This window comes from Nostoc sp. (assembly GCF_036916735.1).
GTDB lineage: Bacteria > Cyanobacteriota > Cyanobacteriia > Cyanobacteriales > Nostocaceae > Nostoc.
This window is the reverse complement of sequence record NZ_JBALFV010000028.1, coordinates 1-57,671: the sequence shown is the minus strand read 5'-3', so window position 1 is coordinate 57,671 and position 57,671 is coordinate 1. Positions and strand designations below refer to the sequence as shown.

Here is a 57,671-nt window from a genome sequence, read left to right as displayed (position 1 = left end):
GAAACAATAACACTCCCAGACCCAGTTTTTACCGAGGTAAGCGCTACGGATATATTACGCAACACTTTCTTGATCGCCGCCGCCAGAATATAACTCAGCAACGCGCTGTGTCACAGCTAACATTAGTGCCTCTGGGCCAACTAGAAAACGAAATTCAACTTGATAAAAAAATCTAGGGTTATTTCCTCAACTTTGATAGTGTAAACTATTTCGAGGTCAGATGGCGGCTGATTGCTGTGGAATTGGTCTATTCTTGCTTCTGGGTTGCGGCTGAGTCTAATGCATAAGCTAACTTCACTCATTCCTAACTAAACAATGATGGCACGCATATACCCTGCTATCCTTAAACGGGGCTTCCTTACAAATACTGTTCATATAAATAAACAAGCAAAATCATGAAACTTCTTAAATTAGTAAGCATGTTCCTGTTAACAGGAGCATTTGTAAGCGCTCAGACTATTATCAGCATAACTTTTCCACAGCCTGCTGCCTCACAGTCCACTAATGGCAGTAAAGCGATTGAAGTACCATTTAAAATTTGCTACTCATCCGAAACATGGGTGCGTCCTACTAAAGCAGAACAAATAAAGTTTCTGCTGTCTAAGAAAAGATATGGTGATGTGACTAAGGAACCTGAGCGTTATGAAAGATGGTTGAGCTATAATATTTATTCGTTTACAATTTTTGGTGGTAGTGCGTTTGCTGATTATCATTATCTTGCGGGTTTATGGACACCCATAGGTAATCCTGTATGGCAATGTGGTGAATCATCAAGGCATAAAATTAACACTGGAGAGATAGCTGAAGTGTGGGTTTTGCTATACAGAGCAATAAGTATCAAGTGGGTAGGCAATCACTATCTTATGGTAGTTAAGCCTACACAAAAAGGTTTTCAATATATTCAATTATCTAGACGAGAGCATCAGGATTCACTTCCATTAAAAGTCATTACTGAAGACGGTAGTGAGATAAAAGTCTTACCCTTATCACCCAACAAATTGTATTATTAGGACTTAGGCATCGTACATAAGTACTATACGCAATTTAAGAGACCTCTTGCATAAATGCTTAAATTGTCATACTGAGCGGAGTGATACATCTAGCGAGATTCTTCTCTCCACTGCGTTCTGCTCAGAATGACATACTTGATTTTAGGACTTTTGCAAGGGGTCTAAGTGTTTCAGCTATGTTTAGCATCTAGCGATGTCTACGACGGGCTATTCGGTGATGCAAATAAGCGAATAAATAAGGGTTATCAGAAGCGCCGAAACGAACAAATACCGTTAGACATATTATGGCTAATTTGTACAGTGCGTAAGTCCTAGTTATATGATTACGGAGTCAAAAAATACCATTTCAAAGCACAGATGGACAAAAAAAGGGAGCGCTTATATCCGACTATATGACCAAGCATTGTTACCTTGGCAGACTACTAATGGTTGCCTGTAATTTTTATTTTTGGGTCTGGATTTTTAGAGTCATATTTAGAAACCGTTTAATTACTTACAATTTTTATCAAATATTGTGTCAATGTAAACGCATCTACACCCAATTCACTACGCTCCTGGGATGCTAAAATACCCGCTTGCGAATGCCACCATGCAGCAGTTGCCACAATATCTTCTACAGGAATCTGTTTAGTTGCTGCTTGCGCCAACAATCCACCCAGTAGCCCAGTTAACACGTCGCCGCTACCGCCACGCGCTAAGGCAGGTGTACTTTCAGGAACCATCCAAACAGCACCTTCAGGGTTTGCGATCGCAGTTTTCGCCCCTTTCAACAATACTATCGCTTCACTTTGCGCTGCTGCTTCCCTTACTGCTTGCACCCTGTCATGTTTGGCATCGGGAACATCAAGAAACAATCGCTCAAATTCACCAGTGTGGGGTGTGAGTACAGTTACTGCTTGACGTTTTTTTAACGTGGCGATCGCTCCCATTTGTGCCAAGATATTTAAACCATCGGCATCGAGAAGTAAAGGGCGATCGCTTTCTATGACTTGTTGCACAATGGGCGTAGCATCTCGTGTTAAACCGGGGCCACAAGCGATCGCATTAAAGGAACTTAGATCGGTTTTTTCTGGCAATTCCAACTGTGCGATGGCTCCGCCAACACCTTCGGTGAACGCTCCACTTTCCGTCTCTGGACAACCAATAATTAGCGCTTCTGGCAAGTGTGACACCAAAAGAGATTTCAGCGATTCGGGTACGGCAATCGAAAGCATCCCCACACCACTAGCCCTAGCACCCAAACCAGATAATATTGCCCCACCTGCATAGCGCCGCGAACCGCAAATTAACAATAAATGTCCTTCCTTGTATTTGTGAGTGACTGGTGGACGGGGTAGGGGTAAATTAGCAAGTGCTATTTCTGATGTAATACGTTTAATACTGGGTGCATCTTTTAGAACAGCTTCTACATCAGCTAAAGGAATATCAAAATCGATTAACTCAGTTTTGCCGAGATATTCCAGTGCCTGATCTTGGAAGAAAGCTAGCTTCCATAAACCCAAGCAAAAAGTGTGAGTGGCACGAATGGCAGTTCCCAATACTTCACCTGTATTGGTGTGTAAACCTGAAGGTAAATCGATACTATAAATCGGCACAGGCAATTCATTTAGCTGATTAATTGCAGAAGCGATGGGATCAGTGAGGTTTTTTTCTAAACCAAACCCAAACAAGCCATCAATCAACAAATCAGAATTTGGCAGTTGCTCAATTGTTTGATAAATTGGAATGCCCAAACTCTGAGCATATTGTAAGTGCTGCGAAGTTAATTCCTTAAACTTAGAGAAAGGAGAATAAATCCAAATCTCATACCCACGAAAGTGCAATTCACGGGCTACTACTAAAGCATCCCCCCCATTATGACCCGGACCGACAAGAATTCCAACACGCGATCCCCCCGCCTGCGGCGATCCTCTTAAAAACGGTGTGTTTGAAAGGATATACCCCCCCTGCTTTTTAAGGGGGGTTGGGGGGATCTCTTGAATGCGACGGGCAATTAATCCCGCCACCTTTTCCATCAAAGCGACTACAGGCATTCCTGCTGCAAAGATCCGATCTTCTATATCACGCATCTGCACAGCAGTCACTATCAGTTGCGAAATTTTTTCTTGTCTGTTCTGCATCAGTCTTGAGTCCTATTAGCGGATAGCTATGGTTGAGCCAGTGCTAAGTTATTAGTTTCAGGGTAACTGAAACTTTAGCAGATTTAAAAACCTTTTATAACCTAATAAATTCATCCTTTATAATCTAATAAATTAAGGTTATTTATGCCTTATGGACTATATCAATATGTGTAGTAAAAACTTCTAAACAAATTGATAAAGTTTGCACAAGTCAGCAAATATGTTGTCACAAAAGTGCCTTGACGTGGTTAGTTATCATTTGCAAATATCAAGATTATCAACTTTCAAGAAACTTTGGTAACAATCATGAAAAAACTACTTTCTCTAATTTTGCTTGGACTTTTTCCTGTGGGTTTCGTGCTATCTCCACTGAAACCAGCAGCTGCTTATTGTATATACAACGACTCAGATCATGATATTACAGCGCTCCAATGGCCAATTGACGCAGACTCTTTTAAACAGGTTGTTGGACCAAAGCAAAATAAGTGTTGTAACTGGCAAGATACTAGTTGTACAGCTGATCCACATGGACAATTTGATAAGACAGCGTTTGTTCTGTATAATAAATCAATCGATGTTTCTGCACTTACAGCAGCAAAAATTCTAGAAAACATAGTTGGAATTTTAGGGCCAGCTATTCCTTATGTAGGACCAGCTGTTAAAGAAGCTACTGACCAAATATTCGACTCACTTGATACTTATGTTTCCAAAGATTCTGGAATTGGAGTCATAGCTACTTATAATGGCGGTGTTATTACTTACAATGGAACAGATGCTTTTGGATGTTGGACTGGAACATGTTTAGGAAACGACGTTAATGCTGACGGTTCAATGGGTCCTCCGGCTAATCCTTAGTAGTAATAGTAGTTCATAGGAATGATTAAGTTCGTAAACTAGCATCTTCCGTGATCAACAAAATACCATATAGCCCCAATCAATATAGTTGTCTAAAAATTGTCTAAAAGGATGTTTTAAAGAGTCTTTTACTCTCATGGTAAGTACAACGAATCTATATGGTTTAAACCTTGTTTTTTCGTTGTCGTTGCTCCAAGTTAAAATCCAAAATTATACTTTTTTGGATTTTTAAAACAACCTTTTGAATTTTAGATAATGACAATGTAAGTTACCAATTGCAACTAAGCCACACAATTCAAAATCCACATCTAAGTAACTGTGGGTTTTGAATTTTTTTATTTTATTCTAAATTACGGCAAATTCAATAAGAATGCACAATTGCACTATATGTCATACAAGTTTGTATAGAGATTTGAATGCGGCTATAAACATCAAGGTGCGTAGGACACACGCCCTCAAAGCTCAACTAATGTCCTCGTAGAGGAGTCGTTGACAAACCCACACTCACCCGAACGCGAGTGTGTCTCCAAGAGTTGGGGAGGGTGTGGAGCATGTCACTTTATTACATAACTTGTTACCCATTTTAGCAGTTTTGCATAACTGCCCAATTAAATAGTTAGACTCCAACTTCTGATAATAGAATTTCCATAGCTTCCCAAGAAATTCCTTGTTGAATATAACGGGGTACATCAGGATTGTAAGGACTGGCTACTCGGTCAATATTGAGGATGTTTGCCTCATCTGGTAGAACTGGTACATCTGCATCAAATGCTGTAGGGCGCATCAAAGAACTGGAAAAGCCTTTGAAAATAGCAATTGTATCTTGCTCATCAGCAATTTTCACCGTTACAATTAGGACTTCTTGGGGACGTTTAGCAGTGTATTGTTCCAGTCGCTTGCCAATGGAATCCATTTTTTTAAAAGAGGGGTATGGTAGTGCAACAACGCTTACTGTGGTGTAGCCGAGCGTCCCTGCTTGCCTAACTTAATTAGAACAAAGTAGCTTAAGTAAAGCACATAAATTACTAAGCTAGCTATGCCGAGAAAACCTAAAAACTCAGCTTTGCTATTAGCATGGAAATATTCTTTGAATAGCAACGGAGCCTCAAACCAGACGCGACAATGGGGAGTCTTGAGCGCATTGCCAGAAAAAGCACAATTCAAAAAAGGAATAAAGGCTAGTGTACCCAAAATACAATAAACAGTTGTAGCCCAGCGCCAAGAAGTAAAAATCAATTTCAAAGAGCCACTGGTTTGATACTCAATTTCATCGTTGATATCCACCCAAAACCACAGCGAAATTGGGATCAAAATCTGAGCTATCAATCCAGAAATAAAGCTAACTGGATATTGGGCAATCATTAAGTAAATCGTGATTGCTACCAGGCTTGATACTCGCCAGTATATAGCCAATAAGCGTTGTATGCCTTCCGCTTTTTGCACAAATGCCCAAATCAGAAGAACTAGCGGAATAACTACCAGGAACAATACTGCCAGTCGGTAATCCATCCAGACGAAAGGGCGAAACGAAACGTTATAGTCCATAGTTTTTCTCAAAAGATAAATAAAACATTTTAACCAAGAACAAGATCGATAACTGACAAACTGTAAGCTATTAGCTAGCTAGTAGTCTACCTATATTACATAACAGTTTTATCAAAGCACAAAATCTAGTCTCAAGACTGCACTTTAACTTCTTTGTGCAAGCAAGTGGCTACCCAATTTATACTATTTCACCGAATTTATACTGTAAATACGTTTGTAGGGGCATACAGATGTACGCCCCTACAGTCAATTCATTTGTTGCAAAGATTTTTAGAAAAGGTATTAAATGGTAAATTGTTTAATTCACTTTCCTCAATCTCTCTATTTGGTAAAAAACAAGCAACTCAAATATTCTCATCTCAGATTTTGCACCTATTTGTAAGTAGCGTTAGGAAGAGTTTTAAAACTCACCCACCCACTATATACTCGGCCCTCTCGGACAAAACCCCAATTTTTTGGGTGTAAAAATTTCCTTTGTAAGATAAAAAACTCTCAAATTTTAATTTTTATACACCCGTAACTCCAAATATTTCACCAATTATTTACCTATTGGGGCAAATGATGAAAGAGAGGGAGTAAGATTTTAGACGGGAGTGAGGTGAGAGTACAAGATTTGAGTAAATCAATTTTGGTTGCTTGTTTACTAAACGAACATAAAATTCAGTTATCTAAATTTTTAGTCGTCGTAAACTCGGCATTCAATTGCATCTGGGTTGTCATCACAATACTGTTCAAGAGAGTTTTTTGGCTTGCTTTGGCGCTTGTGGGAAGCTTCGGCTTGCAATTCTTCTACTGCATCCCAAGCAGCAGCACACTCTGGTGAGTTGCTACCGCTAGTATCACAGACAGTACGCGCTTGTTCCACTTCTTCTTGGATTTTCTCTTGAATATCGCTCTTTGTTGTTTCTTGGATGTTGGTCATTGCTTTAGTCTCGTTGTGTGTTGTTAATACTAGTATAGAAAAACTTCAGAAATGGCAGATTTTAGCTTGATTACTAACCATTCTAACCATTCATTTCATAACTTAGTACTTTAACCTATTGATTTATAACCAATACAGTAAACTACCGCATCTATAATGCATTCATCTTTATTTTTTAAGATTTTGTGGAATTAGTACCATAGATAAACAATCATACAATATATTTAGATGCATCTATTAAGGAATGACAACCCCAGCTTCTTGGGATGGAGGAGACAAAAGGCTGGCACTAATTCTTGTAGGATGCAATTCTTCCCAAAATCAAAAATCAAAACCTACTAGCCTAAAAAGAGAAAGAAGCTCAAAACTCATGGCAGACCAAATGCAGTGGGCAAACGCCCTATCAACCCGTCATTCTTTGGAAGCAGCTGTTACAGATGTGGTGGAACGAGCTGTCTCATCGTTAACAGCACCTGCGGATTTAGGACTGGTATTTATTTCGTCTGCTTTTACGAGTGAGTATTCCCGACTGTTACCTTTGTTAGCTGAGAAACTTTCTGTGCCTGTGCTAATTGGCTGTAGTGGTGGAGGTGTAATTGGGACGACAGTTAACGGAGAAATCCAAGAGTTAGAAGCTGAACCAGCTATTAGCTTGACTTTAGCTCATCTTCCAGGGGTGAAAGTTCAAGTCTTTCATGTTGTTGCTGAAGAATTACCTGATTTAGACAGTTCACCAGATGCTTGGGTTGATTTGATCGGTGTGCCAACATCACCGACACCCCAGTTTATCTTGCTGTCTAGTTCTTTCGCTTCTGGAATCAACGATTTATTACAGGGGTTGGATTTTGCTTATCCAGGATCGGTGATAGTGGGGGGACAGGCTAGTGGTGGAGGTATGGGTGGTCGTGTTGCCCTTTTTTGTAACAATACTGAAGGCGGGGAATGCCAAAGTTTGTATCGTGAAGGGACTGTTGGTATAGCTTTGACTGGAAATATTGTTTTGGAGACGATTGTAGCCCAAGGATGCCGACCGATTGGCAAACCATTGCAAGTTACAAAAGCCGATCGCAATATTATTCTAGAGTTAGATGAGCAAGTGCCTCTAGTGGTATTGCGAGATTTGATTGCCAGTCTCAGCGAACACGAACGGATTTTAGCACAGCACTCTCTGTTTGTTGGCGTGGCGATGGATGAATTTAAACTAGCTTTGCAACAGGGGGATTTTTTAATTCGTGGTATTCTTGGGGTCGATCCAACAGCTGGGGCGATCGCAATTGGCGATCGTGTCCGTCCAGGACAAAGGCTACAATTCCACCTCCGCGATGCCCAAGCCTCTGCTGAAGACCTAGAATTACTCCTCCAAAGTTATCAACACCAACGCGATTCTGAACCCTCTGCTGTAGCTGCCTTAATGTTTGCCTGTCTGGGGCGAGGTGAAGGACTCTATGGTAAACCCAATTTCGATTCTGAATTATTTCGGCGCTACCTCAACGATATTCCTGTAAGTGGCTTTTTCTGTGGTGGTGAAATCGGCCCTGTTGGTGGCAGAACTTTCTTACACGCCTACACCACTGCATTTGGAATTTGTCGCCAAAATCAGTTATGAGTAGCCCCTTCTCTTCTCTACGAGAGGCTGCGCCTTAAGCGCATTGCGTTAGCAAAGCGGGGCGTTCGCTTTTAGCGTCTCCAAGAGTTGCCCATTGCGAATTGTTTTAATCTTCTTTTTGCAAGATATCATCAATCCGCCGCTCCCGATTAATATCAGGATTTTCTGCTGTCCAATTATCATCTGCTGCAAGAGATTCAGGAACCATCACAAGCTCAGTTTCTTTTGTATGGTTATTCCCCCATTCATCCAAAACATCTTTGATCAGTACTTCTTGCACCCAAATCTTAGCAACAACAGTCAGAGGTAGCGCCAGAAATAATCCTAAAAAGCCGAAGAAAGTAACGAAAAATAACTGGGAAATTAAGGTTACAGCTGGTAGCAATGAGACTTGATGTGCCATGACAACGGGCGTGATGAAATTACTCTCAGCCTGTTGAATAAAAAAGTAGAGAATCAAAACAGCTATGGCTTTCCAGGGTTCATCTAAGAGGGCGATCGCCATTGCTGGCAGTACACTCATCGTTGGGCCGAGGTTGGGAATTAAGTTCAAAAATCCTGCCAAAACTCCTAAAGCAAGTGCTGCTTTTACACCCAAAATAGATAAGCCAATTACACTCATTAATCCCACTACACCCATAGCAATGAGAGCGCCTATTACCCACCCTCCCAAAGAAATTTCGCATTTATCTAAAATCCCTTCCACTCGTCGCCGATAAAATGAGGGAAAAAGCCGCACAAAGACTTTGCGGTATGCTATCGGGTTGGCTAATAACATTCCTGTTAAAACCAGCACTAGCAAAACCTTGAGAACAACTTCCAACGAGCCAGATACAAAAGCAAACGAGTTTCCTAGTACCCGATTGACGAAGGGCTGTACTTGTTGGATAAGGCTGTTGATATCTGGAATGTAAGGAACCAACTGGTTAGGAATACGAGTCCTTAGTGCGTCCAGCCAACTATTAAAGCGCTCAAACCCTTGGGGAACCCGATAGGTTAGTTCTTGAAATTGCTGGGCAAAAGGTGGCACAATTAGCCAGAAAAAACCTATAATCAGTGCAAAAAAGATAACTACTGAGAGGAGAACGGCGAATCCACGCCTTATGCCTAAGCGTTGAAAGCGTTTTGCTAGCCGATTTAAGGTGGTGGCTAAGACAATTGCGGCAAACATGAGCAAAAGCACTTCCCGAATTTGCCACAAAATGTATAAAGAAAGAACTATGGCGATTAAGCCGATCCATTGACCGAGTTTCACAGGCTGACTTCCAACGGTTGGCAAGATGCAATTTTTTGGTAATTTAGCTAGATTAACTGATTTTAGTCACTTGTGCGTGGATGCTTGCCTTGTTAATTTTGTTTCTGTGCTTGGAATCGCCACAGTAAGGCGATCGCCATAATTGCGATCGGCAACAATACTATAATTAGCGCGTTGGTTGCTGTCGCCGCAATTGATAGACTTGGCCCTGCATACTTAATTAATGCTGATAATAAAGCTGAGAGTAAAAGCAGTTTCAGAACAAATCCTAGTTGATTTTGCATAAAAGTACGGCATACAAATTTTTGTGGTACACACGAAGCACTGTACCGCCCAGTTTCTACAATAAACCTACAGATACAATCCTTTCTAACTTTCTTTGGGAAATGCGTTCGCTTTATTTACGTCAAACTCAACCAGCCAAAAACCTGTTCAGCTGTTAATTCCAACTGGATACCTTCAAGAATAGGTAATTTATCAGCAGCTTCGTATAATTCCACTCGCTGTCCGGGAAACACTCCCACGATGCTTTCATCTTCTGGGTTGATTAACCAGCCTAGTTCAGTACCATTGCGCGAACAATGCAATAATTTACTCAACACTTTTTTTAATCTTTGCTCTGGGGAATGGATTTCAATTGCCCAGTCGGGATGAATTTCAAAGCGATTAGCAATTCTGCCAGATGGAGTTTTAGGAATTCTGTCCCAGCGAAACACAGACACATCAGGGACGATAGAAGCACCGCCGAAGGTACAGCGCAGTTCTGGTAAAGCGTAAGCAATTTTCTGGCTTTTAGCTATGCTGTTAATTGTTTCGCAAAGAGTAGTTTGGAGTAAGCTATGTTCACCTTGAGGCATTGGTTTTTGAATAATTTCCCCGTTGATAAAGTCTGATGCTGGTTCAGTTTCCGGTAATTTGAGGAAATCGTCTAAAGTTAGTTGGGGTTGACTAGCAATAGTCATAAGTGAGTGAAATAGAGGGGATGGTTTAATTATGGGCGAACTCGCAAAGCGCGCGCTAGAGGCAGAATATAGTTTAAATACTAATCAGTAAAATATAAATTCCATTTAAGATAAGCAAAACCAAAGTAATAATTAAACCGGATCGTATAGATAGAGGATTTAAAATTACTAATAACCATAGGAAAGCCACTTCAACTATAGTTACTCCAAAAACTTTCAAAATATATTTAGCTAGATAAAAGAAATAAGTAGTAGGAGAGCTCGTCTTCGCATAGCTTATTAAATCTCCACTTGACTTAAGCAAGATCAAATTTAGTCCAAGAATTCCTATCGTTGATAGTACAGAGATAATGAGTTGAAATAATCGAATTTGAAGTCTCATATTTTTTGATAAACTCAATCAATCTTTACTTGCAGTACCAAAGAGCGATCGCTGTGGTTGCTATGTAGGAAATGCTGTTAGCCATTAGGGTGCTATCGCTGTCTTTGTAACGCACCATCGACAATTTAAGGTGCGTTAGCGATCGCTTACTCTTAAAGCTTGCTACGCCTCGTATCCTTCGTTTTTGACAGGTGCTATAAATTATATTTTTGGGAAACCTCTGAGGCGATGAACTTGGACGGATACATCAGGAAAAACTAGGGGGACAATAGTACCTGTGGTTAATGTCAGTTCTGTTGTGTATTGCCCATTTTTTAAGTCTCGAAATACTTGCAACTGAGAATTTTTGAGATTGACAACCCAATATTCAGCAATGCCTGCTTCTGCATAGATGTGTTTTTTCTCACCTAAATCTTTGCTCAAGGTGGACTTAGAAAATTCAATAATCCAGAAAATATCTTCAGGGTAGGGATGGTGTTCTAGATAAACTTCACCTAAAGGTTTGACAATAGCAACATCGGGGACGGGTTCTGAGTCGTTGGGTAGGGTGATGGGTTTGGCATCGCGGACTTTTGCCCGTTCACCTAGCAGTGTGCGGAGATAATCGGCTGCTTTGGTATTGTAATAGGCATGGGATTCTCGCTCTGGGGGCATAACTATGAGGTCGCCGCGCAATAGTTCAATGGGTTGGTCATCAAAAATCCCTGCTTCTATTGCTCGGTGATAGCGTTCAATTGTCCATTTATACGTAGTTACCGTCATAGCCGCCTTTTTTCTACCGCTTCGACAATAGCTTTAGTTTGATTTTAGTTGATCCCCAAGTTACAAAGATTTTGGCAGAAAGTGTGATCGTTAACTAACAAACATTTTTACCTTGCTACGTCAGTAGAAGGTGTTATCGCTGTCTTCGTAACGCACCATCAAAAACTCAGGGTGCGTTACGCTACCCTCCGGGAAGCTAAAAGCCAACGGCATAACACACCCTACTGCTAGTACTAATTACTTCTCTACTCCCCATTCCCCACTGACGAGATACAGTTGTAAAATTATATATCCTTCAGTCAAGAGCATTGTGATGTTTAGGCATCTACTACCCATAGTAATTATTACAGCAATTCTAAGTAGCTTTTTGAATCTGACAGCCTCTACTGCCTTTGCACAACAGATATATGAACCAACAACTGAGTCGCTATCAAAGCATGAAGTTCCAGAGTGGTTCAAAGATGCTAAACTCGGCATTTTTATTCACTGGGGCGTGTACTCTGTACCTGCTTGGGCACCACTGACTGGTGAACTGAACAAGGTAGTTGCAGAACGCGGTTGGGAATATTGGTTTCAGCACAACCCTTATGCTGAATGGTACTACAACTCCATGAAACTTGAGGGCAGCGACACTTATAACTATCACCGTGCGACCTACGGTGAAAATTTCACCTATGACGATTTCATCCCCACCTTCAACGCAGCCATCACAAAGTGGAATCCATCCGAATGGGCAAAACTGTTTTCTCAAGTAGGTGCGCGGTACGTTGTGCTGACGACCAAACATCATGATGGCTTCCTGTTATGGCCTAGCAAAACCACAAACCAGTTAGGACGAGTGGCGGCGCGGGATCTTGTGGGCGAACTGACACAAGCCGTTCGTAAACAAGGTATGCGTATGGGTCTGTACTACTCTGGCGGTATTGATTGGTCACAACAAGATACAACGGTGACAGACTTTAACACGTTGGTCGCAGCCATTATCCAAGATAAAGCTTATGCTGAATATGCTAATGCTCACTGGCACGAACTCATTGACCGCTATCAGCCGTCTATCTTATGGAATGACCTTGGCTACCCTGTTGGTCAGGCGAACGAGATTATGGCTTACTTTTACAATCACGTACCTAACGGTGTCGTTAATGACCGCTTTGATTCAAATGGGCAATTCGGTTTACACTTCGACTTCTCCACACCTGAATACAATCAACTCAAACAAATTGAACCAAAGAAATGGGAAAGTACAAGGGGTTTAGGTTACTCGTTCGGTTACAACCAAAATGATACCGACTTGAATATGATTTCAGTAGATGAACTGGTTGACTCATTCGTTGACATTGTGAGTAAAAACGGCAACTTACTGCTCAACATTGGCCCAAATGCCGATGGTTCAATCTCCAAACTGCAAATTGAACGGTTGCTCGGCTTAGGCAAATGGCTAGATATAAATGGTGAAGCCATCTTTGGTTCGCGCTATTGGATACGCTCAGAAGATGTATCCACTCAAGGCATCCGAGTGCGCTACACCACAAATAAAGGTAATTTGTATGCTGTCTTGCTTGATACTCCTATGAATCAGACGCTGACAATCCCTGGACTAATTCTGCCGAAAAATGCAAAGATTACAATGCTAGGGGCAAAAGGTAAACTTGAGTGGCAACAGTACGGAGAGAATTTATTTGTGACGTTACCGGATATGTGTGTAGGGAAAAAATCACCAGCTTACACGTTGAAAATCAGCCAGATACCTCTTTCCTGAAGCTCACATAGTAACTTAACAAGATTGTAATCACGAAACATTCACCCTTGACTCTAATTTGTAATGCTAATTCACCAGTTAGCACTCAAGAGAAAAAGCTCATTAAACTGTAACCAAAGGTAAAGGCTATGATCGCACCGATGAAGACACTGCCATAGATCATACGATTGCAAAAAGGGACTAAAGCCGAATGGCGAACACCCTGTTATTAACCTCTGTTGGCGCAGAGAGTTTTTAAAGTTTGTTGTTAACGAGTATTAAACACTCGTCAACGGAGATAAAAGGTGGATTCATCCAGTTCAAACACTCGTTAACGGAGATAAAAGGTGGATTCATCCAGTTCAAACACTCGTTAACGGAGATAAAAGGTGGATTCATCCAGTTCAAACACTCGTTAACGGAGATAAAAGGTGGATTCATCCAGTTCAAACACTCGTTAACGGAGTTCAAAGGTGGATTCATCCAGTTCAAATACTCGTCAACGGAGATAAAAGGTGGATTCATCCAGTTCAAATACTCGTCAACGGAGATAAAAGGTGGATTCATCCAGTTCAAATACTCGTTAACCCAGTTCAAAATGGATGAACAGACGCGATTAATCGCGTCTCTACTAACTCCGTTGCCAAATTTTAATTGTCTTATCCAAACTACCACTTACCAACATCTCGCCGGAAGCTGTAAAAGCTAATGCTGTGACTATATTTCCATGACCTGTAAACGTACCCAGCAATTCCCCGGTTTGTAGATGCCACAACTTAATGGTTTTATCAGCACTACCGCTAGCGATAATTTGTCCATCGGGACTTAAAGCGATCGCATATACTCTATCTTGATGTCCTTTGAGAGTATGAAGTAATTCCCCAGTCTCCAATTGCCAAATTTTAATCGTTTGATCCCAGCTACCACTCACCAGCATTTTACCATCTGCACTAATCGCCAAGGAACGAACGATGTGAGAATGACCCATAAGGGTATGCAGGGGTTGTGGTGCATCCTTTAAACTTTTGATCCCCGTTTTGGGTAAGGTGCGCCAGACTTTGATTTTGCGGTAGCTACCTGTAACTAAAGTTTCGCCATCTCGACTTAAAACTAGGGAATGAGCAGCTGTATCATCTAAAGAAAGTGCGATCGCAACCTGACGTTGCATCAAATCCCAAAAGAGAATTTTTCTGTCATCTCCGCCTGTAGCTAACATTCTGCCATCTGGAGTAAACGCAGCACACCGCACTACCCCATTATGTTTATGCAAAATATCTATCAAGTCTAGTGCGCCTACGTGCCAAAGCTTAATTGTGGAATCTGCACCGCAACTCACTAAAGTCTGTCCATCTGCACTAAAAGCCAGGGAATTCACTTCATCTACTAGCCCAGATATCACCCAAGGATACTCTGATAATGTATCTATTAATTCACCCTTGCTTAAATCCCAGAGTTTCGTCTCGCCCCGACTACCACTTGCCAATATGGGTAAGGCTTTGCCATTGTTACACTTAGTACTGAAAGCTAGGCAATTAATGCCTCTGTTGTGTCCTTGCAAAGTCTGCCAGCATTCCCAATCACCTACTATATCCTTAAGGCAATGCTCTGATGGTAGAGTTTGTATTGTATGTGCGATCGCTTTCTCATGAATTAATGGCAACGTGTCTTTTTTACCAATAAGTGATTCTAAATACCAATTCAACCCCCCCGCATACAACAACTTACTCGGATTAATGTAGAGTTTTGGTTCAGTAAGTTCAATTTGATTTGCAGGTAAAAAGCCTGTAATTATACTCTGTTTTTCATCGTATCCTAGCTTACCTGTAGATGGATAAAACAAACACAGAAAAATTAATACTTGGTACTTTCTTAAATCTTCTTGAGTAACCGACCACCTAATTTTGTCTTTTTTAATACCATTAAAACTTTCACCATCAGCAACATAAACTTGAACCCTTAGCTGAGGATTATCTTTTAGTACATAAGAAAATTTGCTTTCGCCAGACAAATTTCCTTCATCATCTAAAACCATATTTTCTACGGTATCTTGTGATACCTTTTTTACCAATTTCCCCAGGCGTTCAGTTATCACCCGGTCAACAATATACTCCCGCAAAAGATAATCTTGGGCTTGTTGTTGGAAGTATTTGGGAAAAGGTATTGTCCAGTCAGGAGGTTCAGGATATTCAGGCGGCGTCGGCGGCGGATTTTTGGCAATAACTTCTGCTTGTTGGCGAGAAAGTTCTTGGAGTCGAGCCAAAGGCTCGCCCCAAAAAGCCATAATTTCAGTGTGACAACCCTTGACTTGACTTTCCAGCAAAGATAAGTCATAAGTTTTCGGTTTTTTCACACGTTGAAGGAAGTCAGCTTGTTGAGATTTGAGTAAGCTAATCCAATCCATCTGCATTCCTGCGGCAAACTATTGCATACCTAAGGTAAGCTATACCAATGCAATTACTCAAGTTTATAACCTTAATTAATTAAAAATTCAGTAATTTTAGTAGTCTAATAAAACACAGCACTTAGCAAATGTTTCCAGAAAAGATAAAGATGGATAGCATTTAGACATTTCATGAACTGATGCAGTTGAAGTATATAGAATTAAATGATGTCAGTCAATTCTAACGGAGATAGAGAGCGAGATACTGTTTCTCTCAAAACAGTTATAGCCGCAAAAGAAAGTTTAATCTGAGAGGGATTTCAAAGGTTGCCGTAACCTTAAGTCAACAAATCCCTACACAAAAATAACCTAGTAAGCTGTTGCGCCTACAAGTTGCACTATTTTCATTGTCAAAAAAAGCTGCAAACCCTCTCCCTTGCTCCCAGCAAGAACTGCCCCCCTGTGGCCTCAGTGTGCTTGCTTAAATGCTTAACAGCTTACAGCACGGCGCAAGTAAACCACCCATCCCAAATCAATGAAACCTTTGCGGTATAATAATTACGAATTACTTAGCGTAGCAAGGCGTAGCCCATTACGAATTATTTTAACCTTTGCGTTTTGGTTGTCTGGGTGTAGTACTTACATCAGAGGAGTTGCCAAAAGTATCCCTTGCTTCAATTTGTTTAATTTTCATTTGCAAGTTCAAGTCATCACTGCTAACAATTGTTTCTAAATTTGCTAATCTCCGCTCTAGAAGTTCTATTTGCTGCTGTTGCAAATAGTTAGTTTTTGATTTTTGCTCATCAGAACGCCAAACAGCAACCGTACCAACAGCTGCACCACCAATAGCAACTAAAGGAAGAATAGCACCGCTTTTAGTAACGGCTGACAGTGGGACGCAAACTCCGAGAATGGCGACTGTAATTACCCAAATTCTTGTGGTGGCAGATAATCTGACATCTTGGTATTGTTCTAGATTTGTTTGAGATTTTTTAGCCATAAATTTATCCTTAAGTTTATCCTTGAAAACTTATTTGCCAGATTGGTACAATTGTTTATTACAATACTTACAGCAGATTGCACTAAGTATAATTCTTGTACTAATATTTTTAATTACCAGTAGGTAAACATAATTCAACATAAAATGCCAATCGGCGAAATAATTTTCCTGACTCCTATACAGACGCGATTAATCACGTCTCTACTGCTGCCTTCTTCCTTCTACTTAGTTACTTCGTTATTCTAGATCATTAGATTTTGCTTGCAAGGAGCAGTTGTACACTGAGAGGAAGATTTTCTTTAAGTCATAGTAAGAGAAGGTATAAATGACAGTTCGTGCTTTTTTTGAAGCTGCCAAAGTCGAGGGTGTCCAGTCACCTTACGATACCATTCACCTGAAAATTCTCTATCCAGCACAGATACCGGATCAGCTAGAAAAAAGTACCCGAATTGAGCCAGCTAATCCAGAAAACGCACCTTTTCCAGTAGTAATTTTATTCAACGGCTTTAACTGTGATGCTCAACAATACCAATGGCTAGCGGTTAAACTCGCTGAACGTGGATTGGTAGTGGTTCTGTTTAATTGGATTACCGAAAGTCTACCAGGCGTAATTAGCCTCATACCTGGGATTGATTTGGAAAAGATGAAACCCACAATTTATCGTACTGCTCCCACAGCTTCGGCTTTGCCAGCACTCATAGCTAAACTCGAACAGTTACAAAATCAGGGAGTTTTAGCAGGAATGCTGGATTTACAACGAATCATTCTCGGTGGACACTCTGCGGGTGGTATGGTATCTATCCAAAATGCTGACCCTCGGTTTTTCCCTGGAGTTGCGGCATCTTTTGCTTATGGCGCAACTAACAGAGGACTTTTAAGAATCGGGTATGAACCAGGAACTATCTTGGCTTTACCAGATTCTCTACCAATGCTACTAATGGGAGGAACCCGTGATGAATTCATAGTTAACAGTACCGAACTCTATGGTTTAAGTCCTGGGGATGCTACTACCCCAGTTATACGTACATTTCAAGAAGCAATTACTGGGGGACGAAATGACACCTATCTAGTAATTTTAGAAGGAGCAAATCACTTTTCAATAATTGATCGGCCAGACTCCACTACGGTTGGACCCTCTCTCGACTTAGAAGCTACTCAATCCCAAGAAAACTTGCGTTTGCTGATGAGTGAAATTATTGGTCTGTTTATTGACACTCATGTTCGCCATCAACCAGAAGCATCGCAGTCGCTTAAGCAATTATTAAATACTGCCAATCCTTTGATAAAATCCTTTGAGCGTAAATAGTTAAGTTTGTTATGACAAGTGCATCTTATATTTTTCTAGCTGGTGCAAGTCGCGGTGTTGGTCGAGAGATTGCTCAATATCTGACAGCGCAAAAGCTAAAGGTCAAAGCACTCCTGAGAACAACAGCAATTGCTACTGAACTAGAAAGAATCGGTATTGAGGTAGTTCAAGGAGATGCCTTGAATATTGCTGATGTAGAACGCGCAATGATAACAGATGAACCTATTCACACCGTTATCAGTACAATTGGCGGTTTACCATCAGATGTAGAAAGACCCGATTACCCTGGTAATAGAAATCTGATTGATGCAGCAGTTAAAGCTGGAGTACAAAAGTTTATTCTTATATCTTCCATTGGTGCTGGCAATAGTGTTGTTGCTGCCTCACCCCAAGTTTTAGAGGTACTGGGAAAAGTTTTAGCTGAGAAAGACAAGGCTGAACAACACTTAATTGCCAGTGGACTCACTTATACAATCATCCGTCCTGGTGGACTAAAGTCAGAACCAGCAACGGGTAATGGCGTTTTGACTGAAGATCCGCACATTATTGGTAGCATCAATCGTGCAGATGTCGCCCAGTTGATTGGTCGCAGTTTAAATAGCCAACGTGCGAATAATAAAATTTTGTCAGCCGTAGACCGAAATATGTTGTTTGGGCAAAGAGAATTTGCAGAATTTAGTTTGGATTAATGCCTCTAGAGCTTCTTCTCAATGCCCAATGCCTTTTAGATCAACTTGTCAGGTGTAATCGGTAAATCACGGATGCGCTTACCTGTGGCATGGTAAACTGCATTGGCGATCGCAGCTGAAACACCTGTAATCCCAATTTCACCTATACCTCGTACACCTGCTGGGTTGAAGTTGAAGTCAGGTTCGCCGACGAAGGCCACCTGAATGCGAGGAATATCTGCATGGGCTGGGAAGTGATAGGTAGCAAGGTCATAAACCACGGGGTAGCCAATGTTTGGATCAACTTGGCAATCCTCCATTAAGGCTTGCCCAATACCCATGATTACGCCACCACGGACTTGACTGGCTGCTGTCTTAGAGTTGATCACTCGCCCGATATCCATCACTGACACCCAGCGCGTCACCCGCAAACGTCCGATTTCTTCATCCACGCTGACTTCGCAAAAATGTGCGCCCCAAGATTGGAACGCCCATTCCTTGGTTTCATCGCCAGGAGCAGAGGATGCTGTGGCCTCAATTGCTGCCTGGCTGGACTGACTCAGAGTTGCAAACGCATCCTGTGCGGTCTTAGCATTAGCAGTTTTCAGAACTTGCTCACAAGCTGACATGACCGCCGGAACCAGAGATGCTGTCATCATGGAACCAGCCGCCATGCCTCCATCTGGTAGCAAGGAGTCGCCCAACTCTACGTGTATCTGTTCGATGGGTAGCCTCAATGCGTCTGCTGCTGTGGCTGCAACAACGGTATATGCGCCAGTGCCCATGTCATTGCCGGCGGTGAGAACATGGGCAGTACCATCTGGTAGCAGCCGTACCTTGACTGATGCTTTTCCCCGCCTGCCAGGGTAGGTTGCTGCCGCCATCCCCCAACCAAGGAGTTTACCATCGCGTGTCAAAGAACGCGGCTGTTTTGGTCTGTCTTTCCAGCCAAATTGCTCTGCACCCAAGAGCAAACAGTCAGCAAAATGTTTGGCTGAGAATGGCTGACCTTGGCGCTGGTGTTCTTTAGTTTGGTTTTTTAGGCGTAGTTCTACCGGGTCAATCTTTAGCATCCAGGCCAGTTCGTCCATCGCTGACTCCATCGCCCACATCCCAGGATTCTCTCCTGGCGCGCGCATGAATGTTGGTGTACCCATGTTCAGCACCGCTAGTTCCTGCTTCAGTTGCAAATTCGGCGCTGTGTACATAACTGGTGTGACTGAGGTACAGGGTTCTGTAAACACATCCACTGGTGAGGTACAGGATTTAACCTCATGGGCGATCGCAGTTAAACTACCATCAGCAGTTGCTCCCAAACGCATAGTTTGCTCGGTTTCGGAGCGGTGTCCGGCGTTCGCTGTCATTTGCCGTCGGCTGAGGACGACTCTCAGAGGACGCTGAAGTTCACGGGCAGCCGCAGCACAGAGAATACCGTGGGGCCAGGGAAAAGCTTTAGAGCCGAAAGCTCCACCCAAAAAAGGTGTGACGACATGAACCTGTTCAGTCGGAAGTTTAAAGAGTTCTGCATAGGTGCGCTGAGTTGCCGACACCGCTTGAGACGGTTCGTAAACAGTGAGTGATGCATCTTGCCAGTGAGCAATGATGGCATGGGGTTCCATCGCCGCGTGCAGTTCGATGGCTGTCTTGTAGGTAGCTGTAAGTTTTGTTGTTGCACTCGCCACCCCTGCCGCAAAATTTCCCTTTTCAAACTTTAGCTCCTCACCCATCTGCGGTGGTGCTTCCTTGAAGGTGGCTTTTGCAGCTTCCACAACTGGCTTTTGGCTTGTGTATTCGACTTTGACCAAATGCGCTGCATCACGCGCTCGCTCGAAGGTGTCTGCTACTACCAAACCGATAATTTGCCCGGCATAGTGAATTTTGTCATCCGACAATGGTAGACGAGCCTCGTAGATTTTCGAGGTCATAAAGTCGTTGGTTGGCGTAAACACTTTCGGCGAGTTTTTATGCGTGAAAACATCTATCACACCTACTGCCTTTTTTGCCGCCCTGGTGTCGATGCTTTTAATTTGCCCATTGGCAATGCTGGCGGTGACAAGATAACCGTGAACCAGACCTGGAATTTCATGTTCTGCGGCGTAGGTTGCCGTGCCCGTAACCTTTGCCCGTCCATCCTTGCGGTTGACGGCAGTCCCAATTACTTTGTTCATACTACGCCTCCTCCTTTGGCTGATACCGCGAGTGCGCGACGAATTGCCCGCTTTGCCAAGTCAACTTTGAAACTGTTATAAGTTAATGGTTTAGCTTCTTGAAGTGCAATTTCTGCCGCCTGTTGAAACGTTGCAGTATTGGCTCTCTTGCCGAGCAAAAACTTTTCTGCTTCCTTTGAGCGCCAAGGTTTATGGGCTACGCCACCCATTGCCAAGCGCACATTCTGAATCTGCCCACCCGCTAAATCAACCGCAGCTGCCACAGAGACTAATGCAAAGGCATAGGAAGTGCGATCGCGTAACTTTAAGTAAACCCCTGATTTGGCAAACGGCACTGGGGGCAGAACCACAGAGCTAATCAACTCACCTGGCTCTAAATTGGTATCTCGCTGGGGTGTGTTCCCTGGTAGTCGGTGAAAGTCTGTCAATGGTATCTCCCGCTTACCTTTGGGGCCTTCCACAACAACAACAGCATCCAGAGCCGCAAGAGAAACACACATATCTGAGGGTTGAACTGCCACGCATTGGTCACTAGCCCCCAGGATGGCGTGCATCCGATTGATCCCCGTTGCTGCCGGACAGCCGCTTCCCGGTTGCCGTTTGTTGCAAGGGAAAGCTGTATCGTAGTAGTAAGGACAGCGAGTGCGTTGCAGTAGGTTGCCCCCTACGGTTGCCATATTGCGGATTTGCTGAGACGCACCAGAAAGAATCGCCCGCGACAATATTGGATAATCGCGGCGAACATCAGGATGGTCTGCCACTGCTGTGTTAGTTACCAGCGCTCCAAGGCTCAGACCACCCTCACTTGTCCGTTCAATGCGCTTCATCTCTAATCGAGAGATATCGATTAGTTGCGATGGCTCATCCAGAAAGACTTTTAGACGGTCAACCAAATTCGTACCACCCGCAATCAATATTGCATTTTGGTCATTTGTTGCCCGTTGAACTGCATCTTTGACAGAGGTAGCACGGGTGTAAGTGAAGTTGTTCATCTGAGCATCTCCTGGGGTTCATTGACCATCACATCTGCGGCCGGAGAAGGCGGTTTTTGTCCCGTTACCTGCTGGACTGCTGCCACAATGCCGTTGTAAGCGCTACATCGACAGAGATTACCACTCAGTCGCTCTTTGATTTCAGCTTCAGAGAGTTCAGTTAACTGTGGGGGACGAGTCAAATCTGGGGTGACAACGCTGGCACAGCCGCGTTTGATTTCATCAAGTAAGGCAACAGAAGCACAAATCTGTCCTGGGGTACAATAGCCGCACTGGAAACCATCGTTGTCAATGAATGCTGCTTGCACTGGATGGAGAGTATCGCCCTTGGCCAGCCCTTCAATAGTGACGATCGCCTTGTCTTCCTGCATCACTGCCAGAGTTAGGCAGGAATAAACTCGCTCACCATCGATTAGAACAGTACAAGCCCCACACTGCCCGTGATCGCATCCCTTTTTGCTGCCCACTAGCCCCAAGCGATCGCGCAGGGCATCTAAGAGTGTGACACGCGGCTCAAGGTCAAGGGTTTGCTGCTCACCGTTAACAGTAAGTTTCACGTTTATCTCACCTGGGCTACTTTGGCTAGCCTCCTTTGCTATAGTTGCCTGACTGAGTGATGAGGGAGCGGCTATAGCCGTTCCAGCAGTCAGTACTTGTCCCAAAAAACCGGGTTGGGATGTTATTTCTGCCCTTGTTTTGTCTTCCATAATTCATACTTCTAAATTGAATAATCCGGTAATTCTGAGAACTTAGGGATATGCATAGCTATTTAGTATTGTGTACATAATTTAAGGTTGAGTGCAGGTAAGAGTATGGGGAAATAAGGAAAAAATCAGACAAAGTACGCTTTCCCAAATAGCTGCATCATCTTCTTAGCCGTGGATTTAGCATAGGGCTTGCTGTTTGTTCCACCTCTATTGAATAAAGTGATAGTTCACTGAGTATTCCTTAACAAAACAAAATATTTTGTACTGGGTTCAAATGTCTATTTGAGGCTAAATTCTCAGTTTTGGTTTTTAGGCGATGTTTACGACATGGCAAGAGAAGTAAATCTGGCGTTGCAGAACAGTAGGATTACAGCTATTTTCAGGTAAATAGACCACGCGGTAGGGGCGCAAGGCTTTGCGCCCCTACAACAGATGTGGTTCAAATACATAAAAACTGCTGTTATTTGGGCAAGCAGGAGAGGTAAAGGGAGAGATAAGCCTTAGTTACTAAATCATCCTGCAAAGGGAGCAACGCTGTAAATCTCAATTTTAAGCACGCCACCGGAGTATTTGACCCTTGACAGGATTCACAAATTCTCGTCTTTCAGCCACAGAACGAGCATACTCCCGCTTTAACTGGTAATACCATAGTGCCTGCATATCTGAGTCTTTAATCAGCCGCAGCACAGGATTATATTTCAAACCAATCTGTTGCTTTTCCACTACCGTTCGGTCTTGACCAAGGAAAGTCCGCGTCAGCACATGCATCAGTGGCTTAAAAAATCCTAGCCAAGGGAGTGTCCAGTAAAGAGCAAAAGTTACCTCTGTTTCTGTATCTGAAATCGGTGTAACTGCCGTTAAATTAACGACTCGATTATTATTAATAGTGGTTTCTTCTATTCTGACTCCGGGTAAACGAAAAGAAATCTCTGTTTCCGGGACACCACCGCCAATCAACCAGTATAATCGACCCGCATTCGCTGGTACTCGGTGTCGTGGGATCGTAAAGCCGTAGGGTGAAGGCTCGAATTGCTTTACTTCCTCATGCAATTGCTCATTTCGCCACCACCAAGCGCGATGAACATAAGGTGAATGAGCCGGGTCCATCAGACCTACTACCGCATGATCTATAAAACAAGGGAATTTTACCACCTCTACAAACTGGTGCGTTGGCGCAGCCCCCCGTAGGGATCGCTCATCAAACCCTGGAATTACCGGAATTTCCATCTCAGAAGCCGGTTGAGGGTTATCGCGATCGGGCATATATATCCAGATATTCCCTTGGGCTTCGCGAACACTATATGACTGCACATCAAAGCGACTCAAATCCATTTGCTGCTCCTCTACAAGAGAAGGTATCGCAGTACAGCGCCCAGCCGAGTTAAAGCGCCAACCGTGATAACAGCATTCAACTTCCTCTCCATTGAATCTCCCACAACTCAAAGGCACACCACGATGGGGACAAATGTCCGTCATTGCAGACACTTTGCCATCCTCGCTACGAACTAACAGCACCGGTTCTCCTAAGAAAATGCGGCTGATCATCGTACCCGGCTTGATTTGATTGCTGGGCAAAGCATAATACCAAGTATTACGTAATACAAAATTATCGTTATTTTTCATAACTTAATGGTGTCTGCCTTTGACACAAGGAAGGTGATGTTAGAAAACATTCTTTTAGGTTTTAAATTACTGTAGATAAATTCAACTGATACATTTATTGTTCGTGTTCGTAATTTTCTCAGATTTAGGTTGTTTTGGGATAACTGCGGGTGTGAAGTTGCATTATTCACCAGAAATTTGGACAAATATCGTTCTTTTTCGCGGGCCATCCAACTCAAAAAACAACACAGATTGCCAGGTTCCCAGAGCTAATTTACCATCGACGATGGGAATTATCTCACTCGTGGTCAGCATCATTGCCATCAAATGAGAATGAGCATTAATTGGTTCATCTTCTGGAACATCTCTTAAATGCAAATCATTATGCAAATAGCTATCTGACTCAGGTGCTAATTTTTGCAAGAACACTTTTATATCTTCTAATAATCTGACTTCATTTTCGTTGATAGCTAATGCTGTTGTCGTATGTCGAGAAAATACTAAAGCTTGTCCATTTTTAATTGATGTTGAGGCAATAAAATCTTGAATTTGTGGGGTAATATTATGAATATTAATTTTTGGCTCAGTTTCAATTTCAATTAACTTATTAATAATTGACATCTGTTGAATTTTATATTTGGGATTACAGACGAGGTACGCTAACACAGCTTAACGCCTTTTTAAAGGAGGCAGGAGGCAGGAATTGGATGACTCTCAACTCTTTACTATAGTTTCTAAACCTTGCACTAATCTCTCTATACCTTCTTTTACCGTCTCTTTTTGCAGCGCCCCATAAGCAACGCGTAGGTAGCATCCGTCATCCATGCCAAAGGTTGTACCTGGAATAACTGCTACTTTATGTTGTTGAATCAGTCTTTTGACTAACTCAAAAGCATCCATCTGGGTATGAACTTTGAGGAGAAAATAAAAAGCGCCATTGGCAGGAATAATGTTACATAAGCTTTGTAGACGGTTAAGGGAGTCTAATACTAGTTGGCGTACTTGAGCAATAGCTCCTATATTACTCTTCAAATACTCATCTTTTACCTGCAATGCCCCTAAAGCTGCATATTGAGAAATAACTGGCGGACAAATCAAAATTGTATCTTGGACTTTTTTAACAGCGACAAGTAAGTGTTTGGGAATCACCATGTAGCCAATGCGCCAACTGGCAAACCCGTATGCTTTGGAAAGGCTATAGAGAGAAATGGTGTACTTGCTACTACTCTCAAATGCACCAGGTGAAATGTGTTTTACCCCGTTATAGGTAAAGTATTCATAGGCTTCATCACTGATATGGTAAATGCCGCGAGTGGCACAAATTTGATTTACTTGCTGCAATGCGGCTTCTGAATAGACAACTCCTGTCGGATTATTTGGTGAAATTGTCACCACAGCCCGTGTTTTAGGGGTAATTGCTTGAGCGATCGCATCTGGGCGCAGTTGGTAATTTTCATCTGTCGCTACTAATACTGCACGACAACCAGCCATTGCGATCGCCATTTCGTGATTGAAATAGTAGGGCGTATTTAGAATAATTTCATCGCCTGGGTTAGTTATTGCAAGAATGGCATTCATAAATCCCATATTGCTCCCGGCTGTGACGACGATGCAGTTTTCCCTATTGATTTCAATGCCGTTGAAGGTTTGCAATTTTTCTACAAGTGCTGTCAGCAAGGGGGGAATTCCTTCAACTGATTTGTATAAATTATTAGTGGATTCGGCTAAGAATTTGGGTAAAAGTTCTATCGCTTCTGCTGGTGGACTGTAATAAACAACACCCTGTCCTAGAGAGATTGTTCCAGGAGAGTTTTTAATCAGTTCCCCAACCATAGGAATAATTGGCGACTGTACCGCCTGCATACGAGAGGTTAGGGATTCCATATTTCCTTACCTATCTACTTACCTAGCTTTAGTATCCCTTAATAAGGGACAACCGACTAGTAGAGCTTGGTGGAAATAAACTTCTCCCACACTGTATGCTTGCAACAATGTGGGAGTATGTCACTTTGGGGAAGTCAAAAGTTAAAAGTTCGTAGTGAGGACTTTAATCCTTATTTTCTAAGCACTTTAATGCTTACTACAAACCTGCAAAACTAGTTTAGACATTGTAGTAGGAGTATGTCAATCAATGGAAATCTGTTGAGGCCCACTTGCTTTGCCATTATGTGCATCTGTTGTGGTGCTAGTGTAGCTATTAGAGCGGCTCTGTTGATCTAGCCAGCTTTTTACAGGATCTTCTGCAAGATTGAGCCGAAGCACACCAGAGAATAGCCCACCGACAAATGAGACTGGATGCTGAATAAATTCTCTGAATATAGGTGACAATTCATTAATGAACATTTAGAGACTCCTGGCGGTGCCGTAAAAAATTATGACTTCTTGATTGATCGTAACCTGTTGAGCAATATATGGTTGGCTGTAACGCAATACAGTTAAGTTAAGCATTTCTTTCCTTCTTATCTTTGCGTCCTTGGCGGTAGCCTGCGGCAAACCCTTTGGGTTCGGGGGTGACGCTCGAAGACTCGCTAACGCTTCGCTATCGCAATCGACGGGAACCGCCAAGACTGCGACTCCCTCACCGATGCAGCGTCTATGTTAAAAAAATTGACCCTTCGGCTTCTCGTAGAGAAGCCAAACTGTTGACTTTGGCAAAGAATTTTAGCCCTAACCCAAGCGTGTTGGGCTGTAACGAAGTTACAAACTTTTTGGGCTTCAACTCGAACAATAAAATTCCCACTTCTTTAAGAAGAAGTAGGGAATCTGAGCCTGTTGCATCAAACTACAGAGAATCTATAAACTGCTGTACTTTTTCCAGGAGTGGCTGATGTTCGATTTGTTCTGCTAACTCTTGGGCGTTTTGGTAGCACGATCGCGCCATTTTTTTGCGTTTCGTTGTGGCGTAAAGGCTTCCCATATTCAGCAACGTTGAAATTTCTCCTAGTCCATCGCCGAGTTGTTGATAAATCGCAATGCCTTGCTTATAGAACTTCATTGCTTGCCGATGCTCTGACAGAGTGCTATAGGTATAACCAATGTTGTGAAGCGTTGTTGCTTCACCAGAGCGATCGCCAATTGCTCGACGTGTCAAAAGAACTTGAGAGTAGAGCAGTAGGGCTTGTTTGGGTTTTCCTAAATTACTATAGATAGAAGCAATATTATTTAAAGTGGTTGCTTCCCCAACCAAATTCTTCACAGCTCGTTGAATTGGAAGCGCTGCTTGAAAAAATTCTAGAGCTTCCTCAAACTTGCCTAAGACGTAGTAAGCAAACCCAATACCATTTAGGGTTGTTGCCTCACCAGAAAAGTCACCTAACAATCGGCGCATCCTCAAAATTTGGTGTTGTAACAGCAATGCCCGTTTCGGTTCTCCTAACTGGGTATAAATTAGAGCTACATCATTCAGAGTAGAAACTTCATTTTGAGTATCTTGCGATCGCCTAAATATTGGTAGTGCTTGGTCAAAATATTCCAACGCCTGCCAAAAGCGTCCAAGACGGCTGTAGGTAGAACCTAGATTGCTAAGTGCAGTTGCTTGTGCTGGTGCGTTGCCAATTTCAACAGCAACTGAAAGTGCCTGATGAAAACGCTCTAATGCTTTTTGAGGTTGCCAGCAACTGAGGTGAGCTAAACCAAGGTCATTTAATGTATGACCTTCTCTGGCTCGGTCTGGAATTGATCTAGCCAAGTGTAAATTCTTGGTTGCAAGCTCGAGAGACTCTTGAAATTCTCCCTGTTGGTAGTAGCGGCTTGCTTCGTCACGACGTTGTTCCCATTCTTTGACTTGATTTAAAGGTTGCGTCATCTGGCCTCAGTTGCATTCTGCAATAAATGGCAGGACATCTTTTAGGAATGAACCTCTCTTAGATTTCCCAAATTTTAACCTTAATCATCTATCTTTAGATATAATATTTAAATAAAAAATTATGGTATTGTTTCATACTTACAGGCATATCTTTGAAGTAATTAATACAAATAATTTAGAGAAATGCACAGTTATACGCCCCTCCTAAAGACCTAAAACATGTATTCTCTATAGCTTTATTGAGTTTGCAGCAGTGGTTTTTATATTTAGCAGTTGGTTCGCCGATGATTGTGTAAGCTGTGGAATCTAATATTTTTAAGATTGCAAAATGTAAAGGGAATCATCCGGCTGCCGTTGTGTGTATTGACTTTTGAGAGCCAGTTGCTTCTCTTTAAGACACTGCGCGAATAAGTCGGCAGAGCTGCTCAATAAATACACTGGCTCTTTTTGAATGCGTAACTTCTGCCGACCTGTACTAGTCTTGCGGTTTATATCTCAGGCATGGTATCAGAGTAGGAAGACAAACGCTACTTTAAACATGCGTGTTTTTTTCCAAACATTAAATATAATGCTCTTACTATGAGCATCTACCAATCTCTCAAAAAATCTTATAAGCAAGACCATCGCCCTGAGAATGACTGGCGGTTGTTTTTGCGTTTAGTGCCTTATGCCCGTCGTAACGGACGGCTGTTGGTGCTATCAATGGGCTTACTTGTACCGCTTGCCCTAGCTAATGCCGTACAACCACTGTTGATTGGCCAAGTTATCTCCCTAATTCGCAATGAATCAAGCACTTACGAATTTCTCAGGAATCGCCCCTTGTCTGAAGGGCTAAATATCTTGGAGGGATTATTGTTATTTGCGATCGCAAGCCGACTGATTTTAACAGCCTATCAGGGTTATTTAGTACAGAAGCTAGGGCAAAAAATCACCGCAGCAATTCGCCAAGACTTATTCCAGCATGTGACATCATTAGCAGTGCGCTTTTTTGACCGCACACCCATAGGTAAATTAATCACCAGAATCACCAGCGATGTGGAAGTGTTAGGCGATGTCTTTTCTACTGGGGCAATTGGCATTGTGTCTAATTTGTTTTCCATGCTGATGACTTTGGGTTTTATGTTTTCTATTGAATGGCAACTCACTTGCTTGCTGCTATTGATGTTGTTACCAATTAGCTGGTTAATTGTTTACATTCAGCAACAGTACCGCAAAGCCAATTACAAAGGGCGGGAAGAACTTTCTATATTGAACTCACAGTTACAAGAAAATGTGGTTGGCATTAACGTAGTGCAGTTGTTCCGCAGGGAAAAATTTAATGCTGAATTGTTTCGCGCTACAAATAGCCGCTACACTCAGCAAATGGATCAAACCATATTTTATGATTCATTTATTTCAGCAACCTTGGAATGGATTGGTCTGATTGCGATCGCAGCTGTTTTGTGCATGGGTGGTTCGTTACTATTAGGAAAAAGTTTAGCTTTTGGGACTTTATCTGCATTTATCTTGTATGCCCAGCAATTATTTAACCCTTTAAGGGATTTTGCGGAAAAATTTACTGTCATTCAAGCAGGTTTTACTGCAATAGAACGAGTAGGCGATATATTAGATGAACCGATAGAAATCCGCGATCGCGCCAATGTCCGGTTCTCAATATTTGATGCGAAATTTGGCTATATAGACGAGATAGTTGCCAATCTAGAATCCCCAGACCTTACTTCCTTACCTGAACTAGGAGAAATTCGTTTTGATCACGTCTGGTTTGCTTACAAAAATGATGATTACGTGATTAAAGACTTAGATTTCACCATTCATCCGGGTGAAAAAGTGGCGTTAGTCGGCCCTACAGGTGCGGGTAAAACTTCGATTATCCGTCTTTTATGCCGCCTCTACGAACCCACACTAGGACGCATTCTCATAGATGGCGTAGATATTCGGGATGTACCACAGGCAGAACTGCGACGTTACATGGCAGTAATTTTCCAAGAAGGCTTTTTGTTTGCTGGCGATATTAAAAGCAACATTTCTTTAGGGGATGGCTATACCATTGAACAAATTCGACAAGCAGCAGAGCAAACCAACATTGCCCAGTTTATAGAAGAACTACCCCAAGGCTATGATACTCAACTACGAGAACGGGGCACAAATATTTCTAGTGGTCAAAAGCAACTATTAGCTTTTGCGCGGGCTGCCATTCGCAATCCCCAAATTTTGGTACTAGATGAAGCTACCGCTAGTTTAGATGTTGGTACAGAAGCTTTAGTTCAAGAAGCATTAAACCAGCTTTTGCTCAGACGTACCGCTATTATTATCGCTCACCGCCTGTCTACGATTCGGAATGTAGACCGAATTTTTGTTCTCAAGCGTGGCGAATTAATCGAACAGGGAAGCCACGAGCAATTACTGCAAGAAGGAGGCCTTTATGCCACTTTGCATAATTTACAGATGTTAGGAACTTAGACAATATGTAAGTCAAAAACTAGCATTTACTACAAAAATAACTTCAGTTTTAGTGCAGACAGTCAGCTTATTGCCTCAACTAACGCGATGTGCAACTTATTGTTCAAACTCTACTTCCATTCCTCTCCCCGAAGTAAAGAGAGGCTTTAAGCTTGCTCTCCTTTCCTTGTAGGGAAGGGATTAGAGGTTGGGTTTGAGAGAAAGTTGCACACCGCGTCAACTAGTGAAAAAACAGTGAAACTATGAAGCATTGATGGCATTTTACTTGTCATATTGTAAGTGAGTGATTAAGCGGACATAATATGAAGTGGGTTGCGATGCGGCGTATAATTATCTGAAGAATAAATAACTAAATATCTGTGACGAATCTACACCAACAGGTGAAATAGTAATAAAGATGTGTAGCTTAAACACAAGCTTAAAAATTGTGTTCCCAACTCCAATTCTTGATAAGATTTCCAGCATAATTGCTTATTGACAAATAGTTGATAATCTTAAATAGTCACTAATGATAAAAGAGGGTTGACATCAAGTCTGGTTAATCACTTCTTATTAAAATCTCTCTGTATCTTTGCTTGCTCACCTCAGCCTTAACAACAAGTCTTCAACCAGATATGATTATGATTCCAGGCTTAATTGATCACAGACCCTAATAAAAAAGCTGAAGAGAGTTTTTCATTACATCTGTTGATAGAGTTTTAATCAGTATTAATCATGCTTTAGAGAGATTGAAAGAAAATGAGAAAATTTTAAAAATAGATTTAAGATTTTAATTTTTATTAAGTGTTAAATGAATATACTCTGTCTGTTTTCCTGGAGATGGAAAAATGGTTTTTATGGAAAGTAAGCGTTTGCAAGAAGTTGTTGACTTTCCAGCTACACAACTATATAAGGACTTTTCCCAAGCTTTAGTCCAAACACCACCCTTACAGCATTGTGAAGCCTGCGTGATTATTCCAGTCCGTGATGAAGCGCAGACGTTGGCAGTTACCCTTGCTGCTTTAATGCATCAAGTCGATCTTAAAGGGCAGCCTTTAGATCCTAAACGTTACGAAATTATTTTGTTAGCAAATAATTGCAGCGATAATTCAGCAGCGATCGCCAAAGAATTTGCTCAACAACATCCAGAGTTAGCACTGCACGTAGTTGAAAAAACTCTGCCTCCAGAAGAAGCTTACATTGGTCGAGTACGCCAGATTTTGATGGATGAGGCATACCGCCGTCTGTACAGTTTGGGACGCAGACGGGGGATAATTGCTTCAACCGATGGCGACTCACAAGTTAGCTCAACTTGGATCGCTGCAACCCTGTACGAAATTGCTTGCGGTGCTGATGCTGTAGGAGGACGAATTCTCACCGATGGCGCTGAACGCTCTAATCTAGACTCCTATGCCAGAGCTTGCTATCTGCGCGATGTAGGCCATCGTTACTTAATTGCAGAATTAGAAACTTACCTCGATCCCGACCCTTATGACGGTTTTCCTCGGCACTTTCAACACTATGGGGCAAGTCTAGCAGTGACGGCAGAAATGTATGCACTGGCAGGAGGCTTACCACCTGTGCGGACTCTTGAAGATGTAGCATTTTATCGTGCTTTAGTGCGAGTCAACGCTCGTTTTCGCCACAGTCCATTAGTAAAAGTAGTAACTTCGGCAAGACAAACTGGACGGGTTAACATTGGTTTGGCGTACCAGTTGAGTGAGTGGGCAAAAATGGGACAGCGACAGCAATCATATTTAGTAGAGTCAGCGGCTGCTATTGAAACTCGTTTTACTGCACGTCGCCAATTACGAGTAATGTGGTGGTGCGTTCTTAATGGCTATCAATTAACTCATACTAGAGTCGTCCCCTTGGCAGATATGTTAGGAGTTTCACCCCAATGGCTTGTGCAAAAATTAATCCAACCTTGTACCTTTGGTCAGTTGTTTGAACAAGTTGAACAGCGTCAGCACGAAGAAGAAATTTGGCTTAAGCGTTGGCCAAATGTAGAGATTAGGCAAGCAATTCAAGACTTACGCCTACGCCTTGAAAACTTGCGTCGAGGTTAAAAGACTGGGGACTAGGTAAAAAGGGAAAAGGAATGATTTTTTCCTTTCCTCCTTATCGCTTTCCCTTCCCTTTGTCCCAAATCCCTGATACCCAGTCCCTTTTTAGACTCGCTCGAATAGATCGAGTCGATATTCTTCCTCCCGTTGACCTTTTAAATGCCGTAGTTTTGGGGTCAACTCAAAAAACGAGTCGTGAACTTCATCCCCACGCAGAGGATAATCACGGACATAGAGTGTCCAATGAACTAAAAGTAAATGTCCTCCCGGTTCCAGGTGTTCTAGAATGCGCTGTTGGGATTTTTTCAGGTCTTCCCAGCACCAGTAATAGCCAACTTCCGAGACTAGGGTCAAATCAAACATTTCATCAGGATATTGCTCTGGGACACGCATAATCTCGAACTTAACGTTAGAAAGATGCTGACAGCGCTCTATTGCTCTATCCTGCGCTAGCTTTGACACATCAATCGAGAGCAGTGAGTCACAACGCTTTTGCAGTTTCTCAGTTAAAACGCCAATAGAACCACCGATTTCAAAGGCAGACCGATAGCGCTCTTTGGGTAGAGCTGCGATTGTAGCGGCATATTTGTTAGCTTCGTAATCGCTGGTCTCGAACTTCCACGGATCGGGGTCTTTGCTGTAGATGTTATCAAAGAAGCTGGGTGGTAGGGAATTGGATTGTAATGGGTTCATCGGTTTTCCTCTATATAAACTTCCCAAGGATGAGTAAAATTCGCTAACATTTCCGCACTGAGGCGAAAGCCTTCTGGGTCGTCGTCAATTAAGTCTGTAATTTGGGAGCGATAAGCAGCGATCGCTTGCTGTTTCAACTCCACCACTGCGCCAATATTCAACCGCCAGGTTGTCACCTCTAAAGATTCTGGTAAACTCCCCCTTTGCTCTAAGTCCCAGTCCCAAATGGGATACTCAATCAATCGGGGCGATAGACCTAAGTTTTCTAGCGCCGTGTAAATTAATTTCCAGGTCGCTCGGTGGTCTGGATGAGGGTCGTACCGCCACGGTAAAAAGATAATTTGTGGGGCAACTTTTGTCAGATAAGCACGACAACTGGCTAGTGCGCTTTTATACTGTGCTGTAATTGACCCATCTTGCATTCTACAAAAGCTAATAGCATTAACTCCCACACCCAGCAATCTCAACGCCGATAGTGTTTCAGTTTCCCGCAGAGCTAGCAGTGCAGGTGCAGGATATTTCAGAGATTTAGGGTGTGAAAGCGTACCGTCACTAATGACTAAAACTTGCACATCACACTTTAAAGAACGCAATAGAGCGATCGCACCTCCACAACCCAACGTCTCATCATCAGGATGAGGTGCTACGACTAGTACCGGACTACAGGCGATTGACTCAATTGAACGCCAGGGCAAAATACTGGGATTGGTTAGCGGTGAGGTAACACTGATTTTATTCATCATTCCACAGCAAAGATGCAGGGTTACTTTGATCCAAGACATACTGTCCGACGTTTGCTAAAGCCGCATCAAAAGCAGGTTGTCGCAGATATAGGGTTAAATCTCGGATAATGCGTTCCATTGGATTTGGTGGTAATAAGCCACGAGTACCAACTGAACGTTCGCACAGCTGCATGACATCAATGCAAATTTGTTCAATTGCCGTTCTCACCATATTTGCATAGGCGACAAGTTGATCTGCTTGGGCGTTAGGAACTGTGGGATCGCCACCAAACACAGGCGCATACGCTGCTACTCTATCCGCAGCTCCTTGTAGCCAGAGATTACCACTTTCAATAGCGATCGCCATTTTACCAAGCCGTTCTTTTTGGTATGGGTCGTTTGTATATTTCAACTGCTGGAGATATTGACGAGTTAGGTCAAATAGTGCTTCCGCCCCACCCAGTTGCACAGCAGCAAAGCGAATTACTCCAGCAGACAACCACGGTTGTCGATAATAGTCATTTGGCTGACCGATTAATGCACTCTGCTCTAACTTCACACCGCTAAAATCTACTTTAAAGCTAGCAGTTGCTCGCATCCCAAAAGGTTGCCACCAAGTTGGGTCGCTAACTGTCTGCACTTCATCCATCGGCACAATGCACATTTGCCAACCCCCATCGGGCAATGCTCCATTCACGAAAGGACGTTCCAGATAGCCTGCACCAGTACAAAAAGTTTTAGAACCTTCTAACTGATAGCGATCGTTCTCAAGGGAGATAACTTTGACACCATCAGACGCTTCAGCATTCCAAACTCCAAAGATTCTGTGGTGATCACGAGCATCACAGGCGTAGGCGGCAATTTGTTCTCTAGTACCGAAGGTCTGAATCAGTTGCAGTGCATTAACGTGCCCTTCATAAATTCGACCAACCGCTAGGTTACCGCGTCCTATTTGCTTTAGGAGTATCAACACCTCCTGGGTAACATTAGCATCAATTCCTGCACCCCACCCGCCTAACTCTTGAGCCAACGGTACAGCCAATAAACCAGCCTCAGCAATTAGCTCAAACTCGCGTTTAGGAAAAGCGCCATTGCTATCTATATTAGTAGCATTAGCTGCACAATACTCAGCAATTTCCCTAGCACGTCCTAAAGCAAGAGCAATGTTTGAATCCTTCGATTTCTGGATGACAACATCCTTTGATAGTTGAGTAATAATAGCGATATCCTTTATTTAACATTTCTTTATCTACTGATAAAGATAATAATATTAAATTGATCCATACCTCTATCTTCTGCGTGATTTTGCGCTGAATAAATGGAATTAAGTGAACTACCTACACTATAGCGTAGGTCAATGTAAGCTTCACAATTCATTAAGGATTGCTTCTGTGAAGTTGTCACTTAATTTATTAGAAGGGATAGGTACGCCGACTATGCTGCAACAGTATCTAACGATCGCTAGTAAATAGATGCTAGTAACTCTTTATTCAGGTTTTTTAACATTTACTCTTGTTGTCGAACCTCTGCCTCTAGCTAGGGAATAATTGAAGATAGATATAAGAATAAATTTAAGCTTGGTTTTTGTAATAAATAATACAATATAAATCTATAAAATTACGTAATAATCGTGTTAGTTGGAAAGCCATGGACAAATCCATTGCTCTAGCTATTCCCACTGGATCGTAGTTGGTACAGTCACTCATGAGGGAAATCTACTCTCCAGAGCGCTGCTTTACCAGTCGCATAAAATTTATATGCTCATTCTGGCTTTAGCTTTAAAAAGAATTCTTTCTTGATAACAAGCAAGGGACTTGAAATCCAGCGAGTGCAATGCAATAATGGCAAACTTAAAGCCAGTGGGAGACTTGAAAATTGATCAGGATCTCGATTATCAGCAACGAGCATGGATTATCCAACGCATCGGTGGGCTGGTTACCACACTGGTCATTTTAGCAGGAGTGCTTGAAGCGTTTGTAACTGGTCTGTTGAGCAACGCCAAGGCAGGTAAGCAAACCCACGCCCTACGGGCACAGCAATGTTCTCTACGACAGATAGATATGTTTTAAATAGATGAAAACTGCTGTAACTCCTAACTCTTAAAAAAATCCCCACTCAAGCAAACGCTTGAGTGGGTAATATGAGGTGGGACAAGATAATCTTCCCAAAAGAAGTAGGGGAATTATTTGCTCTCTGTAAAATCAGCATCAATTACATCATCGCCACTACCAGAGCTAGATGTGGAACCACCATCTTGGGGTTCAGCACCAGGTGTAGTACTGTTCCCAGCTTGTTGATAAATATTGCTACCAACAGCAAATAGCGCTTGTTGCAATTCTGGCGTGAGCTTTTTGATTTGCTCATCGTCTTCTTTAGCAACTGCTTCCCGCAGTTCTTTCACCAAACCTTCGACTTTAGTCTTGTCAGCAGCCGGAACTTTATCGCCTAATTCTTGTAGCTGCTTTTCAGCTTGGTATGCCAAAGAGTCGGCTTGGTTCTTGCGTTCAATCTTCTCACGACGTTCTTTGTCAGATGAAGCGTTTTGTTCTGCTTCTCTTACCATCCGGTCAACGTCATTTTTATCCAGGGTGGAAGCGCCGGTTATGCTGATGGACTGTTCTTTACCAGTACCTTTGTCCTTAGCGGTGACGTTAAGGATACCGTTAGCGTCAATATCGAACACCACTTCAATTTGAGGAACGCCGCGTGGTGCAGGAGGAATACCATCAAGGCGGAAGGTTCCTAAGCTCTTGTTATCGTTAGAGAATTCGCGTTCACCTTGGAGGACGTGAATTTCTACGTTGGTTTGTCCATCCACAGCAGTGGAGAAGACTTCTGATTTCTTGGTAGGAATTGTAGTGTTGCGGGGGATAATTTTGGTCATCACGCCGCCCAATGTTTCCACACCCAAAGATAGCGGTGTCACGTCTAAGAGCAAAATGCCAGTTACATCACCAGCCAGTACCCCTGCTTGAATGGCCGCACCAACTGCTACGACTTCATCGGGGTTCACACTTTGGTTAGGATCTTTACCCAATACTTGCTTCACAATCTGCTGCACAGCAGGAATCCGGGTAGAACCACCAACTAACACCACTTCATCAATATCACCTTTGTTCAACTTGGCATCCCGAAGGGCGTTTTCCACAGGAATACGGCAACGGTCGATTAAGTCAGAGCAAAGTTCTTCAAACTGAGCGCGAGTTAGGGTTGTATCCAGGTGCTTTGGCCCATCCTGGGTTGCAGTGATAAATGGTAGGTTGATTTCTGCTTGGCTGACACTAGAAAGCTCAATTTTGGCTTTTTCTGCGGCTTCAGTCAGACGTTGTAAGGCTTGCTTGTCTTTCCGTAGGTCAATACCTTCGGCTTTTCTAAACTTCTCAGCTAAGAAGTCAACTATTTTTTTATCGAAGTCGTCACCGCCGAGGTGGGTATCACCAGATGTGGCTAATACTTCAAAAACTCCATCTCCTACTTCCAGCACGGATACGTCGAAGGTACCACCACCAAGGTCAAACACGAGGATGGTTTCGTTACTCTTCTTGTCGAATCCATAAGCCAAAGAAGCGGCAGTAGGCTCGTTAATAATCCGTAGAACTTCAATCCCGGCAATTTTACCAGCGTCTTTTGTCGCTTGGCGTTGCGAGTCGTTGAAGTATGCCGGAACAGTGATTACAGCTTGGGTTACAGTTTCACCCAGATATTTGCTGGCGTCTTCAACTAGTTTGCGAAGAACTTTTGCAGAAATTTCTTCAGAAGCAAACGGTTTACCAGCTATCGGACAATCTAATTTCACATTGCCATTGCTGCTGAGGACTTTGTAAGAAACTTCCGTAGCTTCGTTACCAACTTCATCGTAGCGGCGTCCGATAAAGCGTTTGACTGAGTAAAACGTATTTTCGGGGTTCATCACCGCTTGGCGTTTGGCGATTTGGCCAACCAAGTTGTCGCCATTTTTCGCAAATGCGACTACTGATGGCGTTGTCCGAAAACCTTCAGCATTAGCAATTACTGTGGGTTTACCACCTTCCATCACTGCCACGCAGGAGTTCGTTGTTCCTAAGTCAATTCCAACTACTTTTGCCATTTTAGGTGCTGGCTCCGTATAACTACAAATGAATGAATGAGAATATAAAGGACTAAATTTTGAACCAACAGGGTCAATAAATCAGCCATTTCAGCATGAATACCTTTGTTTTGGCTTTTCTGGGGTTAAAACTCCAGATATGCTGATATATATACTGAAGCTTAGTGGTAGCCAGTCCATGAAGGGTGGTTTCCCGAACCTTGCTTAGGACGGTTAAACTAACTAAATAGTTTTTTTAGTTATTTCATGGATTTATTGCCTTCACTCTGTCTAATGTATGAGAATTAATACTTTCAGTAATTAGGGTGAACCGTAACGGTAGAGTCGTGTTTGCCGTCTTTAAAAGTAATAAATTACAAAAGTATTGAGGATAGAACAAAATTAAAGGGCGCGTAGGCGTAGCCCGCACTAACACTCAGCACTCAGCACTTACTCAAGTCTAGAGAAAAGAGTTTCCCAGTTAATTGCAGGCGGCCTTTGTCCCTGGTTGACTATTTCAAAAATTTTCCTGGAACTACTTGGGTGTAAAAGGCATTTTACACAAGCGTTTGCTACATCAATATGGCTGGTATCACCCGAAATAACTTGCCTACCACCATTTGCCCCACGCCACCAGTAGCACCTGCAACTACTACCAAATCTTCAACTGAATCAAAAGAATTGATCAACTGCCTTTGAGATGGTCTATTGTTAATCTACTTAAAAAATGTGATTGCCTATGGTGAGGCGTAGCCTATCACCAAAGATAGATCCAGATTAAAGATTTGGGCGTTGCTGAATCAGAGTATGAATTGACATTTTTGATCTGACTAAACTTTTTCATCTAACTAAACAACGATTCTTTGCGCCTTTGTGTCTTTGTGTGAGACTAATTCATACTTTCAATCAGCAACGCCCAAGATAGTATACCAAGAACTTATGTTGAGTCCACCCCTGAGTACGCCAATCGGATTTGATTGATTGCTGTTGCTTTTAAGGCTGGCAAGGGTGAAACAATTGGTGCAGTCATTCTTATCGATCAGCTACCAGATAATTACTGAAAAACATGGTGGATCTTTGCAATGCATTTTCTCACCAAGATAGGGTGCAGAGTTTGTCATTGCAATCCCGATTCGAGAAGCGAAATCAGCACCATCATCAATCTGCGATCGCCACGCTCGGTAAGAAAATCAGCACAACTATTTTTCAGCTAATAACTGCGATCGCACTTATAGAGGAAATTGCACAGCAGCTTTTGCTTAAGTAAAGTAGTATTCCACCCTACATATACTTAGATTTTTCAATGCTATACATTGGCGATCGCCCGACATAACAAAATAGAAATGTCATATTTCTACCCAATGCATCTAACCAACTTGGAGTCTATTAGCATCAGGTTCTCGACCGAGAATGTCACGATATAAATTGCTAATTTTATCTCTACATTCATTTTTGGAGATGTCTAATGACAGATACTAAGTTTGATTGCAATTTGGTATTATTTTAGTCTGCAGAGATTGCCCAAGAGGAAGAAAAGATCATTTTTTCTGCTTTCTTTGCTAACTGCTATGTCTTTCCCCATACTCCACTCTTACTTAGCAATTTTGAGTTGATCGAGTCCGTCAACTACTAAAAAACTAATCTATAGGGGGAATTGCGCCCGAATTGTTCGGTTCTACCACTGTCATCAGTACACAAATAGCTATAACCTCTTAAATAGTAGTGTAATGTCTACTCTAGACGCTGTTAGTCGCTCTTGAATTAGGGGGTGAAAGCCTGTGTACCAATGGATATTGCCAAGTATGAGCGAAATCTTGGCTGAAAATCAATCAAGTGTGGCTGAATGTTCACCTGATAAAGCACAGCGGCAGTGGCGTGTCAGCCTAGCAGCGACTGAACATTTGCTCTTAAATACTTTAGCAGGTGCTTCAGTTGACACAACCCAAGGATTAGTTTTAGCTGCACCAGCACCCTTATTTAGTCAGCCAAAACTAACTCAAAGTTTACAAACAGTAACCTTTACCGCAAAACCATTTAATCCTTTGGCGCTGATGCCATTTCAGATGCCAGATACAATCGCGTCTGTAAATGAAGAAATTGCTCCCCATGAATCGGTACTTTCCTTATTACCTGCCGATCCGCTAGGTGCAGAACAGTTTTGCTTGGTTTTTACAGAAAAATTTAGTTTAGTACTGGTTTTAGCAACCCACAAAAACGGTAAAAAAGCCTTTTCATTTTCTTTTGAGCCAGAAGTCGTGCAGCAGGCTTGGCGATCGGTAGCAGCAAGGGTAATGCTAGCTAATCCAGAATTTTTTGCCTACTTGGATACATTAGTACAACAGTATTCTCCGGTAGCGCCAGATTGCCGCATCATGATTCAGTTTAGCCAGTTGTTGCTTCAGGAATTAACAGAAGCAGAAGAGACTAAGGACTCTTTACTAGCAACTGGAGACAAGGGGGAGAAGGAAGACAAGGAGAATAACTCATGCCCAATGTCCAATGTCCAATCCCCAAATCCTGATGTAGAATTGCTCCAAGCTTTCGCTCACGAAGTCCGCACACCTTTAACAACTATTCGCACCATGACTCGCCTACTGCTGAAGCGGCGAGACTTAGATGCTACTGTAATCAATCGCTTAAAAATTATCGATCACGAATGTACCGAGCAAATTGACCGCATGGAGTTGCTCTTTAAGGCAGCAGAACTAGAAACTACTGTCTCAACAAAATCGTCAAAAACTCAACTTACGCCGATGTCTTTAGATCAAGTGTTGCAGCAGAGCATTCCCCGTTGGGAACAAGCAGCGCATCGGCGGAGCTTAACTTTAAATGTTGTTTTACCCCAGCAATTACCAACTGTGGTAAGTAATCCCATGATGTTAGATCAGGTACTCACTGGTTTGATAGAAAATTTCACTCGCAGCTTACCTGCTGGTAGCCATATTCAAGTACAAGTTATTCCGGCAGGAGATCAACTTAAGTTACAATTATCCCCCCAATTCGGGTGCAAAGATTCAAGTAAAGCTGCCATACCTGCAACGCCACCAATTCGCAAAGCTTTAGGCCAATTGCTGATGTTCCAACCAGAAACGGGTACGATTAGTTTGAATATTGCTGCAACCAAGCATTTGTTTCAGGCGATCGGCGGCAAACTGATTGTGCGCCAGCGTCCACACTATGGGGAAGTTTTGACAATTTTCCTCCCCTTAGAAGTTAGCAATAAACATAAATTAGGAGCTAAAATTTAGGAGTGAAGATTTATTTACTATTTTTCAAAATTATAAATATTCACTCTAAATTAACCTAAGTTTGATAAACCTCTCCCTGCCTTGAACTTTAGTTCAATTCTATCCCTCTCCCTCTCCGACTCGGAGAGGGAGAGATTTTACATAGTATGGCAAGGGACTGGGAACTGGGGACACAACGACAACCGGTAGTTGAGCAAAGTCGAAACTCAGTGCATCGCTGGGGACTGGGTGAAAAGTCTTTTTGTGTCTAAATTTTATCATCTGTTGATGTCCTAATCACCAAGGCTGTTGCTATAACCTTCTTCTATCACTTTCCGAGCAGCTAATCTATGAAAGTTTTATTATTCGGTCAATACAGGCTTTCCTATTATAAAAAAATAGGTCTTGTATTTGTTATTAGAAAAGAATGGCGCGATGCTTACGGCGCGGCGAAGCCATCGCTTGCTATATAGAAGCTCTAGAATTCAGAAAAGACAAATGTTTTCCGAGAGTGACAAAAGAGGGATAAAGCCAGGGAGAGGTCTTTTTATTCGACTAATTTATGCAGACACAATATAACCCGTATAACTCACGTTAAATTAAACAGTAGGTGAGTAGAAATAAAACACAATAATAGATCCCCGACTTATCTGAAAAGTTGGGGATCTATTTACTAAGGATTTTATGTTTAATTAGGTTGACCTATTTTTTATCAACAGAGATAATTTATTTTCATCAAATAGACTTTATTTAACAATCTAATTAAATTTTTCCGACTTGTCATCTGTAAAAATAGATGCCAAAAATGTATATAAATTCTAGTTAAGAGCCAAGTACACATTTGTGCAAAAATAAAAAGAAAAATTATGGCAAGTTTTGAGATAATCGATAAAGAAAGCTTACGTTTAGTCAAGATAACTTTACAAAACGAAACAGTTCGTACTGAATCTGGTGCCATGTACTATATACGTGGCAATATTCAGATGCAATCTAAAGCTCCTTCAGCAGGCGGGTTTTTAAAATCCCTAGCCACGGGAGAAAACATTTTCCGTCCTACGTATACAGGTACTGGTGAATTATATTTAGAGCCTTCTTTATCGGGATATCACATATTAGAATTAGACGGTAGTGAATGGATTTTAGATAGTGGCGCTTATTGGGCTAGTGATGGCACTGTAGAAGTAGGAGTTGAACGAAACAAATTTGTATCAGGCTTAATTGGTGGCGAGGGATTGTTTCAAACAAAAGTCAAAGGCAGGGGTACAGTAGTGATGGCAGCACAGGGCCCTGTAGAAGTAATAAATTTACGAAATGACCGATTAGTTGTGGATGGAAATTTTGCCATCGCTCGCACCAGTAGTTTAAATTATCGCGTTGAAAAAGCTACCAAATCTCTTTTAGGTTCGATGACTTCTGGTGAGTTTCTCGTCAATACTTTTGAGGGGACTGGTACTGTATTGCTGGCTCCTGTACCTTATTGGCAAGTCATGATGCTCCGCCAAATTAGTGCCGCGCTACCAAAAACGTCTAGCTAACAATCTTAGTCATTGATCATTAGTCATTAGTCATTGGTCATTGATAGTAATGACTAATGACTAAAATTTTTATAACTTAAATAGGATTGCTATAGCACCATAAAGTTAACTCAGGGGATAATTGTAACTCATCACTCATTTTCTATTGCGATCGCTCTTGGGGTATCGCCAACGCTTGGGAGTTGTACTGTAAATGTGGAACCTTCATATAATTTACTTTTCACAGAAATAGAACCGCCAGATCGCACCAGCAATTGCTGTACAATTGTTAACCCCAACCCAGCACCACCATAATCTTCATTTGCTGCTGTACGCACACGATAAAATCGGTCAAAGATTCTAGGAATCTCGCTTTCGGCAATACCGATACCTGTGTCGCGGAATTCTAATTGGACATAATCGCCTTGAATTCTGGCACGCACCCATACTTCACCCCCATTAGGAGTAAACTTAATGCTGTTATGCAGCAGATTAATCACAATCTGCCTCAGCCCACCACTCACACACCAAATAGGTGGAAGTTCAGTGGGTACGGTGTAAGCTAGCATAATTCCTTTTTCTTGAGCTAGAGGTTGGTAGGTACTGACTACTCCAGGTACAATATCTGAGAGGCGCACCGACTCTAAAGCTGTTCCTTCTAAATTACGTTCTAGCTGCACCAGTTCCAACAAACCAGTAATCAGGGAATTTTGCTGATCGCACTGGGTATTTAACATCTGTAAATAACGTTGTCGCTGGGGGGATTTAAGATTAGGGGAATTCAATAATGAAAGTGCTGTCTTCATGTGCGTCAAGGGTGTACGCAGTTCTTGACACACATTTTTTAAGTATTCGTCTTTGAGTTGCTCTTTGTTTTGCAGCTCTTGATTTTGCTGCTGCAACTTGGTGGTGCGTACTGTGATGATTTGACGATTAATTTCATCTTGTCGCAGGAGTTGTTTTGCAAACAGTTGATTCATCAGTGCGCCTTGGGGCGCAGTTGGACAAATGAAATCAACAAGTATTGGAGATGATTCTGGCGTAATCGCTTGTTCGATACCATTTAATACTTGCTGAATTACTCTCCCCTCAAGAGTATTTATAATTAGCAACGGCTGATTTTTATTAGTATTTACCTTCTCCGATGTCGTCTTATTTTTGCGTTTTTTAAGTGGTCGATGAGCCAAAATTAAACTGCAAAACTGGGGCGACAACACTATCAAAAAGTTTTCCCGTCGCATTTGGCTATCTGGTGATAGGTGAACAGGGACATGATGAGGGAATGAGGAAGATGAGGGAGATGAGGAAGATGAGGGGATATTTTCTCCCCCTGCTTCCCCTGCTCCCTCATCTTCCCCTTTGTCACTCTCGTCAATCTGGCAAGTATAAATGAGACTAGACGCACTTACCGAGGATTGATAACGCGCTAATTCTGATTGCCAAATTTTTTCTGGTGGTAGCTTCACCCATAAAGTGGCTGCAATTTGCTGCTCAATTAGTAAGTCAATTTGCGCTCTTACTAGTGATAGCAGAGTAGCAGGACTGAGGGACAATGGTTTAGGAGGCGCTTGCACTCCCATAACCAGTTGATAAACAGACAGATCCTTAGCCAGAAAAACATTCATGAGTCAAGCACAACTTGGATGAAGCAAGAAATAACTGTGTCTTCGATTTTCACCTTTATGTGTGCATTTTTTACAAAATTCCAACGGAAATAAACATGAACTATAAAAAACTACACTTATAAGGGAGTTGGGAGTGGGGAATGGGCAGGGGGGACGGAAAAGAGGAATTGGGCAGGGTCCGCTTTCCAGGGGAAACTTTTCTCCCTGCTTTCCTGCTTCTTCATTCCCCTCTACCCCCTGCTTTGTGCCCCTCTCTGCCTCTTTTCAATGCCCAAACTAGGTTTGTATGTTCAGTCTTTGGTGCAAAGCGTCGCGTGCGTGTTCTCGGTCATCAAAATGGATTTTTTCGGTGCCGAGAATTTGGTAGTCTTCATGACCTTTACCAGCAAGTAACACTCCATCACCGGGTTGTGCTTGTAAAATAGCGGTACGAATTGCAGTAGCCCGATCGCAAATTACAGTTGGCTGTACTGCATCAGGAATTCCCGCTAAAATATCTTGCAAAATCCTTTCTGGGTCTTCAGTCCGGGGATTATCTGAGGTCACTACTGCCACATCAGCTAACTCAGCAGCAATTTTACCCATTTTTGGGCGCTTGGTGCGATCGCGATCGCCTCCACAACCAAACACGCAAATCACCTTACCAGGTATAAACGGGCGTGCAGCTTTCAGTAAATTTTCTAGACTATCGGGTGTGTGGGCATAATCCACAATCACGCTAATATCTTGGTCAGGATTAATTTGTACCCGTTCCATCCGTCCGGGAACTCCGGGAAACTCAGGGATGACAGACGCTACTAACTGCAAATCTAGTCCTAAGTGTAAAACTGCTCCTACAGCTGCGAGAAGATTTTCTAAATTATATTGTCCGACTAGGGGCAATTGAAAAGCTACGTCACCTTTTGGTGTATGTAATTTACCACTGACACCATTGGGCTGGTAACTTAAATCACTCATCCATAAATCAGCGCTGTTGTCGTTTACGCTGTAACTCCAAACGCGCTTAGAATCTAACGAGGCAATTAAGCGCTTCCCGTAAGAATCATCAGCATTAATTATTGCCCGCCCCTTGAGATAATTAGGGCTAAATAACAATGCTTTGGCAGCAAAGTAATCTTCCATATCGGTGTGATAATCGAGATGGTCTTGGGTAAGATTACTGAACACCGCTACCTCAAATTCACAACCCAACACTCTACCTTGGGCTAAAGCGTGGGAACTTACTTCCATCACCCCGAACTCACTACCAGCCTTTAGCGCCTCTGCTAGCTGCTGTTGCAGTTCCACTGCAAAGGGCGTAGTGTAGGCAGCAGTTTGCTCAAAACCTGCCCAACGAGTGTAGAGAGTTCCCATCAAAGCTGTAGCTAGATTAGCTTTAATCAGCAGAAATTCAATTAGATGAGTAGTTGTAGTTTTGCCATTTGTACCAGTCACACCTACCAGCTTGAGTTTTTGGCCTGGATAACTGTAAAAAGCACTGGCTATTTGGGCACAAGCTTGAGTTATGTTACTTGCACTAATGACTACCTCATTTGTGGGAGGATTTTTTTGTGCAGCTTCAGGAGAAACGATCGCAGCTACAGCCCCCGATGCGATCGCACTTTGCCAAAATTCCCCACCATCAACCCGCCCTCCTGGCATTCCAATAAACAAATCTCCCACACTACAAGCATGAGAATTCGTCTTCAAACCCTTAACTTCCACATCCTCTATCGGATGGCTAGGCAATTGTTCAACACTGTCTACCGCCGTTAATAATTCCCGCAATTTCATCTTGTGAACCTCGTCACATTCTTAATCTTGCGCTTATTCTGCATTATTTTTTTCTAATTGGCTAAATACTTACGCAACATTTGCTCCAACTGCTGAACATTAGCACGAGGAGAAGGACGCGGCAATGGTGCTTCTATAATTTCTCCCTCCGTGCCCTCTGCGCCTCTGTGGTTCGATAAATACAGTACCGGCACTTCATACTCATACGCAGCGAACCAATCTTCACGAGTCGTAATATCCCTAATTTCCAACTCGAAACTGAGATTTTGGATTTGTTCTAGCTTTTCTTGCAAGCCTTCACATAAATGACAGCCGGGTTTACTGTATAAAATTAATCGCATTTGTTAATTAATTACCATGAACACTATTTTACATATCACCAAAATCGAACAATGGGAACAAGCGAAAATCCTCGGAAGCTATCGGGGTGATACGTTAGACTCGGAAGGATTTATTCACTGTTCGACAGCAGCACAAGTTATCTGGGTGGCGAATCGTTTTTTTGTTAATCAAAAGGGTTTGGTAATTCTTTGCATTGATTCTGAACAAGTTAAAGCTGAAATCCGTTATGAAGCTGCGGAGGTAGATAATTTATTTCCTCATATTTATGGTGAGTTAAATATTGATGCTGTGTTTCAGGTTGTTGATTTTGAGGCGGAGGAGGATGGATTTTTTGTGTTGCCGAAAGAGGTTATAAATTTAGAATAACGAACCGCCAAGACGCCAAGGACGCAAAGAAAAGATGGAAGCTTTTAATGTGGGTGAATACGTTGATATTATGGCGTTGTTGTTGGATTTGCAGCTAAAGGATGAGTATCGAGATGGTGTAATGGAAAATTTTGAGAGAATTAGGGCGATCGCTAATCTTGTTAATGAGTTTCCTTTAGCTGAAGAAATTGAAGTTGCACCTATATTTGAACCATAGATGTTAAAGGGCGTTTGGGGGGCTAGGAAGGTGTTCAAAAGGGTTTGTACGGTATTCTTTATGGTATTAATTGATTTAGGAGTTAAGGTATGGATGTTGAAGAGTTGTTGAGGAGATATGCTGCTGGGGAGAGGGATTTTACTGGGGTTGACTTGGAGGGTTCTAATTTGAGTGGTTCCAATTTGAGTGGTTCAAACTTGAGTCATGCTCAACTTGCTTGGGTCAATTTGGGTGGAGCCGATTTGACTGGAGCCGATTTGACTGGAGCCGATTTGACTGGAGCCGATTTGACTGGAGCCGATTTGACTGGCAATCTCATGGACAATACTCTCTACTGTAATACCACGTTACCAGATGGCAGTATTATCGTTGAAGCTACTTGTTTTGATTGAAGAATTTGTAAAACTTAATCAAAATTTTTAGTACTAAATATTCCGCGCGTCCTAGTTCTCGATGCAGACTGCTATTACTCAAAAAGCTAAACGCGCTATCTCTTAAATATTCCAGCATGAATTTTGATTCAGCCGATGCCATAACAATATCAACTGCTATACGCGAAGGCAAAGTTAGCGCGGTGGAAGTTACTCAGGCTGCGATCGCACGAATAGCAGCGCGGGATAATCAACTTAACTGTTTTACGGCTGTGACTGCTGAGACAGCTTTAACAGATGCAGCCCGCATTGACAGGGAAATTGCCCAAGGTAATAATCCTGGAACGCTTGCTGGTGTGCCTTTTGCGGTGAAAAATCTCTTTGATATCGCTGGTTTAACGACTTTAGCGGGGTCGAAAATCAATGCAGAGAACCCAGCAGCTAGCCAAGATGCGACAGCAGTAGGAAAGCTGAAACAAGCGGGTGCTGTGCTGGTTGGCGCTTTGAATATGGATGAGTACGCCTATGGGTTTGTAACAGAAAACTCCCATTACGGTGCTACTCACAACCCCCATGATTTACAACGAGTTGCTGGTGGTTCATCGGGTGGTTCGGCGGCGGCTGTTGCTGCTGGGTTAGTACCGTTGACGCTGGGTTCAGACACTAATGGTTCAATTCGCGTTCCGGCGGCGTTATGTGGCGTTTTTGGTTTTAAGCCGACTTATGGAAGATTATCTCGTGCTGGCGTAGCTTTATTTTCTAGTAGTTTTGATCATATTGGCCCTTTTGCGCGTTCGGTGCAAGATATCGCCACGGTGTTCGATGTGCTTCAGGGAGAAGACGATCGCGATCCAATTTGCACAAAGCGTCCACCTGAATTGGTTTTACCACAACTTAATCAAGATATTTCTGATATCAGAATTGCGATCGCAGCTGATTATTTCACCAAAGGCGCAGAACCGGAAGCTTTAGCAGCAGTCCAAAAAGTAGCTGATGCAATAGAAGTCACTGAATACGTAACCATACCAGAAGCACACCGCGCCCGTGCTGCGGCGTTTGTGATTACAGCTAGTGAAGGTGCAAATCTGCATTTGGATAAATTGCGATCGCGTCCTCAAGATTTTGATTCAGCAACACGCGATCGCTTTTTAGCTGGGGCGTTAATTCCAAGTAACTGGTATATACAAGCACAACGGTTTAGGAGATGGTATCGCGATCGCGTTCGGGAAATCTTTCAAAATGTTGATGTAATTCTTGCCCCAACTACACCAATTTCCGCACCGTTAATTGGTCAACAAACCATGATTTTGGATGGGGAAGAAATTCTTGTCCGTCCTCATTTAGGATTATTTACTCAACCATTATCTTTTATTGGTTTACCTGTTTTATCAGTACCAATTCAGCGCCAAAATGCATTACCTTTAGGTGTGCAATTAATAGCAGCACCATATAATGAAGCGTTAATTTTACGGGTTGCGGCTGCATTAGAGGTAAAGGGTGTAGTTTCAGCACCAGTGATTTTCAATTGCTCATGAAGCGATCCATTTTTGCAATAATATTGCTTGCCCGAATTGTCTTGTTGGGGAGGAAAATTAAAACAACCCGCGTGATCCGTTAGCAAGAACGCAAGCGCGATATAAAAAAAGAACTGAATTCAATTTAAACGCTGTTTGAGTTCACGAATGGCAGCACTGGTATTGCGATCGTAGGCAACTTCAAAACATCTAGCAACTATATCCTGGAGGTTTATATCTGGGAAATATTGGCTTTGAGTTTGAGCAAGATATTCTGTACCTTGTAACTGATAAATACACAGTTGTTTTTTGCGGTATAGCCAGACTTCTGGTACTTGATAAGGGAGGTAATCATTCACATCAGAATAACTCGTTACATCAATTTCCAGCACCAAATCAGGAGGAGGATTAACACTCCAGTCAATTCGCTCCTTACCAGATACAGCTTCCCAATGGTCAATGTAAAAACAATAGTCTGGTTCGATTCCACTCTCCTCTGGTAATTCCATTGTCACAGGAGTAAAAGCATCGTACTCACGTCCAACATAATCCAGCAAAACTGTAATGATATTTGCAATTAAATGGGCATCACGTCCATGTTTGGGAAGAGGAGACATGAGTAAGACTTCTCCATCTTGGTATTTTATGCGAGGAATTGAATTGCCACCTCGTTGCTGACACAAACTCTGATAATCTTGCCAGGTTGCAGGCAACCGCACAACTGCTCCTACAGGTAGCTGAATTTTCTCAAGCGAGACTAATGCAAACATAGCTCAAACTTTAGAAATTGAAAGCTCAAGGTTATTTTAATTCTTTTTCTGGAGATAACACAAGTAATATAGGCAAAATAGTATTTTTTAAACTTCCTGAATTCTTGATTAGTGGAAAATAATACTACACCCTATGAAAAGCTGAGGGATAAACAACTTTCCCTTTATAATTTTTTCGATAGCTTTGCAGTGTTTTAATCATAAAAACATCCTCTGGTACTGGAAAAGGAGACTCGATTTCATAAGCAACTGAAGATTGAAAGCCAAAACGAGTATAGAAGTGGGGATGACCAAGGACAATCACTATGGCTTCTTTCTTTGCCTCTGCTATTTCTAACCCTGCTTTTATTAGTGTGCTACCAATACCTTGTCTTTGAAACTGTGGATGAACTGCCAAAGGTGCTAAACCGAGTACCTGTAGTGTTTTTTCATCCACTAAATCAATGTAGCTAAATAAAATATGACCGACTACAACATTCTCAATCTCTGCAACCAGAGAAAGTTCTGGAATATAGCGGTCAGAACGGCGAATTTCTTCTACAAGTTTAGCTTCATTTTCCTGCCCAAAGGTTAATGTATTCACCTCAGCTATTACTGTATAGTCTGGCAGAGTTTCACAACGGATATTGATCATTTTAAAACTAATTCCATAAAAACCCAGTTTGCTTGATATTCTAAAGGAATCTCTGTTTTTTCCAAATACGGCTCGATATCTTGAAAATCAAATAGGAGTTCTATACCCACTGCTTCGCTGTATCGGCTTACCAGTTTTAAGACAATACATTAGCAATACTCAATTTTTTATAAGTAAAGTTAAAGCTGTAGTTAATACAACTTAAGCTGTGGTTATAGATGCTGAAGCTGTAGTTACAAATGCTCATGATGTTATAAGTAAACTTGAAGCGGGAGTTAATACAGCTTAAGCTGTAGTTATAAATGTTGAAGCTGTAGTTAATACAGCTTAAGCTGTGGTTATAAATGTTGAAGCTGTAGTTAATACAGCTTCAGTTGTAGTTATAAATGTTGAAGCTGTAGTTAATACAGCTTAAGCTGTGGTTATAAATGTTGAAGCTGTAGTTAATACAGCTTCAGTTGTGATTATGAATGCTGAAGCTGTAATTAATACAGTCTCATGTTATCTCCAGGCGATCGCGCCAGCAAGTTACTTTGCCGTTGCTGAAGCTACTTGCGATGAAACGCCGCCTGCGGCTTTAATTAAATCGGCTCCTTTCTCGCCGATCATAATCGTGGGCGCGTTCGTATTGCCTCCGACCAGAGTTGGCATGATCGATGCATCAACAACCCGCAACCCGGTAACACCGCGTACCCGGAGTTCGGGATCGACAACCGCCATTGGGTCAGTTCCCATTTTGCAAGTGCCGACAGGATGATACCCCGTAACGCAAAATTCCCGGATGTAAACTTCGAGTGCTTCATCGCTAATCACCTCAGCACCGGGACTGATTTCCTCACCTCGAAACTGATCAAAGGCACTTGTATGAAATAATTTACGCATTATTTTAATCCCAGCAACTAGCTTTTGCACATCAGATTGACTTTGCAGAAAGTTGATCCGAATAATTGGTGGGTCTTTGGGGTCAGGCGATCGCAAACTGACACTGCCAATGTTTTGGGGATGAGTCAAACTGACTGTAACAGTGAATCCCAAACCAGAGAGGGTTTTGCCAGGAGATATCCACAGAATGGGACCGAAGAAAAACTGTAAATCTGGCGTGGCATCCAGATTACCTTCGGTATGCAAGAATAATCCGGCTTCAGCGTTACCATTACTGGTAATTGCCGGGTCTAACCCAGCAATTACCTCCTGTGCCACAGGACTGGTAATTATCTGGTGTGCCACAGGAACAAGAGAGTGGTCTTGGAGGTTTTGACCGACACCTGGCAAATCAACGACGACAGGAATCCCCATTGCTTGCAGTTGTTCTGCATTACCAATGCCGGAAAGCATCAGTAGCTTGGGCGAATCGAATCCACCAGCACTTAAAATCACTTCTTTGTTAACCCTGGCTTGGTGCAGCGTTCCCTCGTGCATATATTCCACCCCAACGGTACGGGTTCCCTCAAATAACAACCGAGTCACTAACGCTCCTGTTGTTATTGTTAAATTAGGACGCTTGAGAATTGGCATCAGGAATGCAGCAGCAGCACTGTGACGTTTACCATCCTTGACCGTCAACTGATAAATTCCTGCACCTGATTGCTGTATCCCATTGAAATCAGGATTGTGCTTATATCCGATCGCCACGGCTGCTTCTACAAATCGTTGCGATGCCACAGTAGGGGGTTGAATATCGGTGACGCTCAACTCACCATCAACCCCGTGGTATGTATCGGCACCGCGTTGCTGGTTCTCAGATTTCTTAAAATAGGGCAATACATCTTGGTAACTCCAACCAGGATTCCCCAATTCTTGCCAGTGGTCATAATCGTGATGATTGCCCCGGATATAAATCATGGAATTAATCGAACTGCTGCCACCCAAGACTTTGCCACGAGGACAAAAGATTTTGCGGTTATTCAGGTACGGTTCTGGTTCAGAGAAATATTTCCAGTCCAGTTCTGAGCGAGGTAGGTTGGGGGATTCCAACGGGATTTGAATCTCAGGTTTAGTATCTGGATTGCCAGCTTCGAGTAATAACACAGTTGTTTCACTATCTTGTGTCATCCGATTGGCAACAACGCAGCCTGCCGAACCTGCACCAATCACAATATAGTCATATTGAGTCATGACATCCTCGCTTGTAAATTCAACTACTTTAAGAACTGTAATACTAGCAATGAACGGGAGAGTGACGATGTTAGGAATCTCGCGTCATTTTAAAACCAATTCCATAAAAACCCAGTTTGCTCGATGTTCTAAAGGAATCTCTGTTTTTTCCAAATACGGCTCGATATCTTGAAAGCCAAATATCCGATAAAGTGCCTGTGCTTCCTTTGCAAAAGGGGCACTGTCTAAACGTATTTTTGAATAACCAATGTAAACAGCTTCATTGATGATAGCTTCTAATAAAGACCGACCGATTCCTTTTGAGCGAAATTCTGGTCTTACATACATTTTTTTAATTTCGCCAACATCTTCACCAATTTTTCGTAAGCAAGCGCAGCCGGCTATTTGTGCCTCGAATTGTCCCAAAAGCAAGCGTCCTGAAGGGGGTATAAATTCGTGAAGTTGAGTCATATATTGCTCAAAGAATGCATCAACATCTAAATTGATACCGAACTGATGGCTGAATATCAACTTAGTCTCGATAAAATATTCCCAAAAGAGTTTTTGTATATGAGATTTGTGTTCATCAGTCTTTACCTGGATAATTTTAAGCAAAGTTTATGCCTCCGGTAAGTAATTGAATAAGAATTGGTATAAAGAGAATTTACTTATAAGTTAATCTGTGCCAATTAAAACTCAATATTGAGATCCTACCCAAGGGTGAGAGACATTATACATCATAAATTTATGTTGCAATTACTACGGTCTATAGCTAGCGTAAAGTGGACAATTTGACAATCTTTAATACTAAAACTACTTGGCGTATAGTCATAATCTGTCCGCACGCAACACACTTGATATATGGTTCGAGAACTCGAAAGAAAACGCCAGAGTGCAAAGTTTCCCGAAACTGCACCGGCTGCTAATCCCGTATTTTTTAGAACCTATAGCCGCCGAACAAAGGCGGGACTCAGGGAAACATGGGATGAGGTATGCGATCGCACTCTACTGGGCTTAGTCGAGTTGGGAAAGCTAACTCAACAAGAAGCTGTCATACTCGATAAGATGCAGCGCAACTTGAAAGCTATGCCCAGTGGACGCTGGCTATGGGTTGGTGGAACAAACTGGATAACCAAGCCAAAGAACTTTTCCGGGGCTTATAATTGCACCTCCACCAATCTTGAAGACTGGAGTGCCTTCGGATTAATGATGGATTTGGCAATGATGGGCTGTGGTACTGGAGCCGTCTTAGAACCACAATTTATTAACCAGTTACCCCCCATCCGTAATCAACTTAATGTTACTGTACAAGGCGAAATTGGCAGCACTCCTGTGCAACAGCGACGTGAATATACTGAAACACATATAGAAGGCAATAGCGTCACTATTCACGTTGGAGATAGCCGTGAAGGTTGGGTTGAATCATATCAAGCCTTATTAGAACTCTCCACTGATGAACAATTTTCAGCAGAAGTTGAAGTATTAGTTGATATCAGCGATGTGCGAAAAGCAGGAGAAACTCTCAACGGCTTTGGAGGAGTTGCTAATCCTGTAAAATTGCCCGGACTTTATCAGTGTTGTGCTTCCATCTTGAATAAAGCTGTAGGACGGCAATTAAATTCAGTTGAATGCTGTCTATTAATAGACCAAGGTGCTGTAACAATTGTTGCAGGTAATATCCGAAGAAGCGCTGGAATGCGTCAGTTTGATTCTGGCGATGAACAAGGAGCCACCGCTAAAGATAATTTATGGCAGCAAGATGAAAGTGGCAACTGGCGAATCGATCCAGAGCGCGATGCACTCAGGATGGCAAACCATACGAGAGTTTTTCACCGCAAGCCAACCTTAGAAGAATGTCTTAACGCTGTCCGCAAACAGTATTATAGTGGCGAGGGAGCGATTCAATGGGCTGGTGAAGCCGTAGCGCGATCAAATATTGATTTGCTACCAACACAATTTGACAAAGTTGAATTTTTGCAAGCTTATCAACAAGAAACAGCAAAACAGTGGTTAAAAGAACGTTATCCAAATCTTCATGCTAATGAGTTAGAACACCGTTTGCAGCGATATGCTTTAAATCCATGCGGAGAAATAGTAGGTGCTAACTTCCATTGTGTGAGTGGTAATACCTTGCTCATCACTAGAGATGGAATGCATAAAATCAAAGATGTTGTTGGAGGTGAAATTGATATTTGGAATGGTCAAAAATGGAGCCAAGTAACACCATTTAAAACTGGTAGCGATACCTCCGGTGGGCTACGCCAACGCAAGCTGTATCGAGTTAAATTTGCAGATGGTAGTTACTTGGATGCAACCGAATATCATCGCTTCTTTGTCAAAGATAGATTCGATAAAGAATACAAAGAAGTAGAAACTAAGGATTTGATGGATGTTAGTAGATATGACATTCATACTCAGCCTTTTACTATTCAGTACGAAGATGGATTAAATATCAATCCAAGTTATGCCTATACTTTGGGAATAGCTGTAGGAGATGGAACTACAGACAAAAATGGTAATGCCATTAGACTTGATGAACAGAAAGCAGCTTTATCTGTAATTGGAAGTAAGTCTCCTGAAAGAAACTATGGCTACTTACCGACTTTTACAGATGTAACAGACTTAGGTTTTTCTGGAGAATTTTTAAAAAGTTTAAAAACAAATCCAGAGTCACTGAATGTAATTGCTAGTTGGAATCGCCAAGCAATTTTGCACTTTATCGCTGGTTTAGCAGATACCGATGGCACAAATACACATAGTAATGGCATTAGGATTTACATCTCTAATTACGAACGTGCGTATCGAGTGCAATTATTACTAACTAAATGCGGTATCCGTTCTTCTTTAAATCTCTGCGCTCATAAAGGGTCAGTAACTAACTATGGTGTTTGCAGTCAAGATTTATACTACTTGCAAATTACTGACTGTGGACAAATTCCTTGCCAGCGTTTGGATGTGAGCAAAGGATGTGACGCCAAATACAAAGGTAAATGGCAAATAGTCAGAGGTGTGGAAGAATTACCAGGTTTGCACGATACTTATTGCTTCAATGAACTAGAACATCACAAAGGAGTATTTGGTAATACCCTAACTGGCAACTGCAATTTGTCTGAGGTTCACCTCAATCAAATCGATCCACATAATTACAAAGAACAAGAAGAAGCTTTCACTGCCGGAGCACTATCTGTAGCAGCACTTTTAAATCACAAATTCCTGGAACCACGCTATCAATACAGCCGTGAATTAGACCCGATTGTGGGAGTTTCTTTTACAGGTTTATTTGATTTCTTTGTCCATGCTTTTGGTGTTGATTGGCTGCGCTGGTGGGCAGAAGGAAGACCCGCAACTCCACAAGGGTTAGCTTTCAAACGTGAGGAAGAAAAATATCTAAGTTCCTGGAGAGATATTGTACATCGGGTGGTTTGGGATTACTGCGATCGCCACAATTTCAAACGTCCAAATCGTTGTACTACAGTTCAACCAAGTGGCACTAAAGCTTTATTAACTAATGCTAGTTCAGGATGGCATCCCCCAAAAGCGCAAAGATTTATTCGCCGCATCACCTTCGGCAAAAATGACCCAGTAGCCTTAGCTTGTATTGACTACGGTTACAACGTCATTCCCTCTCAATCAGATAAAGATGAACAAGGCAATTTGCTCAACGATCCCTTTGATTCACGGGTGAGTGAATGGTTAGTAGAAATCCCTGTTTCTGTACCTTGGGCTGATTTACCAGGGGCTGATCAAATTGATGTTTCTAAGTTTTCAGTCTTAGCTCAATTTGATTTTGTCCTCCAGGTTCAACGTTGGTATGTGACTCACAACACATCAGCTACTTTAGAACTTCGCTCTGATGAAATTGAACCTTTAGGACAGCGCATCTACGAAACTATCCAGAATGATGAGGGATATATTTCAGCAGCCCTTTTAGCTCGTTTTGACGACTTGCAATCATTCCCACGTTTGCCATTTGAACCGATAGATAAACCAACCTACGATCGCTTAAATCAAGAGGTGAAAGTACGGCGCAAAACAGATGATTTTTGTGCAGTCTTAAGCCGCTACGATTTAGGCGAAATGGCAGAGGCTGGCCCTAGTGGTTGTGACTCTGATAAGTGTATGTTTCCCGATCAGCAACCAAGCTCATAAAGTGAAATAACTATCAACTGAGGGTAGACACTATTTATCTATTCCAATTAAAAGCAGTGGTTTAATGTTATATTAAATCACTGCTTTTTATCTCAACTCAAAACACAAAAATGCGCCCAGATGCAGTGACACTGAAAGAACGGACGATAGAACACACTCTTCTTTGCAAGACGCTCGCGGACTCGCTAACGCTTCTGTGCCAGACACGCAAGGGACGCTAGCGCCGGAAATAAACCAATGATAAAAAACATTACTCTCGAAAATATCACTCAAGCCGTGATTGAGCACGGTGATAAAGGCAAGACTCATGCACGCCTTTATGAGATTTATACCAGCCTGATTCGACATCTGCACGCCTTCGTGCAGGAGGTGAATCTGACGGAACAGGAGTTATCGCTCTTGCGCGATTTTCTAATTCGGGCAGATCGCTACACAAAAGAGATACCGAATGGGGAAATTCATATGCTGCTCGACTTGCTGGGAATCTCAGAGCTAGTGATTCTATTGCATAACAAGAGTAGCGCAGCTACTGAAAGTAATCAGGAGGGTCCTCTCTATGTAGCGGATGCGCCAGAACGCAACATGGGCGATCGCCTCGGAATTGATCGCGACGGCAATACGCTCTTCCTATCAGGACGCGTCTTAGACCTGAACAACAAACCAATTGCCAATGCGCTTGTTGATGTCTGGCAGTCAAATTCAAAGGGACTCTATGACGTTCATGATACATCCCAGGCAAAAGGTAACTTTCGAGGTCGTTTCAAAACCAATTCGGACGGCTCTTATGCATTTGAAACGGTTGTGCCAGTAGGGTACACTATCCCATCAAGCGGACCGTGCGGTGAGTTATTGCAGCTTTTAGGACGACATACCCAGCGAGCAGCCCATATCCATTTTAAGTTGAGTGCTGTAGGCTATATACCCCTGACTACACAAATTCATATTGATGGAGATCCGCACATCGATTCAGATACAACGTTCGCGGTCAGAACTGCCATCATTAAGCTGCAAAAACATGAGACACTCGACAAACTCAACGCATACAATCAAAGCAAACCTTTCTATACAGCTGAGTTCGACTTTGTGCTACAACCGACCGACCAACAGACAGATGTGGCTTAGAGCTTGGAAGGTAATTGGTTGTTGATTATTAGTTTTTAATGGTGAGCCAGTGTGTTGTGGAGCCAGCAGTTGCGGAGGTTGCCTGTATTATCCCTCTTTTGTTACTTTGGGGAGAGTATAATCAGGAAGGAAACCGGAAATAGTAATTAGTAGGGATGGTTACGCCACGCAGAGAAGCAGTA

At 42.4% G+C, this 57,671-nt stretch carries 49 protein-coding genes (1 of these 49 running past the window's edge); 19 read left to right on the top strand and 30 right to left on the bottom strand.

Annotated elements, in window-relative coordinates; all coding sequences use genetic code 11:
- Window positions 1-176: the final stretch of a hypothetical protein gene (locus V7L20_RS07165; RefSeq protein ID WP_334743404.1), read on the top strand. It extends 421 nt beyond the left edge of the window; 176 of the gene's 597 nt are visible here — the last part of the coding sequence; its start codon lies off the left edge, out of view; the stop codon is at window positions 174-176.
- Between the two features lie 219 nt (window positions 177-395).
- Window positions 396-1,010: a hypothetical protein gene (locus V7L20_RS07160; protein WP_334743403.1), complete on the top strand. Its 615-nt coding sequence runs from the start codon at window positions 396-398 to the stop codon at window positions 1,008-1,010.
- 485 nt (window positions 1,011-1,495) lie between these two features.
- Here V7L20_RS07160 and V7L20_RS07155 read toward each other — a convergent pair whose 3' ends face one another.
- On the bottom strand, window positions 1,496-3,130 hold the full coding sequence (locus V7L20_RS07155) for an NAD(P)H-hydrate dehydratase (protein ID WP_334743402.1): 1,635 nt from the start codon (window positions 3,128-3,130) through the stop codon (window positions 1,496-1,498).
- A 306-nt stretch (window positions 3,131-3,436) separates the two neighbouring features.
- Between V7L20_RS07155 and V7L20_RS07150 the strand changes: the two genes are divergently transcribed.
- On the top strand, window positions 3,437-3,985 hold the full coding sequence (locus V7L20_RS07150; RefSeq protein ID WP_334743401.1) for a hypothetical protein: 549 nt from the start codon (window positions 3,437-3,439) through the stop codon (window positions 3,983-3,985).
- A 616-nt stretch (window positions 3,986-4,601) separates the two neighbouring features.
- Here the strand turns inward: V7L20_RS07150 and V7L20_RS07145 are convergent.
- The 3 genes from V7L20_RS07145 to V7L20_RS07135 all read right to left on the bottom strand — a co-directional run bounded on the left by V7L20_RS07145 (window position 4,602) and on the right by V7L20_RS07135 (window position 6,452).
- Complete coding sequence (locus tag V7L20_RS07145; RefSeq protein ID WP_334743400.1) at window positions 4,602-4,898, bottom strand: DUF7734 family protein; 297 nt, start codon at window positions 4,896-4,898, stop codon at window positions 4,602-4,604.
- Window positions 4,899-4,933: 35 nt separating this feature from the next.
- Window positions 4,934-5,530 (bottom strand): DUF3177 family protein, encoded by a 597-nt coding sequence (locus V7L20_RS07140; protein WP_334743399.1) that lies wholly within the window; start codon window positions 5,528-5,530, stop codon window positions 4,934-4,936.
- 676 nt (window positions 5,531-6,206) lie between these two features.
- Complete coding sequence (locus V7L20_RS07135) at window positions 6,207-6,452, bottom strand: Calvin cycle protein CP12 (RefSeq protein ID WP_334743398.1); 246 nt, start codon at window positions 6,450-6,452, stop codon at window positions 6,207-6,209.
- A 370-nt stretch (window positions 6,453-6,822) separates the two neighbouring features.
- Between V7L20_RS07135 and V7L20_RS07130 the strand changes: the two genes are divergently transcribed.
- Window positions 6,823-8,058, top strand: coding sequence for an FIST signal transduction protein (locus tag V7L20_RS07130; RefSeq protein ID WP_334743437.1), 1,236 nt, complete (start codon window positions 6,823-6,825; stop codon window positions 8,056-8,058).
- A 106-nt stretch (window positions 8,059-8,164) separates the two neighbouring features.
- Here the strand turns inward: V7L20_RS07130 and V7L20_RS07125 are convergent, their stop codons facing one another.
- The 4 genes from V7L20_RS07125 to V7L20_RS07110 all read right to left on the bottom strand — a co-directional run bounded on the left by V7L20_RS07125 (window position 8,165) and on the right by V7L20_RS07110 (window position 11,419).
- Window positions 8,165-9,313, bottom strand: coding sequence for an AI-2E family transporter (locus V7L20_RS07125; protein WP_334743436.1), 1,149 nt, complete (start codon window positions 9,311-9,313; stop codon window positions 8,165-8,167).
- A 92-nt stretch (window positions 9,314-9,405) separates the two neighbouring features.
- Window positions 9,406-9,597, bottom strand: a complete 192-nt coding sequence (locus V7L20_RS07120; protein WP_334743397.1) for a hypothetical protein — start codon at window positions 9,595-9,597, stop codon at window positions 9,406-9,408.
- A gap of 117 nt (window positions 9,598-9,714) precedes the next feature.
- A complete protein-coding gene (locus V7L20_RS07115; RefSeq protein WP_334743396.1) occupies window positions 9,715-10,275 on the bottom strand; it encodes a Uma2 family endonuclease in 561 nt (186 codons plus the stop codon).
- A gap of 583 nt (window positions 10,276-10,858) precedes the next feature.
- Window positions 10,859-11,419 (bottom strand): Uma2 family endonuclease, encoded by a 561-nt coding sequence (locus V7L20_RS07110; protein ID WP_334743395.1) that lies wholly within the window; start codon window positions 11,417-11,419, stop codon window positions 10,859-10,861.
- A gap of 313 nt (window positions 11,420-11,732) precedes the next feature.
- Between V7L20_RS07110 and V7L20_RS07105 the strand changes: the two genes are divergently transcribed.
- A complete protein-coding gene (locus tag V7L20_RS07105) occupies window positions 11,733-13,178 on the top strand; it encodes an alpha-L-fucosidase (RefSeq protein WP_334743394.1) in 1,446 nt (481 codons plus the stop codon).
- Window positions 13,179-13,412: 234 nt separating this feature from the next.
- Here V7L20_RS07105 and V7L20_RS07100 read toward each other — a convergent pair whose 3' ends face one another.
- The 3 genes from V7L20_RS07100 to V7L20_RS07090 form a co-directional block, all read right to left on the bottom strand.
- Window positions 13,413-13,832 (bottom strand): hypothetical protein, encoded by a 420-nt coding sequence (locus V7L20_RS07100; RefSeq protein ID WP_334743393.1) that lies wholly within the window; start codon window positions 13,830-13,832, stop codon window positions 13,413-13,415.
- The gene (locus V7L20_RS07095) at window positions 13,789-15,558 is read right to left on the bottom strand and encodes a WD40 repeat domain-containing protein (RefSeq protein WP_334743392.1); all 1,770 of its coding nucleotides are present in this window, start codon (window positions 15,556-15,558) and stop codon (window positions 13,789-13,791) included. The genes V7L20_RS07100 and V7L20_RS07095 overlap by 44 nt, the downstream gene beginning before the upstream one ends.
- 583 nt (window positions 15,559-16,141) lie before the next feature.
- Complete coding sequence (locus tag V7L20_RS07090) at window positions 16,142-16,537, bottom strand: hypothetical protein (RefSeq protein ID WP_334743391.1); 396 nt, start codon at window positions 16,535-16,537, stop codon at window positions 16,142-16,144.
- A 325-nt stretch (window positions 16,538-16,862) separates the two neighbouring features.
- Here V7L20_RS07090 and V7L20_RS07085 point away from each other — a divergent pair, with 325 nt between their 5' ends.
- Both V7L20_RS07085 and V7L20_RS07080 read left to right on the top strand, forming a co-directional pair.
- Complete coding sequence (locus tag V7L20_RS07085; RefSeq protein WP_334743390.1) at window positions 16,863-17,843, top strand: alpha/beta hydrolase family protein; 981 nt, start codon at window positions 16,863-16,865, stop codon at window positions 17,841-17,843.
- An 11-nt stretch (window positions 17,844-17,854) separates the two neighbouring features.
- Complete coding sequence (locus V7L20_RS07080; protein ID WP_334743389.1) at window positions 17,855-18,532, top strand: SDR family oxidoreductase; 678 nt, start codon at window positions 17,855-17,857, stop codon at window positions 18,530-18,532.
- Window positions 18,533-18,567: 35 nt separating this feature from the next.
- On the opposite strand, the gene V7L20_RS07075 is transcribed toward V7L20_RS07080, so the two are convergent.
- The 8 genes from V7L20_RS07075 to V7L20_RS07040 all read right to left on the bottom strand — a co-directional run bounded on the left by V7L20_RS07075 (window position 18,568) and on the right by V7L20_RS07040 (window position 27,785).
- Window positions 18,568-20,679 carry a xanthine dehydrogenase family protein molybdopterin-binding subunit gene (locus tag V7L20_RS07075; protein ID WP_334743388.1) on the bottom strand — a complete coding sequence of 704 codons (2,112 nt, stop codon included), beginning with the start codon at window positions 20,677-20,679 and terminating at the stop codon, window positions 18,568-18,570.
- Complete coding sequence (locus V7L20_RS07070) at window positions 20,676-21,671, bottom strand: FAD binding domain-containing protein (RefSeq protein ID WP_334743387.1); 996 nt, start codon at window positions 21,669-21,671, stop codon at window positions 20,676-20,678. Before V7L20_RS07070 ends, V7L20_RS07075 begins: the two co-directional genes overlap by 4 nt.
- Entirely contained in the window at window positions 21,668-22,378 is a 711-nt protein-coding gene (locus V7L20_RS07065) for a 2Fe-2S iron-sulfur cluster-binding protein (RefSeq protein WP_334743386.1), read from the bottom strand. The genes V7L20_RS07070 and V7L20_RS07065 overlap by 4 nt, the downstream gene beginning before the upstream one ends.
- Before the next feature lie 549 nt (window positions 22,379-22,927).
- On the bottom strand, window positions 22,928-24,001 hold the full coding sequence (locus V7L20_RS07060; RefSeq protein WP_334743385.1) for an aromatic ring-hydroxylating dioxygenase subunit alpha: 1,074 nt from the start codon (window positions 23,999-24,001) through the stop codon (window positions 22,928-22,930).
- 162 nt (window positions 24,002-24,163) lie between these two features.
- Window positions 24,164-24,601, bottom strand: a complete 438-nt coding sequence (locus tag V7L20_RS07055; protein WP_334743384.1) for a secondary thiamine-phosphate synthase enzyme YjbQ — start codon at window positions 24,599-24,601, stop codon at window positions 24,164-24,166.
- A 93-nt stretch (window positions 24,602-24,694) separates the two neighbouring features.
- Window positions 24,695-25,864 (bottom strand): pyridoxal phosphate-dependent aminotransferase, encoded by a 1,170-nt coding sequence (locus V7L20_RS07050; RefSeq protein ID WP_334743383.1) that lies wholly within the window; start codon window positions 25,862-25,864, stop codon window positions 24,695-24,697.
- A gap of 240 nt (window positions 25,865-26,104) precedes the next feature.
- Window positions 26,105-26,323, bottom strand: a complete 219-nt coding sequence (locus V7L20_RS07045; RefSeq protein WP_334743382.1) for a hypothetical protein — start codon at window positions 26,321-26,323, stop codon at window positions 26,105-26,107.
- 439 nt (window positions 26,324-26,762) lie between these two features.
- Window positions 26,763-27,785: a tetratricopeptide repeat protein gene (locus V7L20_RS07040; RefSeq protein WP_334743381.1), complete on the bottom strand. Its 1,023-nt coding sequence runs from the start codon at window positions 27,783-27,785 to the stop codon at window positions 26,763-26,765.
- Between the two features lie 579 nt (window positions 27,786-28,364).
- Between V7L20_RS07040 and V7L20_RS07035 the strand changes: the two genes are divergently transcribed.
- Complete coding sequence (locus V7L20_RS07035) at window positions 28,365-30,245, top strand: ABC transporter ATP-binding protein (protein WP_334743380.1); 1,881 nt, start codon at window positions 28,365-28,367, stop codon at window positions 30,243-30,245.
- A gap of 836 nt (window positions 30,246-31,081) precedes the next feature.
- Complete coding sequence (locus V7L20_RS07030) at window positions 31,082-32,293, top strand: glycosyltransferase (protein WP_334743379.1); 1,212 nt, start codon at window positions 31,082-31,084, stop codon at window positions 32,291-32,293.
- Between the two features lie 102 nt (window positions 32,294-32,395).
- Here the strand turns inward: V7L20_RS07030 and V7L20_RS07025 are convergent, their stop codons facing one another.
- The 3 genes from V7L20_RS07025 to V7L20_RS07015 are packed head-to-tail and all read right to left on the bottom strand — an operon-like array spanning window position 32,396 to window position 34,807.
- Window positions 32,396-32,983, bottom strand: a complete 588-nt coding sequence (locus tag V7L20_RS07025) for a class I SAM-dependent DNA methyltransferase (protein ID WP_334743378.1) — start codon at window positions 32,981-32,983, stop codon at window positions 32,396-32,398.
- Window positions 32,980-33,726 (bottom strand): PIG-L deacetylase family protein, encoded by a 747-nt coding sequence (locus tag V7L20_RS07020; protein WP_334743377.1) that lies wholly within the window; start codon window positions 33,724-33,726, stop codon window positions 32,980-32,982. Before V7L20_RS07020 ends, V7L20_RS07025 begins: the two co-directional genes overlap by 4 nt.
- Window positions 33,716-34,807: an acyl-CoA dehydrogenase family protein gene (locus tag V7L20_RS07015; RefSeq protein ID WP_334743435.1), complete on the bottom strand. Its 1,092-nt coding sequence runs from the start codon at window positions 34,805-34,807 to the stop codon at window positions 33,716-33,718. The genes V7L20_RS07020 and V7L20_RS07015 overlap by 11 nt, the downstream gene beginning before the upstream one ends.
- A 739-nt stretch (window positions 34,808-35,546) precedes the next feature.
- Here V7L20_RS07015 and V7L20_RS07010 point away from each other — a divergent pair.
- Window positions 35,547-35,774: a hypothetical protein gene (locus V7L20_RS07010; RefSeq protein ID WP_334743376.1), complete on the top strand. Its 228-nt coding sequence runs from the start codon at window positions 35,547-35,549 to the stop codon at window positions 35,772-35,774.
- A 113-nt stretch (window positions 35,775-35,887) separates the two neighbouring features.
- Here the strand turns inward: V7L20_RS07010 and dnaK are convergent, their stop codons facing one another.
- Window positions 35,888-37,792: a molecular chaperone DnaK gene (gene dnaK, locus V7L20_RS07005; RefSeq protein ID WP_334743375.1), complete on the bottom strand. Its 1,905-nt coding sequence runs from the start codon at window positions 37,790-37,792 to the stop codon at window positions 35,888-35,890.
- A gap of 1,099 nt (window positions 37,793-38,891) precedes the next feature.
- On the opposite strand from dnaK, the gene V7L20_RS07000 reads away from it, so the two are divergent.
- The 3 genes from V7L20_RS07000 to V7L20_RS06990 all read left to right on the top strand — a co-directional run bounded on the left by V7L20_RS07000 (window position 38,892) and on the right by V7L20_RS06990 (window position 42,533).
- Window positions 38,892-39,038, top strand: a complete 147-nt coding sequence (locus V7L20_RS07000; RefSeq protein WP_334743374.1) for a hypothetical protein — start codon at window positions 38,892-38,894, stop codon at window positions 39,036-39,038.
- A gap of 511 nt (window positions 39,039-39,549) precedes the next feature.
- Window positions 39,550-41,019, top strand: a complete 1,470-nt coding sequence (locus V7L20_RS06995) for a sensor histidine kinase (protein WP_334743373.1) — start codon at window positions 39,550-39,552, stop codon at window positions 41,017-41,019.
- An 845-nt stretch (window positions 41,020-41,864) separates the two neighbouring features.
- Window positions 41,865-42,533, top strand: coding sequence for an AIM24 family protein (locus V7L20_RS06990; RefSeq protein ID WP_334743372.1), 669 nt, complete (start codon window positions 41,865-41,867; stop codon window positions 42,531-42,533).
- Between the two features lie 131 nt (window positions 42,534-42,664).
- Here V7L20_RS06990 and V7L20_RS06985 read toward each other — a convergent pair whose 3' ends face one another.
- From V7L20_RS06985 to V7L20_RS06975, 3 genes are all read right to left on the bottom strand, one after another.
- On the bottom strand, window positions 42,665-44,137 hold the full coding sequence (locus tag V7L20_RS06985) for a DICT sensory domain-containing protein (RefSeq protein WP_334743371.1): 1,473 nt from the start codon (window positions 44,135-44,137) through the stop codon (window positions 42,665-42,667).
- 276 nt (window positions 44,138-44,413) lie between these two features.
- Window positions 44,414-45,910 carry a UDP-N-acetylmuramoyl-L-alanyl-D-glutamate--2,6-diaminopimelate ligase gene (locus tag V7L20_RS06980; protein WP_334743370.1) on the bottom strand — a complete coding sequence of 499 codons (1,497 nt, stop codon included), beginning with the start codon at window positions 45,908-45,910 and terminating at the stop codon, window positions 44,414-44,416.
- Between the two features lie 53 nt (window positions 45,911-45,963).
- The gene (locus V7L20_RS06975) at window positions 45,964-46,251 is read right to left on the bottom strand and encodes a glutaredoxin family protein (protein ID WP_334743369.1); all 288 of its coding nucleotides are present in this window, start codon (window positions 46,249-46,251) and stop codon (window positions 45,964-45,966) included.
- A gap of 16 nt (window positions 46,252-46,267) precedes the next feature.
- On the opposite strand from V7L20_RS06975, the gene V7L20_RS06970 reads away from it, so the two are divergent.
- The 4 genes from V7L20_RS06970 to V7L20_RS06955 all read left to right on the top strand — a co-directional run bounded on the left by V7L20_RS06970 (window position 46,268) and on the right by V7L20_RS06955 (window position 48,741).
- Window positions 46,268-46,618: a DUF952 domain-containing protein gene (locus tag V7L20_RS06970; RefSeq protein WP_334743368.1), complete on the top strand. Its 351-nt coding sequence runs from the start codon at window positions 46,268-46,270 to the stop codon at window positions 46,616-46,618.
- 34 nt (window positions 46,619-46,652) lie between these two features.
- Window positions 46,653-46,835: a DUF4089 domain-containing protein gene (locus V7L20_RS06965; RefSeq protein WP_334743367.1), complete on the top strand. Its 183-nt coding sequence runs from the start codon at window positions 46,653-46,655 to the stop codon at window positions 46,833-46,835.
- A gap of 89 nt (window positions 46,836-46,924) precedes the next feature.
- Window positions 46,925-47,227, top strand: coding sequence for a pentapeptide repeat-containing protein (locus tag V7L20_RS06960; protein WP_334743366.1), 303 nt, complete (start codon window positions 46,925-46,927; stop codon window positions 47,225-47,227).
- Between the two features lie 116 nt (window positions 47,228-47,343).
- Window positions 47,344-48,741 (top strand): AtzE family amidohydrolase, encoded by a 1,398-nt coding sequence (locus tag V7L20_RS06955; RefSeq protein WP_334743365.1) that lies wholly within the window; start codon window positions 47,344-47,346, stop codon window positions 48,739-48,741.
- A 119-nt stretch (window positions 48,742-48,860) separates the two neighbouring features.
- Here V7L20_RS06955 and V7L20_RS06950 read toward each other — a convergent pair whose 3' ends face one another.
- From V7L20_RS06950 to V7L20_RS06935, 4 genes are all read right to left on the bottom strand, one after another.
- Window positions 48,861-49,490 carry a Uma2 family endonuclease gene (locus tag V7L20_RS06950; RefSeq protein ID WP_334743364.1) on the bottom strand — a complete coding sequence of 210 codons (630 nt, stop codon included), beginning with the start codon at window positions 49,488-49,490 and terminating at the stop codon, window positions 48,861-48,863.
- A 124-nt stretch (window positions 49,491-49,614) separates the two neighbouring features.
- On the bottom strand, window positions 49,615-50,124 hold the full coding sequence (locus V7L20_RS06945) for a GNAT family N-acetyltransferase (protein WP_334743363.1): 510 nt from the start codon (window positions 50,122-50,124) through the stop codon (window positions 49,615-49,617).
- A gap of 528 nt (window positions 50,125-50,652) precedes the next feature.
- Window positions 50,653-52,239, bottom strand: coding sequence for a GMC family oxidoreductase (locus tag V7L20_RS06940; RefSeq protein WP_334743362.1), 1,587 nt, complete (start codon window positions 52,237-52,239; stop codon window positions 50,653-50,655).
- Between the two features lie 84 nt (window positions 52,240-52,323).
- Window positions 52,324-52,833, bottom strand: a complete 510-nt coding sequence (locus V7L20_RS06935) for a GNAT family N-acetyltransferase (protein WP_334743361.1) — start codon at window positions 52,831-52,833, stop codon at window positions 52,324-52,326.
- 246 nt (window positions 52,834-53,079) lie between these two features.
- On the opposite strand from V7L20_RS06935, the gene nrdJ reads away from it, so the two are divergent.
- The gene (gene nrdJ / locus V7L20_RS06930) at window positions 53,080-56,367 is read left to right on the top strand and encodes a ribonucleoside-triphosphate reductase, adenosylcobalamin-dependent (protein ID WP_334743360.1); all 3,288 of its coding nucleotides are present in this window, start codon (window positions 53,080-53,082) and stop codon (window positions 56,365-56,367) included.
- Window positions 56,368-56,604: 237 nt separating this feature from the next.
- On the top strand, window positions 56,605-57,489 hold the full coding sequence (locus V7L20_RS06925; protein WP_334743359.1) for a dioxygenase family protein: 885 nt from the start codon (window positions 56,605-56,607) through the stop codon (window positions 57,487-57,489).
- Window positions 57,490-57,671: the final 182 nt, after the last annotated feature.

What these genes read in the sequence shown, in the direction of transcription:
- V7L20_RS07160 (WP_334743403.1), top strand. Translation starts at nt 396, where the DNA reads ATGAAACTTCTTAAATTAGTAAGCATGTTCCTGTTAACAGGAGCATTT.
- V7L20_RS07155 (WP_334743402.1), bottom strand. Translation starts at nt 3,130, where the DNA reads ATGCAGAACAGACAAGAAAAAATTTCGCAACTGATAGTGACTGCTGTG.
- V7L20_RS07150 (WP_334743401.1), top strand. Translation starts at nt 3,437, where the DNA reads ATGAAAAAACTACTTTCTCTAATTTTGCTTGGACTTTTTCCTGTGGGT.
- V7L20_RS07145 (WP_334743400.1), bottom strand. Translation starts at nt 4,898, where the DNA reads ATGGATTCCATTGGCAAGCGACTGGAACAATACACTGCTAAACGTCCC.
- V7L20_RS07140 (WP_334743399.1), bottom strand. Translation starts at nt 5,530, where the DNA reads ATGGACTATAACGTTTCGTTTCGCCCTTTCGTCTGGATGGATTACCGA.
- V7L20_RS07135 (WP_334743398.1), bottom strand. Translation starts at nt 6,452, where the DNA reads ATGACCAACATCCAAGAAACAACAAAGAGCGATATTCAAGAGAAAATC.
- V7L20_RS07130 (WP_334743437.1), top strand. Translation starts at nt 6,823, where the DNA reads ATGGCAGACCAAATGCAGTGGGCAAACGCCCTATCAACCCGTCATTCT.
- V7L20_RS07120 (WP_334743397.1), bottom strand. Translation starts at nt 9,597, where the DNA reads ATGCAAAATCAACTAGGATTTGTTCTGAAACTGCTTTTACTCTCAGCT.
- V7L20_RS07115 (WP_334743396.1), bottom strand. Translation starts at nt 10,275, where the DNA reads ATGACTATTGCTAGTCAACCCCAACTAACTTTAGACGATTTCCTCAAA.
- V7L20_RS07110 (WP_334743395.1), bottom strand. Translation starts at nt 11,419, where the DNA reads ATGACGGTAACTACGTATAAATGGACAATTGAACGCTATCACCGAGCA.
- V7L20_RS07105 (WP_334743394.1), top strand. Translation starts at nt 11,733, where the DNA reads ATGTTTAGGCATCTACTACCCATAGTAATTATTACAGCAATTCTAAGT.
- V7L20_RS07095 (WP_334743392.1), bottom strand. Translation starts at nt 15,558, where the DNA reads ATGGATTGGATTAGCTTACTCAAATCTCAACAAGCTGACTTCCTTCAA.
- V7L20_RS07090 (WP_334743391.1), bottom strand. Translation starts at nt 16,537, where the DNA reads ATGGCTAAAAAATCTCAAACAAATCTAGAACAATACCAAGATGTCAGA.
- V7L20_RS07085 (WP_334743390.1), top strand. Translation starts at nt 16,863, where the DNA reads ATGACAGTTCGTGCTTTTTTTGAAGCTGCCAAAGTCGAGGGTGTCCAG.
- V7L20_RS07080 (WP_334743389.1), top strand. Translation starts at nt 17,855, where the DNA reads ATGACAAGTGCATCTTATATTTTTCTAGCTGGTGCAAGTCGCGGTGTT.
- V7L20_RS07075 (WP_334743388.1), bottom strand. Translation starts at nt 20,679, where the DNA reads ATGAACAAAGTAATTGGGACTGCCGTCAACCGCAAGGATGGACGGGCA.
- V7L20_RS07070 (WP_334743387.1), bottom strand. Translation starts at nt 21,671, where the DNA reads ATGAACAACTTCACTTACACCCGTGCTACCTCTGTCAAAGATGCAGTT.
- V7L20_RS07065 (WP_334743386.1), bottom strand. Translation starts at nt 22,378, where the DNA reads ATGGAAGACAAAACAAGGGCAGAAATAACATCCCAACCCGGTTTTTTG.
- V7L20_RS07060 (WP_334743385.1), bottom strand. Translation starts at nt 24,001, where the DNA reads ATGAAAAATAACGATAATTTTGTATTACGTAATACTTGGTATTATGCT.
- V7L20_RS07055 (WP_334743384.1), bottom strand. Translation starts at nt 24,601, where the DNA reads ATGTCAATTATTAATAAGTTAATTGAAATTGAAACTGAGCCAAAAATT.
- V7L20_RS07050 (WP_334743383.1), bottom strand. Translation starts at nt 25,864, where the DNA reads ATGGAATCCCTAACCTCTCGTATGCAGGCGGTACAGTCGCCAATTATT.
- V7L20_RS07045 (WP_334743382.1), bottom strand. Translation starts at nt 26,323, where the DNA reads ATGTTCATTAATGAATTGTCACCTATATTCAGAGAATTTATTCAGCAT.
- V7L20_RS07040 (WP_334743381.1), bottom strand. Translation starts at nt 27,785, where the DNA reads ATGACGCAACCTTTAAATCAAGTCAAAGAATGGGAACAACGTCGTGAC.
- V7L20_RS07035 (WP_334743380.1), top strand. Translation starts at nt 28,365, where the DNA reads ATGAGCATCTACCAATCTCTCAAAAAATCTTATAAGCAAGACCATCGC.
- V7L20_RS07030 (WP_334743379.1), top strand. Translation starts at nt 31,082, where the DNA reads ATGGAAAGTAAGCGTTTGCAAGAAGTTGTTGACTTTCCAGCTACACAA.
- V7L20_RS07025 (WP_334743378.1), bottom strand. Translation starts at nt 32,983, where the DNA reads ATGAACCCATTACAATCCAATTCCCTACCACCCAGCTTCTTTGATAAC.
- V7L20_RS07020 (WP_334743377.1), bottom strand. Translation starts at nt 33,726, where the DNA reads ATGATGAATAAAATCAGTGTTACCTCACCGCTAACCAATCCCAGTATT.
- V7L20_RS07010 (WP_334743376.1), top strand. Translation starts at nt 35,547, where the DNA reads ATGGCAAACTTAAAGCCAGTGGGAGACTTGAAAATTGATCAGGATCTC.
- dnaK (WP_334743375.1), bottom strand. Translation starts at nt 37,792, where the DNA reads ATGGCAAAAGTAGTTGGAATTGACTTAGGAACAACGAACTCCTGCGTG.
- V7L20_RS06990 (WP_334743372.1), top strand. Translation starts at nt 41,865, where the DNA reads ATGGCAAGTTTTGAGATAATCGATAAAGAAAGCTTACGTTTAGTCAAG.
- V7L20_RS06985 (WP_334743371.1), bottom strand. Translation starts at nt 44,137, where the DNA reads ATGAATGTTTTTCTGGCTAAGGATCTGTCTGTTTATCAACTGGTTATG.
- V7L20_RS06980 (WP_334743370.1), bottom strand. Translation starts at nt 45,910, where the DNA reads ATGAAATTGCGGGAATTATTAACGGCGGTAGACAGTGTTGAACAATTG.
- V7L20_RS06975 (WP_334743369.1), bottom strand. Translation starts at nt 46,251, where the DNA reads ATGCGATTAATTTTATACAGTAAACCCGGCTGTCATTTATGTGAAGGC.
- V7L20_RS06970 (WP_334743368.1), top strand. Translation starts at nt 46,268, where the DNA reads ATGAACACTATTTTACATATCACCAAAATCGAACAATGGGAACAAGCG.
- V7L20_RS06965 (WP_334743367.1), top strand. Translation starts at nt 46,653, where the DNA reads ATGGAAGCTTTTAATGTGGGTGAATACGTTGATATTATGGCGTTGTTG.
- V7L20_RS06960 (WP_334743366.1), top strand. Translation starts at nt 46,925, where the DNA reads ATGGATGTTGAAGAGTTGTTGAGGAGATATGCTGCTGGGGAGAGGGAT.
- V7L20_RS06955 (WP_334743365.1), top strand. Translation starts at nt 47,344, where the DNA reads ATGAATTTTGATTCAGCCGATGCCATAACAATATCAACTGCTATACGC.
- V7L20_RS06950 (WP_334743364.1), bottom strand. Translation starts at nt 49,490, where the DNA reads ATGTTTGCATTAGTCTCGCTTGAGAAAATTCAGCTACCTGTAGGAGCA.
- V7L20_RS06945 (WP_334743363.1), bottom strand. Translation starts at nt 50,124, where the DNA reads ATGATCAATATCCGTTGTGAAACTCTGCCAGACTATACAGTAATAGCT.
- V7L20_RS06940 (WP_334743362.1), bottom strand. Translation starts at nt 52,239, where the DNA reads ATGACTCAATATGACTATATTGTGATTGGTGCAGGTTCGGCAGGCTGC.
- nrdJ (WP_334743360.1), top strand. Translation starts at nt 53,080, where the DNA reads ATGGTTCGAGAACTCGAAAGAAAACGCCAGAGTGCAAAGTTTCCCGAA.
- V7L20_RS06925 (WP_334743359.1), top strand. Translation starts at nt 56,605, where the DNA reads ATGATAAAAAACATTACTCTCGAAAATATCACTCAAGCCGTGATTGAG.